The 56,628-nt window shown below is 60.4% G+C and carries 50 protein-coding genes, 3 tRNA genes and 4 pseudogenes (2 of these 57 running past the window's edge); 18 read left to right on the top strand and 39 right to left on the bottom strand.

Annotated features, from left to right (window positions below; translation table 11 throughout):
* Positions 1–484: the 5' portion of an Asp-tRNA(Asn)/Glu-tRNA(Gln) amidotransferase subunit GatB gene (gene gatB / locus LXM96_RS14400; RefSeq protein ID WP_239999252.1), read on the bottom strand. The gene continues 1,019 nt to the left of window position 1, outside the view; only the first 484 of its 1,503 coding nucleotides appear in the window; its start codon is at positions 482–484; the stop codon falls past the left edge of the window.
* A gap of 141 nt (positions 485–625) precedes the next feature.
* Between gatB and LXM96_RS14395 the strand changes: the two genes are divergently transcribed.
* Positions 626–946 (top strand): DUF1294 domain-containing protein, encoded by a 321-nt coding sequence (locus LXM96_RS14395; RefSeq protein ID WP_239999251.1) that lies wholly within the window; start codon positions 626–628, stop codon positions 944–946.
* Positions 947–950: 4 nt separating this feature from the next.
* Here LXM96_RS14395 and LXM96_RS14390 read toward each other — a convergent pair whose 3' ends face one another.
* The gene (locus LXM96_RS14390) at positions 951–1,460 is read right to left on the bottom strand and encodes a GNAT family N-acetyltransferase (protein WP_239999250.1); all 510 of its coding nucleotides are present in this window, start codon (positions 1,458–1,460) and stop codon (positions 951–953) included.
* Between the two features lie 133 nt (positions 1,461–1,593).
* Between LXM96_RS14390 and LXM96_RS14385 the strand changes: the two genes are divergently transcribed.
* Positions 1,594–2,907 (top strand): mechanosensitive ion channel family protein, encoded by a 1,314-nt coding sequence (locus LXM96_RS14385; protein WP_394801964.1) that lies wholly within the window; start codon positions 1,594–1,596, stop codon positions 2,905–2,907.
* A 16-nt stretch (positions 2,908–2,923) separates the two neighbouring features.
* Here the strand turns inward: LXM96_RS14385 and LXM96_RS14380 are convergent, their stop codons facing one another.
* From LXM96_RS14380 to LXM96_RS14365, 4 genes are all read right to left on the bottom strand, one after another.
* Complete coding sequence (locus tag LXM96_RS14380) at positions 2,924–3,424, bottom strand: GNAT family N-acetyltransferase (RefSeq protein ID WP_317208253.1); 501 nt, start codon at positions 3,422–3,424, stop codon at positions 2,924–2,926.
* A complete protein-coding gene (gatA, locus tag LXM96_RS14375; protein ID WP_239999248.1) occupies positions 3,421–4,902 on the bottom strand; it encodes an Asp-tRNA(Asn)/Glu-tRNA(Gln) amidotransferase subunit GatA in 1,482 nt (493 codons plus the stop codon). Before gatA ends, LXM96_RS14380 begins: the two co-directional genes overlap by 4 nt.
* Before the next feature lie 59 nt (positions 4,903–4,961).
* Positions 4,962–5,249 carry an Asp-tRNA(Asn)/Glu-tRNA(Gln) amidotransferase subunit GatC gene (gene gatC, locus LXM96_RS14370; RefSeq protein WP_239999247.1) on the bottom strand — a complete coding sequence of 96 codons (288 nt, stop codon included), beginning with the start codon at positions 5,247–5,249 and terminating at the stop codon, positions 4,962–4,964.
* Between the two features lie 75 nt (positions 5,250–5,324).
* The gene (locus LXM96_RS14365; protein ID WP_239999246.1) at positions 5,325–6,029 is read right to left on the bottom strand and encodes a metal-dependent hydrolase; all 705 of its coding nucleotides are present in this window, start codon (positions 6,027–6,029) and stop codon (positions 5,325–5,327) included.
* A 115-nt stretch (positions 6,030–6,144) separates the two neighbouring features.
* Between LXM96_RS14365 and ruvX the strand changes: the two genes are divergently transcribed.
* Positions 6,145–6,630: a Holliday junction resolvase RuvX gene (gene ruvX, locus LXM96_RS14360; RefSeq protein ID WP_239999245.1), complete on the top strand. Its 486-nt coding sequence runs from the start codon at positions 6,145–6,147 to the stop codon at positions 6,628–6,630.
* On the opposite strand, the gene LXM96_RS14355 is transcribed toward ruvX, so the two are convergent.
* From LXM96_RS14355 to LXM96_RS14350, 3 genes are all read right to left on the bottom strand, one after another.
* Positions 6,576–6,899, bottom strand: coding sequence for a DUF6105 family protein (locus tag LXM96_RS14355; RefSeq protein WP_239999244.1), 324 nt, complete (start codon positions 6,897–6,899; stop codon positions 6,576–6,578). The two genes, ruvX and LXM96_RS14355, sit on opposite strands and share 55 nt — an antisense overlap.
* Positions 6,896–7,027: a hypothetical protein gene (locus LXM96_RS21625; protein WP_262913667.1), complete on the bottom strand. Its 132-nt coding sequence runs from the start codon at positions 7,025–7,027 to the stop codon at positions 6,896–6,898. The genes LXM96_RS14355 and LXM96_RS21625 overlap by 4 nt, the downstream gene beginning before the upstream one ends.
* Positions 7,028–7,196: 169 nt before the next feature.
* Positions 7,197–7,841, bottom strand: coding sequence for a TetR/AcrR family transcriptional regulator (locus LXM96_RS14350; RefSeq protein ID WP_239999243.1), 645 nt, complete (start codon positions 7,839–7,841; stop codon positions 7,197–7,199).
* 160 nt (positions 7,842–8,001) lie between these two features.
* On the opposite strand from LXM96_RS14350, the gene LXM96_RS14345 reads away from it, so the two are divergent.
* Positions 8,002–8,937: an AEC family transporter gene (locus LXM96_RS14345; protein ID WP_239999242.1), complete on the top strand. Its 936-nt coding sequence runs from the start codon at positions 8,002–8,004 to the stop codon at positions 8,935–8,937.
* Here LXM96_RS14345 and LXM96_RS14340 read toward each other — a convergent pair.
* Positions 8,919–10,571 (bottom strand): acyl-CoA dehydrogenase family protein, encoded by a 1,653-nt coding sequence (locus LXM96_RS14340; RefSeq protein ID WP_239999241.1) that lies wholly within the window; start codon positions 10,569–10,571, stop codon positions 8,919–8,921. The genes LXM96_RS14345 and LXM96_RS14340 overlap by 19 nt on opposite strands.
* A 121-nt stretch (positions 10,572–10,692) precedes the next feature.
* On the opposite strand from LXM96_RS14340, the gene LXM96_RS14335 reads away from it, so the two are divergent.
* The 4 genes from LXM96_RS14335 to dprA are packed head-to-tail and all read left to right on the top strand — an operon-like array spanning position 10,693 to position 14,704.
* Positions 10,693–11,634, top strand: coding sequence for an aspartate carbamoyltransferase catalytic subunit (locus tag LXM96_RS14335; RefSeq protein ID WP_077547196.1), 942 nt, complete (start codon positions 10,693–10,695; stop codon positions 11,632–11,634).
* On the top strand, positions 11,631–12,920 hold the full coding sequence (locus LXM96_RS14330; RefSeq protein WP_239999240.1) for a dihydroorotase: 1,290 nt from the start codon (positions 11,631–11,633) through the stop codon (positions 12,918–12,920). The genes LXM96_RS14335 and LXM96_RS14330 overlap by 4 nt, the downstream gene beginning before the upstream one ends.
* Positions 12,921–12,932: 12 nt before the next feature.
* The gene (plsY, locus tag LXM96_RS14325; protein WP_239999239.1) at positions 12,933–13,550 is read left to right on the top strand and encodes a glycerol-3-phosphate 1-O-acyltransferase PlsY; all 618 of its coding nucleotides are present in this window, start codon (positions 12,933–12,935) and stop codon (positions 13,548–13,550) included.
* A gap of 2 nt (positions 13,551–13,552) precedes the next feature.
* On the top strand, positions 13,553–14,704 hold the full coding sequence (gene dprA / locus LXM96_RS14320; protein ID WP_239999238.1) for a DNA-processing protein DprA: 1,152 nt from the start codon (positions 13,553–13,555) through the stop codon (positions 14,702–14,704).
* Here dprA and LXM96_RS14315 read toward each other — a convergent pair.
* A pseudogene (locus LXM96_RS14315) lies at positions 14,657–14,874 on the bottom strand (hypothetical protein). The gene dprA and the pseudogene LXM96_RS14315 overlap by 48 nt on opposite strands.
* Before the next feature lie 237 nt (positions 14,875–15,111).
* Between LXM96_RS14315 and topA the strand changes: the two are divergent.
* The 6 genes from topA (at position 15,112) to rpmG (ending at position 22,687) form a co-directional block, all read left to right on the top strand.
* Positions 15,112–17,751, top strand: a complete 2,640-nt coding sequence (gene topA / locus LXM96_RS14310; protein ID WP_239999237.1) for a type I DNA topoisomerase — start codon at positions 15,112–15,114, stop codon at positions 17,749–17,751.
* Between the two features lie 23 nt (positions 17,752–17,774).
* On the top strand, positions 17,775–20,087 hold the full coding sequence (rnr, locus tag LXM96_RS14305; RefSeq protein ID WP_394801967.1) for a ribonuclease R: 2,313 nt from the start codon (positions 17,775–17,777) through the stop codon (positions 20,085–20,087).
* A gap of 9 nt (positions 20,088–20,096) precedes the next feature.
* Positions 20,097–20,549: a DUF983 domain-containing protein gene (locus LXM96_RS14300; protein ID WP_239999236.1), complete on the top strand. Its 453-nt coding sequence runs from the start codon at positions 20,097–20,099 to the stop codon at positions 20,547–20,549.
* Positions 20,549–21,232, top strand: a complete 684-nt coding sequence (locus LXM96_RS14295) for an NUDIX hydrolase (RefSeq protein WP_317208252.1) — start codon at positions 20,549–20,551, stop codon at positions 21,230–21,232. The genes LXM96_RS14300 and LXM96_RS14295 overlap by 1 nt, the downstream gene beginning before the upstream one ends.
* 9 nt (positions 21,233–21,241) lie before the next feature.
* Positions 21,242–22,426, top strand: a complete 1,185-nt coding sequence (locus tag LXM96_RS14290) for an MFS transporter (protein WP_239999235.1) — start codon at positions 21,242–21,244, stop codon at positions 22,424–22,426.
* Positions 22,427–22,519: 93 nt separating this feature from the next.
* Positions 22,520–22,687, top strand: coding sequence for a 50S ribosomal protein L33 (rpmG, locus tag LXM96_RS14285; protein WP_239999234.1), 168 nt, complete (start codon positions 22,520–22,522; stop codon positions 22,685–22,687).
* 490 nt (positions 22,688–23,177) lie between these two features.
* Here rpmG and LXM96_RS14280 read toward each other — a convergent pair.
* Both LXM96_RS14280 and LXM96_RS14275 read right to left on the bottom strand, forming a co-directional pair.
* A pseudogene (locus LXM96_RS14280) lies at positions 23,178–24,533 on the bottom strand (PleD family two-component system response regulator); the annotation flags it as partial.
* Between the two features lie 16 nt (positions 24,534–24,549).
* Positions 24,550–24,921 carry a response regulator gene (locus LXM96_RS14275; protein ID WP_239999233.1) on the bottom strand — a complete coding sequence of 124 codons (372 nt, stop codon included), beginning with the start codon at positions 24,919–24,921 and terminating at the stop codon, positions 24,550–24,552.
* Positions 24,922–25,049: 128 nt separating this feature from the next.
* Here LXM96_RS14275 and LXM96_RS14270 point away from each other — a divergent pair, with 128 nt between their 5' ends.
* From LXM96_RS14270 to LXM96_RS14260, 3 genes and pseudogenes are all read left to right on the top strand, one after another.
* On the top strand, positions 25,050–25,358 hold the full coding sequence (locus LXM96_RS14270) for a DUF3572 domain-containing protein (protein ID WP_239999232.1): 309 nt from the start codon (positions 25,050–25,052) through the stop codon (positions 25,356–25,358).
* A gap of 94 nt (positions 25,359–25,452) precedes the next feature.
* Positions 25,453–26,745, top strand: a complete 1,293-nt coding sequence (locus tag LXM96_RS14265) for a DNA polymerase IV (protein WP_239999231.1) — start codon at positions 25,453–25,455, stop codon at positions 26,743–26,745.
* A 106-nt stretch (positions 26,746–26,851) separates the two neighbouring features.
* Positions 26,852–28,076: pseudogene (locus tag LXM96_RS14260) on the top strand (L,D-transpeptidase family protein); the annotation flags it as partial.
* Positions 28,077–28,185: 109 nt separating this feature from the next.
* Here LXM96_RS14260 and dnaE read toward each other — a convergent pair.
* The 25 genes and pseudogenes from dnaE to LXM96_RS14135 form a co-directional block, all read right to left on the bottom strand.
* The gene (gene dnaE, locus LXM96_RS14255; RefSeq protein WP_239999362.1) at positions 28,186–31,677 is read right to left on the bottom strand and encodes a DNA polymerase III subunit alpha; all 3,492 of its coding nucleotides are present in this window, start codon (positions 31,675–31,677) and stop codon (positions 28,186–28,188) included.
* Positions 31,678–31,992: 315 nt separating this feature from the next.
* Positions 31,993–32,676, bottom strand: coding sequence for an ABC transporter ATP-binding protein (locus LXM96_RS14250; RefSeq protein ID WP_239999230.1), 684 nt, complete (start codon positions 32,674–32,676; stop codon positions 31,993–31,995).
* Between the two features lie 14 nt (positions 32,677–32,690).
* Positions 32,691–33,998, bottom strand: coding sequence for a lipoprotein-releasing ABC transporter permease subunit (locus LXM96_RS14245; RefSeq protein WP_239999229.1), 1,308 nt, complete (start codon positions 33,996–33,998; stop codon positions 32,691–32,693).
* A 39-nt stretch (positions 33,999–34,037) separates the two neighbouring features.
* Positions 34,038–35,360 (bottom strand): proline--tRNA ligase, encoded by a 1,323-nt coding sequence (gene proS, locus LXM96_RS14240; RefSeq protein WP_239999228.1) that lies wholly within the window; start codon positions 35,358–35,360, stop codon positions 34,038–34,040.
* Between the two features lie 431 nt (positions 35,361–35,791).
* Positions 35,792–36,070: a DUF1467 family protein gene (locus LXM96_RS14235; protein ID WP_239999227.1), complete on the bottom strand. Its 279-nt coding sequence runs from the start codon at positions 36,068–36,070 to the stop codon at positions 35,792–35,794.
* A 78-nt stretch (positions 36,071–36,148) separates the two neighbouring features.
* The gene (mce, locus tag LXM96_RS14230) at positions 36,149–36,553 is read right to left on the bottom strand and encodes a methylmalonyl-CoA epimerase (RefSeq protein ID WP_239999226.1); all 405 of its coding nucleotides are present in this window, start codon (positions 36,551–36,553) and stop codon (positions 36,149–36,151) included.
* 11 nt (positions 36,554–36,564) lie between these two features.
* The gene (locus tag LXM96_RS14225; RefSeq protein WP_239999361.1) at positions 36,565–38,232 is read right to left on the bottom strand and encodes a ribonuclease J; all 1,668 of its coding nucleotides are present in this window, start codon (positions 38,230–38,232) and stop codon (positions 36,565–36,567) included.
* A gap of 8 nt (positions 38,233–38,240) precedes the next feature.
* Positions 38,241–39,011 carry a biotin--[acetyl-CoA-carboxylase] ligase gene (locus LXM96_RS14220; protein WP_239999225.1) on the bottom strand — a complete coding sequence of 257 codons (771 nt, stop codon included), beginning with the start codon at positions 39,009–39,011 and terminating at the stop codon, positions 38,241–38,243.
* A gap of 2 nt (positions 39,012–39,013) precedes the next feature.
* Positions 39,014–40,456 carry an NADH-quinone oxidoreductase subunit NuoN gene (gene nuoN, locus LXM96_RS14215; protein WP_239999224.1) on the bottom strand — a complete coding sequence of 481 codons (1,443 nt, stop codon included), beginning with the start codon at positions 40,454–40,456 and terminating at the stop codon, positions 39,014–39,016.
* A gap of 18 nt (positions 40,457–40,474) precedes the next feature.
* A complete protein-coding gene (locus LXM96_RS14210; protein WP_239999223.1) occupies positions 40,475–41,986 on the bottom strand; it encodes an NADH-quinone oxidoreductase subunit M in 1,512 nt (503 codons plus the stop codon).
* The gene (nuoL, locus tag LXM96_RS14205; protein ID WP_239999222.1) at positions 41,986–43,986 is read right to left on the bottom strand and encodes an NADH-quinone oxidoreductase subunit L; all 2,001 of its coding nucleotides are present in this window, start codon (positions 43,984–43,986) and stop codon (positions 41,986–41,988) included. The genes LXM96_RS14210 and nuoL overlap by 1 nt, the downstream gene beginning before the upstream one ends.
* A 7-nt stretch (positions 43,987–43,993) precedes the next feature.
* Positions 43,994–44,302 carry an NADH-quinone oxidoreductase subunit NuoK gene (nuoK, locus tag LXM96_RS14200; RefSeq protein WP_029618603.1) on the bottom strand — a complete coding sequence of 103 codons (309 nt, stop codon included), beginning with the start codon at positions 44,300–44,302 and terminating at the stop codon, positions 43,994–43,996.
* A 24-nt stretch (positions 44,303–44,326) separates the two neighbouring features.
* Positions 44,327–44,941: an NADH-quinone oxidoreductase subunit J gene (locus LXM96_RS14195; protein WP_239999221.1), complete on the bottom strand. Its 615-nt coding sequence runs from the start codon at positions 44,939–44,941 to the stop codon at positions 44,327–44,329.
* A gap of 127 nt (positions 44,942–45,068) precedes the next feature.
* Entirely contained in the window at positions 45,069–45,560 is a 492-nt protein-coding gene (gene nuoI, locus LXM96_RS14190) for an NADH-quinone oxidoreductase subunit NuoI (RefSeq protein ID WP_239999220.1), read from the bottom strand.
* A gap of 39 nt (positions 45,561–45,599) precedes the next feature.
* Positions 45,600–46,646, bottom strand: a complete 1,047-nt coding sequence (gene nuoH / locus LXM96_RS14185; RefSeq protein ID WP_239999219.1) for an NADH-quinone oxidoreductase subunit NuoH — start codon at positions 46,644–46,646, stop codon at positions 45,600–45,602.
* 6 nt (positions 46,647–46,652) lie between these two features.
* A complete protein-coding gene (gene nuoG, locus LXM96_RS14180; protein WP_239999218.1) occupies positions 46,653–48,734 on the bottom strand; it encodes an NADH-quinone oxidoreductase subunit NuoG in 2,082 nt (693 codons plus the stop codon).
* Positions 48,735–48,788: 54 nt separating this feature from the next.
* Positions 48,789–49,397, bottom strand: a complete 609-nt coding sequence (locus tag LXM96_RS14175; RefSeq protein WP_239999217.1) for a 5' DNA nuclease — start codon at positions 49,395–49,397, stop codon at positions 48,789–48,791.
* Positions 49,398–49,402: 5 nt separating this feature from the next.
* On the bottom strand, positions 49,403–50,707 hold the full coding sequence (gene nuoF / locus LXM96_RS14170; RefSeq protein ID WP_239999216.1) for an NADH-quinone oxidoreductase subunit NuoF: 1,305 nt from the start codon (positions 50,705–50,707) through the stop codon (positions 49,403–49,405).
* A gap of 129 nt (positions 50,708–50,836) precedes the next feature.
* Positions 50,837–51,742, bottom strand: a pseudogene (gene nuoE / locus LXM96_RS14165) (NADH-quinone oxidoreductase subunit NuoE); the annotation flags it as partial.
* A 74-nt stretch (positions 51,743–51,816) separates the two neighbouring features.
* A complete protein-coding gene (locus LXM96_RS14160; RefSeq protein ID WP_239999214.1) occupies positions 51,817–53,007 on the bottom strand; it encodes an NADH-quinone oxidoreductase subunit D in 1,191 nt (396 codons plus the stop codon).
* A 74-nt stretch (positions 53,008–53,081) separates the two neighbouring features.
* Positions 53,082–53,684 carry an NADH-quinone oxidoreductase subunit C gene (locus tag LXM96_RS14155; RefSeq protein ID WP_239999213.1) on the bottom strand — a complete coding sequence of 201 codons (603 nt, stop codon included), beginning with the start codon at positions 53,682–53,684 and terminating at the stop codon, positions 53,082–53,084.
* 16 nt (positions 53,685–53,700) lie between these two features.
* Positions 53,701–54,282 (bottom strand): NuoB/complex I 20 kDa subunit family protein, encoded by a 582-nt coding sequence (locus tag LXM96_RS14150; protein ID WP_239999212.1) that lies wholly within the window; start codon positions 54,280–54,282, stop codon positions 53,701–53,703.
* A complete protein-coding gene (locus LXM96_RS14145; RefSeq protein WP_239999211.1) occupies positions 54,273–54,638 on the bottom strand; it encodes an NADH-quinone oxidoreductase subunit A in 366 nt (121 codons plus the stop codon). Before LXM96_RS14145 ends, LXM96_RS14150 begins: the two co-directional genes overlap by 10 nt.
* A gap of 439 nt (positions 54,639–55,077) precedes the next feature.
* A tRNA-Asp gene (locus LXM96_RS14140) sits at positions 55,078–55,154 on the bottom strand.
* A gap of 61 nt (positions 55,155–55,215) precedes the next feature.
* Positions 55,216–55,292 (bottom strand) — tRNA-Asp (locus LXM96_RS14135).
* Positions 55,293–55,550: 258 nt separating this feature from the next.
* Between LXM96_RS14135 and LXM96_RS14130 the strand changes: the two genes are divergently transcribed.
* Positions 55,551–55,626 (top strand) — tRNA-Val (locus LXM96_RS14130).
* Between the two features lie 208 nt (positions 55,627–55,834).
* On the opposite strand, the gene LXM96_RS14125 is transcribed toward LXM96_RS14130, so the two are convergent.
* Positions 55,835–56,628 carry the 3' portion of an ATP-binding protein gene (locus LXM96_RS14125; RefSeq protein ID WP_239999210.1) on the bottom strand. Its footprint extends 2,650 nt past the window's final position, so only the last 794 of its 3,444 coding nucleotides appear in the window; its start codon lies beyond the right edge, outside the window; the stop codon is at positions 55,835–55,837.

Genomic DNA, 56,628 nt, shown 5'->3' with positions numbered 1-56,628 from the left:
TGGGGTGCTGATCGTGCATCGACTTGCCCGCATCTTGCTCGAGGTGCAAGCGCTCGATCCCAATCTCTACATCCTCGAACTGCCCTTGCCGATCGGGCCCGAGCGAAATCACGATCTTGCCCTCGCCGACGATCGGATCCTTGAATTGCGAGATCTGGTAGCCCTGCGGCAGGTCGGGATAGAAGTAGTTCTTGCGATCGAAAACCGAGCGCTTGTTGATCTTCGCCTTCAGACCGAGCCCGGTTCGGACGGCCTGCCGAACGCATTCCTCGTTAATGACCGGAAGCATGCCGGGCATGGCGGCGTCGACGAGAGAGACGTTCGCGTTCGGGTCCCTGCCGAACTCGGTCGAGGCGCCGGAAAAAAGCTTCGACCTCGACAGGACCTGGGCATGGACCTCCATGCCCACGATGACTTCCCAGTCACCGGTGGCACCGGGGATGAAACGCTTTGGGTCAGGCGTGCGGACATCGACAATGGTCATGAATGGCTCTTCTGATCGTCTTGTGAGGGTGATCTGTGAGGTAGAACAAATGCCGATGGGGTGCAAGCACACGCCTGCGCAACTCCAGTCATTGCTCGCGGCTGCAGCGAACCCACAATTCAAACATGCCATGCTTGAACAATGCCATCGCCCGATCTTTTCACCATCATTCTGATCTATCTCTTTCTCAACCTCACCGTGTTCTCAATTTACTGGTGGGACAAGCACGCAGCCATCGAGGGTCTGTGGCGGGTACGAGAACGTACGCTACTGACGGCTGCTTTTCTGGGCGGTAGCCTCGGAGCGATCTTTGCACAGCGGTTGCTGCGTCATAAGACGCGCAAGGAACCCTTTCGCACCATCTTGGCACTGATTGCCTCCCTGCATGTCTTCCTGTTCACCTCCCTGGCGGGCCTGTGGCTCTGGCTCCCGAGGACATGGCTGCCTCGCTGCGCTTCCTAGGCGATCATCGAGCCGGACCATAACCTTCCACCGAATCCGCCACCAGGACCTTGGAAAGGCCAACCGACTGAACCTCCTGATCCAGTTTAGGCGAGTATGCCGCTGACAACCAGTTTATGCGATAGCCGTGCTTTGCGAAGAAACCTATTGCCTGCTCGTTGAGGGCATGTGTCTCGACCCGTGCCGACTCGAGCCCCTGGCGCACGATTTCCCTCTCCAGCGCTGCAAGCAGCACGCTGCCAAGCCCCTGATGCTGATAGGATGGATCTATCCAGAAATCGGTGATCAGTTCATCCAGTTTCTCTCGCGCCGCCCAACCGGATAGACTGCCGCCTTGTTCAATGACAGTGACAGTGAGCCAAGACGCGCGTGTAAAATTGAGGAAGGCCGTGCGGGCATTGGGGCGCATGTCTTCCAGTCCGCCGATGGAGGACATGACCTGCTCCCAGGAGCGGAAGCCTACATCCGCCAGAATACCGACCTCATGTTCACGGGCATTGCGGATGGTATACATGGCTACTCCAAGTGGCCCCAGTAAAGCATCAGGCTTAGCCTTTTTCCAGAACTATGGTCTGCGACAGAACCAAAGCTCCCACTATCCGTTCACAACTCACGGGAGCGGCTTCCCGTGAGACTGGAGGATGAGCTTGGATTTTCGCGTTCTTTTCGCGCGGGCCGAGGGTTGGGTGGAGCATTTCCTGTGGCGGGAGTGGGGTATCCAGCAGCTCGGCTTGATTGCGCTCGGTTTTCTTCTGTCGGCGCTCGTCGCCCAACGCCTGGAGCCGGCGATAGAGGGCCGGGCTCGTACCATTCGCGGGAATCCCGATCTTCTGCGTCTGGTCATCGCTCTCATGCGCAGAACGAAGTGGTTGATCTTTATTGTCTGGCTGTGGGTCGCCGTGGCCCTGATGCGGCAGACGGGCGACCCTCTGCACGTGTGGTTGATCTCAAAGACACTCGTGCTGGCAACAGCCTGGCTTGTTGTCTCGGTTCTCACTCGAATCATTCGCAACAGGAGTGTCGCCCGGATCGTTGCAGTTGGGGTGTGGATCTATCTGGCACTGCGTCTCGTAGAACTGGATGAACCGGTCGCACAACAGCTCAACAATGCGGCGATACAACTCGGCGCCGTCAGGCTCTCGCTTCTTGCCGTCATAAAGGGCGTCATCGTATCGGCTGCCGTGATCTGGGCAGCGATTTTCCTTGGCAATATAGCGTCCAACCGCGTCGAACGCGCCAGTTCCATCACCCCCACCTTCCGCGTGCTGATCAGCAAGCTGATCAAGATCGTGCTCATCCTTCTGGCTGGTGCCGTGGTTCTTTCTGCCACCGGCATCGATCTGACTGCCCTGACGGTGTTTTCGGGCGCCATTGGCGTGGGCCTGGGCTTCGGTCTGCAGAAAGTCGTCTCCAACTTCCTTTCCGGAATCATCATCCTACTCGATAAATCGATCAAGCCCGGAGACACGATCTCCCTTGGCGACACCTTCGGCTGGGTTCGGGAACTGCGCGCTCGTTTCGTCTCGGTGATTACGCGTGACGGCAAGGAATATCTGATCCCGAACGAGAATTTCATCACTGAGCAGGTGGTGAACTGGTCCTTCTCCAACGAATATGTGCGCGTCGATCTCGACTTCGGTGTCGCCTATTCGGCAGATCCTCACGAGGTGGCGCGGATCGCTTCCCAAGCGGCCAAAGCCAACGCGCGGGTTACGACCTATCGAGACCCCGTCTGCTGGCTCACCGCTTTTGGAGCCTCCTCTTTGGATTTCAAGCTGCGCTTCTGGATCGCCGATCCTTCCAACGGCATCTCCAACGTCAAGGGAGAGATCCTGATGTTGCTGTGGGACGAATTCAAAAAGGCGGACATCAACATCCCATTCCCGCACAGGGAGATCATCATGAAGACACCGGTAGAGGTCGCTGTACGCCGCGAAGCGCAGACGGAGGATGGCGGTTGACGCCTAGGTCCGGCAACTAGACCCAAGCGGCAGGCAGCTCTCTTTGCAGGTGCACTTTTTCCACATCGATGCCCATGCTTCTGGAGTGCTCCATTCCTCGCCAAACGATTGCGAAGCCGCAACGCTGGTAAAGACGGATAGCACCAGAATTGCCGGCCTGTGTGTGAATGCGGACGAAGGAATGGCCTTCTTCTGTCATGAGTCTGAGGAGGTGGAGGACAAGCTGGCGCCCGATGCCCCGGCCCTGATATTCAGGATGCACCCAAAGATCTGAGATGTAATCGCGTTCCCCTTCCCGCGCCGCCCAGCCGACAACCAGGCTCTCGATTTCGGCCACATGGACGTCGCGGGTCGCTATGGATGGGAAGACAGAGAATTCCTGCCGCACGCGAGCAATCAGCTCCGGAGCCGGAGAGAGGGCACCAGACGCGTCGCTGGAACTCCATGCCGCGAAACCGATGTCGCCGACCACTCTGTGATCGGCGACCGTCATATTCCGGATGTTAAGACCGGTCACCACCACTTTTTCGGGGTGAAGCGTCCTGCAGCCTGCTCGATGACGTGCGCCGTCTTGAACAGCGTTTCCTCCTCGAACGGCTTGCCGATCAACTGCAGGCCGAGCGGAAGGCCTCTGTGGTCAAGACCAGCAGGAACGGCGATGCCGGGCAGACCCGCCATGTTCACCGTCACCGTGAAGATGTCGTTGAGGTACATCTTGACCGGATCGGCCGCAAAGGCCTCATCAGCGACACCGAAGGCAGAGGATGGGGTGGCGGGAGTCAGGATCGCATCGACCCCGGCATCAAAGACCTGCTCGAAGTCGCGCTTGATCAGCGTGCGGACCTTCTGCGCCTGCAGATAATAGGCATCGTAGTAGCCGGCCGAGAGAACGTAGGTGCCGATCATGATGCGGCGCTTGACCTCCTGGCCAAAGCCGGCGGCGCGGGTCTTCTCGTACATGTCGACAATGTCGCTACCGTCCACGCGCAGGCCGTAGCGGACGCCGTCGTAGCGCGCGAGGTTGGACGAGGCTTCTGCCGGCGCGACAATGTAGTAGGCAGGCAAAGCGTATTTCGTATGCGGCAGGCTGATGTCGACAATCTCGGCACCCGCGTCCTTCAGCCAGGTCACACCCTGCTGCCAAAGAGCTTCGATTTCTTCGGGCATGCCATCGATACGATACTCTTTGGGAATGCCGATCCTCATGCCCTTCACTGACTGTCCAAGCGAGTTCTCGTAATCCGGAACCGGCAGATCGACCGAGGTGGTATCCTTAGCGTCGACGCTTGCCATCGACTTCAACAGGATTGCAGCATCACGGACGTCACGGGCGATCGGGCCGGCCTGGTCCAGCGACGATGCGAAGGCGACGACACCCCAGCGCGAGCAGCGGCCATAGGTGGGCTTGATACCGACGGTACCGGTGAAGGCTGCAGGCTGGCGAATGGAACCACCTGTGTCGGTCGCGGTGGCCCCGGCGCAAAGCTGCGCAGCAACGGCTGCGGCCGAGCCGCCGGAGGACCCGCCCGGCACAAGCTGCTGGTTGGAATCTTCGGCCCGCCAGGGGTTGATCACCGGCCCGTAATAGGAGGTTTCATTGGATGAGCCCATGGCGAACTCGTCCATGTTGAGCTTGCCCAACATGACGGCGCCATCGTTCCAGAGGTTTTGGGTGACTGTGGACTCATACTTCGGCTGGAATCGATCCAGGATGTGCGAGCAGGCCTGAGTATGGACGTCGCGGGTGCCGAAGAGATCCTTGATGCCGAGCGGAATACCCTCAAGCGCTCCGGCTTTGCCGGTCGCAATCCGTTCATCGGACGCCCGTGCCATCCCCAGCGCCTTTTCCGGCGTGACGGCGACATACGCGTTCAGCGCTCCGTTGGCTGCCTGGATGGCGTCGACATAGGCCTGTGTCAGCTCGACGGCCGTGATGTCCTTAGCCTTCAGTTTCTCGCGTGCTTCGGCAATGGTGAGGCTGGTGAGTTCGGTCATATTATCAATCGCTCAGCGGGTGTGTCTTGAATGGTCGGATGGCAGCAGCAAATCTGCTGCTATTCGACGACCTTCGGCACGAGGAAGAAATTGCGGTCCGTGGACGGCGCGTTGGCAACAATATCATCGGCCTTGCTGCCGTCCGTCACCTCGTCGGCACGCTTGCGCATGACCATCGGCATCACCGAGGTCATCGGCTCGACGCCCGTCACATCGACCTCGCCGAGTTGCTCGACGAAGCCGAGGATGCCGTTCAGTTCACCCACCATCCGTTCGGCCTCGTCTTCGCTGACAGCAATGCGGGCAAGGCGCGCGACGCGCTTGACGGTGGCGAGATCGACGGACATGGCAATAACTCCGGGCAAGAATTTCCTACCGCTATAATGGCCACGTCCGCCGTTCGCAACGGGGGGAGCAGCTAATCAGAAGCTGAGGGTCGTGCCAGGCGTCGGAGCCTCGACACGCGTCCGCGTACCCTCCATCCCCTTCACGAACTTCTCCGCCGTCTGGTCGACAATCGGGAAGGAACCGTAGTGGCAGGGAATGGCGTGCTTGAAATCGAAGAAGCGCTGGCAGGCCAGTGCTGCAACGGCGCCGCCCATGGTGAACCGATCGCCGATCGGCACGAGCCCAATGTCCGGCTGGTGCAGTTCGTTGATTAGGCCCATGTCGGTGAAGATGTCGGTGTCGCCCATGTGCAGGACAGATGGCTCGTCATCAAAATGCAGCATGAGGCCGTTGGCGTTGCCGAGGGCATGGGAGATGCCGTCCTCGGTGATCTGAGCAGAAGAATGCTGCGCCTGCGTAAAGGTGACGGTGAAGCCTTCGAAGGAAACGGTGCCGCCGGTGTTGCCCATATCCGTCTTCGCCACGCCCTTCTTGCCGAGCCATCCAGCGAGGTCCGCATTGGCCAGCACCACGGCGCCGGTTTCGTTGGCAAGGGATATCGTGTCGCCGACGTGGTCGCCATGGCCATGGGTGAGGAGGATGTGGGTGATTCCCTCGGCGGCCTCGCGCGCGTCCAGACCGGAGAATCCGGGATTGCCGGTGAAGAACGGATCGAGCAGGATCTTCGCTTTGGCGGTTTCGATGCGGAAGGCGGAATGGCCGAGCCAGGTGATCTTCATGAAGGTCTCCATCGATGGGTGATGCGGAAATCGTTGAGAGTGCTAAACACATATTCCGGCTGCCACTGAATGGAAGCGGCGGCGCGACAATTTCTACGCAGGAGATGCCAAGCGGATGACAGTGCTGACAATCGAGGAACTGGCCGGAGCACTGGAAAGAGGCCAGGCGATTGCCGGCCTCGACCTCGGCACCAAGACGATCGGCATCGCCATGTCGGATCTGGGGCGTCGCTTCGCCTCCCCTCGCCCGGTGCTCAAGCGCACGAAATTCACCAAGGACGCCGAGGTTCTGATGGCTTTCGCCGAGAAGGAGAAAGTCGCCGCCTTCATCATCGGCCTGCCGATGAACATGGACGGCTCCGCGGGCCCGCGCGTTCAGGCCACCCGTGCCTTCGTCCGCTCGATGAGCGACAAGACCGACCTGCCCTTCGTCTTCTGGGACGAGCGCCTGTCCACGGTCGCGGCAGAGCGTGCGCTGCTGGAGATGGACGTATCACGCGCCAAGCGCGCCGAGCGAATCGACTCGGCGGCAGCGAGCTTCATTCTTCAGGGCGCCCTCGACAGGCTCTCCTCCTTGACGAGAGCCTCCGACGAGGCCTGACGGGCGCGCCACCATGCTGCAATCTTCTTGCGGCGGCGAAAAGCGATGATCGCGAAGACGACAAGGCTGTCGACTGCGATCGCCCGCGCGACCAGTGGCGGGATATCGTCTGCCGGGATGCCGAGCACCTGGCTATAGACCTGGAACACAAGGTCGTGGGCCTGCCGGGTCAGCATGAAAATGCCGAAGCTCACATCGTTGTAAGACAGTCCGTACCAGCTGCCGAGCAGCAGGATCGGTCCCGCCCAAAGAACCAGGAACCACTTCATGCGGTCCTCCTTCCCGGCTGAACAAGGTGAAACTCCACCGTCGGCAGCCACTTCATGAGAGCCATCAGGCTCAGCATGACCGCGGGATTGGCGATGTCCAGCGCCAGCACCGCAAAAAACATCGTCATGATGCTCAGCAATGCCCGGTCCGTATATGGCGTTCCCTGCGGCAACGGCTCGATCCGTCCATGGTTAACACTCGGTTAACCCCACACTTAGGCGAGCGGCGTCCCGACGCAACGGAAACCGGCGGGTATGGTTAACGGCGAGCTCGGCTCTGTGGACAAGGCTTAAGCCTCAGCCATAGACGCCGCGCACGAGTCGGCGCACCGAAGCTGCCACCTTGCCCCAGTCCTTCTCGTTGCGGAGCGGAAGGCCGGCGAACTCGCCGGTTGTGACGGAGGAGATGACGAGGTGCTGGATTGCGGCAAAGAGGATGCCGTTCAAGGTCGGCGCGTCCACGCCCCTGGGCGCTGACAGGCTGCCGCCCATGCGAGCGAGCCACTTTGCCAGTGCGCGTGACCGTGCTTCGGCCAGTCTTCTCACCTGTGGCGTATCTTTCGAAACTTCCCAGGCGATGATCTTGCAGACGAGTTGATCGCGCCGCAGCGCCTCCATGTAGAGGAGCGCCAGTCGTTCCATGAGATCGCCGTAGGTTAACAGGAACATACCGCCGGTATCTTCCGGGATTCGCTCCTTCACCCAGTCGCCAAGATCGGTCCCGATGGCGTCGAGAAGACCATCCAGGCCACCGTAGTAGCGGTAGATCAGCTGCTTGTCGCAGCCGGCCCGCCGGGCGATCGCGTTGATGCCGAAGCCCTGGAAGCCCTCCTGCGCCAGCAGGTTACGCGCTGCCTGCAGAATCGCGGACTCCGTTTGGGCGCGGTTCTTGACGCGCTTTTCCGGCACGGATGGGGCGAAAGCTTCCTCGGCTGCAAGCATAGACGGTACTCCAACTGCTAAGTGCCGGATAAGCTGCCGGACGGTGCCACACAATGCACAGCATCTGGCCATTCACAGAATCTGGAAACATTGCATCCAGGGAGGCTGGGGGATAAGCCTCGTCGACTTCCCATGCCCCCTTCCCCGAACTGGCCGCCGAATGCTGATCATCTTCGAGAGTATCCTGCCGATCTTCCTCCTGGTCCTGCTCGGCGTGACGCTGAAGCGGAGCCCGCTCATCAATGGGACCTTCTGGGAAGGCCTCGAGCAGTGCGGCTATTACGTCCTGTTTCCGGCATTGCTGTTCCACACTCTAGCCACTGCAGACTTTTCCAGCATGGAGATCGGTTCGATCGGCGTTGGGGCAGTCGGCGCCGTGCTCCTGATGTGTGCGCTGGTGCTTGCGCTCTGGCTGCCGCTGAAGCGTTCCGGCGTGCCCGTCTCTTCCTTCAGTTCGGTGTTCCAGACCGCCACCCGGTGGAATGCCTTCATCGCACTGGCCATCGCACAGAAGACCTACGGAGAGTTTGGGCTGACAATCGTTGCCCTCGTGATGGCAGTGGTGATTTTGCCGATCAACGTCATCAATGTCGGCGTTTTGCTCTGGTTCTCTGGTGCGCGGACCAGCTATGGAGCATTCCTGCTGAGGATCGTCACCAATCCGCTGATCATCAGCAGCCTGCTTGGCGTGATCGTCAACCAGATGGGCATCCCGATCTACGCGCCGTTGATGACCACCGTCGATCTCGTGGCGCGCGCGGCACTGAGCCTGGGATTGATCGCCGTCGGTGCAGGATTACGGATTTCAGATGCCCTGAAGCCGCGGCCACTGGTGCTTTTTTCGGTCGCACTAAAGCTTGCCGTGTTCCCTTTGGTGATGGTGGCCACTGCCCTGCTAGCAGGCGTTTCCGGCCCAGCGGTGGCGCTGCTGGCGCTAAGCGCCAGTGTGCCCACGGCGATGAACGGCTATATCCTGGCCAAAAAGATGGGCGGTGACGCCGAGCTCTATGCCGCCACCGCGACCGTTCAGACCGTCTTCTCGTTTCTCACCATTCCTCTGGTGCTGATGGCCGCCGGTCAGGTTGCCGCCGGGTAAAGAAGGTCGACGATGTAGGAGGCGTCGAAGCGGGCGTCGAGCATGCCATAGGTCGAGCGCCAACCGCCGGCGAGACGCGTTTCCAAAAAAGCGTCGGCGATCTTCCCGGCGCCGAGGCGCGCCAGTTCGGCTGCACCGGCGGCAAGCGCCAGTTGCTCGACCAGGAGACGCGCCGCGCCCTCGTCCGATTGGCAGAGCGCCATGGCTGCGCGCAGGACCTCAATGGTCTTCCGACCGGACGCGCCGAGATCGCGCTCGAAGCCGACGAGCACCATGTCGAACAGGTCCTTGCCACGCGACAGGACGCGCAGCACGTCGAGCGCCATGACATTGCCGGAGCCCTCCCAGATCGCGTTGACCGGGGCTTCCCGGTAATGCCGCGCCACCGGACGCTCCTCAACGTATCCATTGCCGCCGAGGCACTCCATCGCCTCGTAGATCAGCGATGGTGCGATCTTGCAGTTCCAATACTTGATGACCGGCGTCATGACGCGGGCGAAGGCTGCGTCAGCGGGGCTGCTGGCCGCGCGGTCAAAGGCGTCGGCGAGCCGGAAGGCAAGTGCCGTGGCCGCCGCGACATCGAGCGCCATGTCGGCCAGAACCCTCGTCATCAGCGGCTGGTCGATAAGGTTCTTGCCGAAGACGGTGCGGCCGCGGCAGTGATGGACCGCTTCGGCCAGCGAAGCGCGCATGATGCCGGCTGAAGCCAGCGCGCAATCGAGCCGCGTCAGGGTGACCATGTCCAGGATGGTGCGTATGCCGGCGCCGGGCTCGCCCAGCAGGTAGCCGAAGGCATCAGTAAACTCGACCTCGGAGGAGGCGTTGGAGCGGTTGCCGAGCTTGTCCTTCAGGCGCTGGAACTGCAGTCCATTGGCCGAGCCGTCTTCCAGCAAGCGCGGAACGAGGAAGCAGCCGATGCCCTCGTTGGTCTTCGCCAGCATCACGAAGGCGTCGCTCATCGGTGCCGACATGAACCACTTGTGCCCGGAAAGTCGATAGATGCCCTCGCCCACCCGCTCGGCGGTTGAGCGGTTGGCCCGCACGTCCGTGCCGCCCTGCTTCTCGGTCATGCCCATGCCGAGGGTAATGGCATTCTTCTGCAGCGCCGGCCGGTTGGACGAATCGTATTTCCTCGACAGGATCTTCGGTGCCCATTCCTTCTGGACACGCGGCGATGCCATCAATGCAGCGACAGAGGCGCTGGTCATCGTCAGCGGGCAGAGGTGGCCGCATTCGAGTTGCGCCGTCAGGTAGAAGCGCGTGGCGCGCGCCTTGTGCTCGCTCCCCTTGGCCTCTGCGATGCTTTCCCAGACCGACGAGTGCAACCCTACGGACATGGAGCGCCGCATCAGCGCGTGCCAGGCCGGGTGGAGCTCCACGACATCCAGGCGCTCGCCGCGGGGTCCGTGGGTGCGCAGCTTTGGCGGACTTTCGTTGGCCATCCGCGCCAGTTCCTGTGCCTCCGGCGAGGTGGCGTAGTGGCCGAGCGAATCGAACTCCTCGCGCAGGCTGCGGTGCAGCCCGGCCGTGAGGTCGACAATCAAGGGGTCTGATCTGTAGGCGTTGATGCCGGACCAGGGTTGGGGCTGGTTCAGCTCTGCAAGCTTTTGTTCGGTCCGGCTATTCTGTGTCATGCTTGGCTTCTAGCCCGTTTCTCTGAAAAATGCATGAGGATGAGCGGACTTTTCCCGCTCCTTCGCTTGCTGGTTTCCCGGCCAGTCATTATAGACGCCCGAACGCAAGCGGAGACGCCTCATGGTCTTCTTCCCTCACCGCCATCTCCTCGGCATCAAGGGTCTCACCGAACAGGACATAACCTATCTTCTGGACAAGGCCGACGAGGCGGTCCAGATCAGCCGGCAGCGGGAAAAGAAGACCTCCACGCTGCGGGGGCTGACCCAGATCAACCTGTTCTTTGAAGCCTCAACGCGCACCCAATCCTCCTTCGAGCTCGCCGGCAAGCGGCTGGGAGCGGACGTGATGAACATGTCCGTCGGCAATTCGTCGGTGAAGAAGGGCGAAACGCTAATCGACACGGCGATGACACTGAACGCCATGCACCCGGACGTGCTGGTGCTGCGCCATTCCTCGGCCGGTGCGGCAGCCCTTCTGGCCCAGAAGGTTGCATGCTCCGTCGTCAATGCGGGCGACGGGCAGCATGAGCATCCGACGCAGGCGCTTCTGGACGCGCTGACGATCCGCCGCGCCAAGGGCAAGCTTTCACGCATCATCGTCGCGATCTGCGGGGATGTGCTGCATTCGCGCGTTGCTCGCTCCAACATCCTGCTCTTGAACGCCATGGGAGCGCGGGTCCGCGTCGTTGCGCCGGCGACGCTGCTTCCCTCCGGGATCGCGCAGATGGGCGCTGAGGTCTTCCACTCGATGGAGGAAGGTCTGAAGGATGCCGACGTGGTGATGATGCTACGCCTCCAGCGCGAGCGCATGTCGGGTTCCTTCGTCCCCTCGGTCCGTGAATACTTCCACTTCTATGGCCTGAACGCCGAGAAGCTGAAGGCTGCCAAGGAGGATGCTCTTGTCATGCATCCCGGCCCGATGAACCGCGGGGTGGAGATCGCTTCGGAGGTCGCGGACGGTCCGCAGAGCGTGATCGAGCAGCAGGTTGAAATGGGGGTCGCGGTGCGTATGGCGGTTATGGAGACGCTGCTTCTCTCGCAGAACCAGGGGCCTCGGACATGACGCGCTCCCTCGTCCTGAACAATGCCCGTATCATCGACCCGTCCCGCAATCTGGACGAGGTGGGATCCATCATCATCGGCGATGATGGCCACATCCTTGCCGCCGGCGCCGAGGCACGCAACCAAGGCGCACCGGATGGTGCCGAAGTTCGCGACTGCAACGGGCTTGTGGCCGTTCCCGGCCTGGTGGATGCGCGCGTCTTCGTCGGAGAGCCCGGGGCAGAGCACCGTGAGACGATCGAATCCGCCAGCCGCGCCGCTGCTGCGGGTGGTGTCACGTCCTTCATCATGATGCCCGACACCGATCCTGTTCTCGACGACATCGCACTCGTCGAATTTGTGAAGAAGACTGCGCGCGACACGGCGATCGTGAACGTGCATCCCGCCGCGGCCCTGACGAAGGGGCTTCACGGCGATGAAATGACCGAGATCGGCCTGCTGCAGCAGGCGGGTGCCGTCACCTTCACCAATGGCCGGCATGCGCTGCCGGACACGCTCGTGCTGCGTCGTGCCATGACCTATGCACGGGAATACGGCGCCGTCGTCGCGCTAGAGCCCCGAGAAACCTATATCGGCAACGGCGTGATGAATGAGGGCTTGTTCGCCAGTTGGCTGGGGCTATCCGGCGTACCCAAGGAAGCCGAAATCATCCCGCTCGAACGTGATCTGCGGATCGCGGGCCTGACCCGGGCGAAGTATCACGCGGCGAAGATCTCCGTGCCGGAATCGGCAGAGGCAATCCGGACTGCCCGCGGCCGCGGCGCCAACGTGACGTGCGGCATCTCGATCAATCACCTCTGCCTCAACGAGAACGACATCGGCGAGTACCGGACCTTCTTCAAGCTTTCGCCGCCGCTGCGCACCGAAGATGATCGCGTCGCCATGGTCGAGGCGCTCGCCGACGGGACGATCGACATCATCGTCTCGTCCCACGATCCGCAGGACGTGGATACGAAACGCCTTCCCTTTGCCGATGCGGCCGACGGAGCCGTGGGCCTCGAGACCATGCTGGCCGCTGCGCTGCGCCTGCATCACTCGGGCCACGTCTCTCTCATGCGCCTGATTGACGCCATGTCGACGCGCCCGGCACAAATGTTCGGGCTCGACGCCGGCACGTTGGAGCCGGGCGCAAAGGCCGACATCACCCTGATCGACCTGGACGAGCCGTGGATCGTTTCGAAGGATGCCCTGCTGTCCCGGTCGAAGAACACGCCCTTCGAAGATGCCCGCTTTTCCGGCCGCGCGATCGCGACCTATGTGGGCGGCAAGTGCGTGCATTCGCTGTGAGGAGGCGAGCCGGTGAATGAACTTCTGAACTGGCAGATCGGCGCAGGCGTGGCGGTCGCTTCGCTTGCCCTCGGCTACCTCCTCGGCTCCATCCCCTTTGGCCTGCTGCTGACACGGATGGCAGGCCTTGGCGATATCCGCTCCATCGGATCGGGCAATATCGGTGCGACCAACGTGCTGCGCACCGGCAACAAGAAGCTCGCGGCCGCGACACTCCTCCTCGACGCGCTCAAGGCGACCGCTGCCGCACTCGCCGGCTATTACATCGCGGGGCCCGAAGCGGGGCTGCTGGCCGGCTTCGGCGCCTTCCTCGGACACCTCTTCCCCGTCTGGCTCGGCTTCAAGGGCGGCAAGGGCGTGGCGACCTATATTGGCATGCTGCTCGGGGTGGCGCCGGTCTGGGTGCTGGTTTTCGCCGTCGTCTGGATCACCGTCGCCTTCATCAGCAAATATTCGTCACTGTCCGCGCTGGTTGCAACTCTTGTGATTCCGGTTGCATTGTGGATAGTAGGCAGCGAAAAGATTGCCCTTGTCATGGCGATCATGACGGCAGTTTCCTGGTGGCGGCACGAGACCAATATCAAGAGGCTTCTGGCGGGCACGGAAGGCAAGATCGGCCAAAAGGGATAGCGATGCCTGACGGCGGCGCAAGACGACAGGGGATTGCGCTTACCGACAGGCAAAGGATCGCCTGGCTCCGCCTCATCCGCAGCGACAATGTCGGGCCGGCCACCTTCCGCGACCTCATCAACCACTTCGGCTCGGCGGAAGCGGCGCTCACCATGCTGCCGGAACTTTCCAGCCGCGGCGGCGCCTCTCGCGCCATCCGCATCGCGTCGGTGGAGGAGGCAGAACGGGAACTGGAGATCGCGTACCGATCGGGCGCGCAGTTCGTGGGGATCGGCGAGCCTGACTATCCTCCTGCGCTGAGGCAGATCGATGGCGCGCCGCCGCTGCTTGCAGTTAAGGGTCATCTTTCTGTAGCCACGCGCCTTTCCGTTGGTATCGTTGGGTCACGCAATGCGTCGATAAGCGGCGCCAAGTTTGCTGCTGGTATCGCCAGAGACTTGGGACGCGCTGGCTATACCGTCACCTCGGGCCTGGCGCGCGGTATCGACACGGCCGCACATCGCGCCAGCGTGGAAACGGGAACCATCGCCGTCCTGGCAGGCGGGCTGGATCAGCCCTATCCACCTGAGAACATCCCCCTCATGGAAGAAATCATGGCGGGCTTTGGCCTCGCGATCAGCGAGATGCCCTTCGGCTGGGAGCCCCGCGCGCGAGACTTCCCGCGCCGGAACAGGCTGATCGCCGGCATCTCGCTCGGGGTCGTTGTGGTTGAGGCGGCGCAGCGTTCTGGTTCGCTCATTACTGCACGCTTGGCTGCCGACTTTGGCCGACTCGTCTTCGCCGTGCCCGGCTCTCCTCTCGATCCACGCTGCCATGGCACCAATAATCTGCTCAAGCAGGGTGCCATCGTCACCACCGGTTCGGATGATGTCCTCGAAGCGCTGGCGCCGCTGTCTGACATGGAATCTCCGGCAGGTTCAGTGATCGAGGAGCCGGAAAAGAGCGGAAGTGGCGACGCCTTTGTACCTCCGAACGAGGGCGAGCGGGCGAGCATCGTTTCCGCACTCGGACCGACGCCGGTCGAGGTCGATGACATCATACGACATACCGGGCTATCTGCCTCCGCAGTCTACCTCGTACTTCTGGAACTGGACCTGGCGGGTCGACTACACCGTCACCCCGGAGGGCTTGTCTCGATCGCGATGGATAACTGATCGGGGACGAAGTCCCGCCTGGACATCGCCAGCCTCGACGTAGGCCATTTCGATCAGATAGCAGAGCTATCCGCCCCTTCCCTAGAGGCGACCTGATGCAATTCACCGAGCATCTGCCGGATGTAAGCAATGGCGTCTCCATTGCCGGAGGTGCGATGTTCCGAACTCATGATACATCCTGTCCAACTGGCGCCTCGCCAAGCAGGGAGAACCCACCCTTGCCTAAAGCATATCGCAGTTATCCAGAATTGCAACTTCAAGGGTAAATCTCGTTATAGTTGTATCGCGTTGTGAGGCTAATTTGGTCGTGGCACTTGACCGCAGCCAAAAGGCCATCCATGTCGGAACCAAATTTGGCCTGGAATCCGGTCGCAATCCACGTGCCGCTACACCTCAGAGAAGCACCCATGAATGTTGTCGTCGTAGAATCTCCGGCCAAAGCCAAGACCATCAACAAGTATCTCGGGCCCGGCTATAAGGTTCTTGCATCGTTTGGTCACGTGAGAGACCTTCCCGCGAAGGATGGGTCCGTCCTGCCTGACCAGGACTTCGAAATGTCGTGGGAAGTCGACACTGCTTCCCAGAAGCGCATCAAAGATATCGCCGATGCGGTGAAGGGTTCCGACGGCCTCTTCCTCGCAACCGACCCGGATCGCGAGGGCGAAGCGATCTCCTGGCATGTGCTGGACCTCCTGAAGAAGAAGCGCGTTCTAGGCGACATGCCTGTGAAGCGCGTGGTCTTCAACGCCATCACCAAGAAGGCCGTGCTCGACGCGATGGCCGTCCCGCGCGACATCGACGTTCCACTTGTAGACGCTTATCTGGCGCGCCGGGCGCTCGACTATCTCTTCGGTTTCAACCTGTCGCCGGTGCTGTGGCGCAAGCTACCGGGCGCGCGTTCGGCCGGGCGCGTGCAATCCGTTGCGCTCCGCCTCGTCTGCGATCGCGAGACGGAAATCGAGCGCTTCATCTCTGAAGAATACTGGAACCTCTCCACTCTGTTGCGGACGCCGCGGGGAGACGAGTTCGAAGCGCGCCTGGTCTCGGCCGACGGCAAGCGGCTACAGAACCGTTCGATCAAGACGGGCGAGGATGCCAGCCGGCTGAAGGCGCTTCTCGAGGGCGCCAGCTATTCCGTCGATACTGTCGAGGCCAAACCGGTCAAACGCAATCCAGGACCGCCGTTCACCACATCGACGCTACAGCAGGCGGCATCGTCCAACCTCGGTTTCAATGCCTCCCGGACAATGCAGGTGGCGCAGAAGCTCTACGAAGGGGTGGACATTGGCGGCGAGACAGTGGGTCTCATCACCTACATGCGAACCGATGGCGTGCAGATGGCGCCGGAAGCGGTGGACGGCGCTCGCAGCGCTATCAAGGACCAGTTCGGAGAACGCTATCTCCCGGAGAAGCCGCGCTTCTACTCCACCAAGGCAAAGAATGCGCAGGAAGCGCACGAGGCAATCCGCCCCACCGATTTCAACCGCAGTCCCGACAAGGTGCGGCGCCACTTGGACGCCGACCAGGCACGGCTCTACGAACTCATCTGGAAGCGGGGCATTGCGAGCCAGATGGCGTCCGCCGAGATCGAACGGACAACAGTCGAAATCCTGGCTGACAATGGGGGCCAGAAGGCAGGCCTGCGCGCCGTCGGCTCCGTCATCCGCTTCGATGGCTTTCTTGGCGCCTACATGGACCGGCGCGAGGAAGGCGAGAAAGGTGAGGACGACGACGAAGACGGCCGCCTGCCCCCGATCGGTGCGAACGAGAGGCTCGACAAGAGCAGGGTAAACGCCAGCCAGCATTTCACCGAGCCGCCGCCGCGTTATTCGGAAGCTTCTCTGATCAAGAAGATGGAAGAGCTCGGCATTGGCCGGCCGTCCACCTATGCCGCGACACTCAAGACCCTGAGCGATCGCGAATATGTCACGATGGAGACGCGCAAGCTCATCCCGCAGGCAAAGGGCCGCTTGGTCACGGCGTTCTTGGAGAACTTCTTCACGAAGTACGTCGAATACGACTTCACAGCCGACCTGGAGGAAAAGCTAGACAGGATCTCTGCGGGGGAACTGGACTGGAAGCACGTGCTTCGAGAGTTCTGGCAGGACTTCTTTTCGCAGATCGAGGACACGAAAGAGTTGCGTGTCACCCACGTACTCGACGCTTTGAACGAAGCGCTCGCCCCCCTCGTCTTCCCCAAGCGCGAAGACGGTAGTGATCCGCGCATCTGTCAGGTGTGCGGGACAGGGCAGCTGTCGCTGAAGCTTGGCAAGTATGGGGCCTTCGTTGGTTGCTCAAACTACCCGGAGTGCAACTTCACCCGGCAACTTTCCTCCGATGGCGCCGAGGCAGATGCAAGCGGCCTCAACGAACCCAAGGCGCTTGGTGCAGATCCGATGACCGGCGAGGAACTGACCCTTCGTTCCGGCCGCTTCGGCCCCTATATACAGCGCGGAGAAGGCAAGGATGCCAAGCGAGCATCACTGCCAAAGGGCTGGAAACCCGAAGACATCGACCATGAAAAGGCGCTGGCGCTGATCAACCTGCCGCGTGACATCGGCAAGCATCCAGAATCGGGCAAGATGATTTCGGCCGGCATCGGTCGATACGGACCTTTCCTGCTGCACGATGGTACCTACGCCAACCTCGAAACGGTTGAAGACGTCTTTAGCGTAGGACTGAACCGTGCGGTAACCGTACTTGCCGAGAAGCAGAGCAAGGGACCCGGCGGGCGCGGGCGAGGAACTCCCGCTGCGTTGAAGACGTTGGGTGATCATCCCGATGGCGGCGCCATCACGGTGCGCGACGGGCGCTATGGGCCTTACGTCAACTGGGGCAAGGTGAACGCCACTCTTCCGAAAGGCAAAGACCCTCAGGCCGTGACACTCGAGGAAGCCATGGCGCTGATCGTCGAGAAGGGTGGTAAGGCAGCGTCGGGCAAGAAGAAGCCGGCTGCCAAGGCCACACCGAAGACCAAGACCGCCGCGAAGCCGAAAGCGAAATCAACGGCCAAAGCGGCACCTAAAGCAAAGAAGACCGGTACGTGACGAGACAACCGCGCCGAAGCGACGTGACAAAGGACAAGAGCGACAAGGCCTCTTTGGGCGACGGGACGTCGATTATCCATGGCGTCGTCCCACCGCGCGAGATCCTCCTGCAGTTCATCACAGACAACCCGGATCAGGCGTCCAAGCGAGAGATCGCCAAGGCCTTTGGTTTGAAGGGAGAGGCACGCGTCGAGCTAAAGGATCTCCTGCGGGAACTCGAAGACGAAGGGCTGTTGAAGAAGAGCCGCAAGTCACTTGCTCGGCCGGGCGCACTTCCACCGGTCACCGTGCTGGACATCACCACCCGCGACAAGGATGGGGAACTCATCGCCCGCCCGGCGGAGTGGCCGGAAGATCAGGGCACCGCGCCCGCGGTTCTTATCCGGCAGCCGTCCCAGGCGCGCGGCAAGGGCAAGACGCCGGCTGCTGGTTTGAACGACCGCATTTTGGCAAAGATCTTCCCCAACAAGGATCGAAGCGGCCCCGCTTACACCGCACGCGTCATCAAGATCATCGATCGCCGGAAGGGCGCCTCCCTTGGTGTTATCCGCGCGAGCGAACACGAAGTACGCCTGATGCCGATCGAACGACGCGGCGAAGAAATGGTGATCGAAGCCGATGGCCTGGGAGAAGCCAGGGATGGCGACCTTGTGGAAGTGGAAGTTGTTCGTTCCAGCCGCCTAGGTCTGCCGCGTGCCCGCGTCCTTTCGGTTGTCGGCTCGGTCGGTTCGGAAAAGGCGATCTCGATGATCGCCATCTACGCGCACGGCATTCCGCACATCTTCCCGCAAGAGGTAATCAACGCTGCGGATTCCGCCCGCCCTGCCACGATGTCGAAGCGGGAAGACTGGCGCGACGTGCCGCTCATCACCATCGACCCGGCTGATGCCAAGGACCACGACGACGCCGTCTTTGCCGAGGCAGATACCTCGCCAGACAATCCAGGCGGCGTCATCGTCACGGTCGCCATCGCCGACGTCTCCTGGTACGTACGCACCGGCTCTCCACTTGACCGCGAGGCGCAGAAGCGCGGCAATTCCGTTTACTTCCCGGACCGGGTGGTTCCGATGCTGCCAGAGCGCATCTCCAACGATCTCTGCTCCCTCCGCGAAGGCGAAGACCGACCGGCACTCGCCGTACGAATGGTCTTTTCCAAGGAAGGTCGCAAGGCGGGCCACACCTTTCACCGCGTGATGATGAAGAGCGCCGCGAAGCTCTCCTACCAACAGGCGCAGGCAGCGATCGACGGCAAGCCGGATGACAAGGCCGGGCCGCTGCTGGAACCTATCTTGAAGCCGCTCTGGCACGCGTACGACATCTTGAAGCGTGGCCGCGACCGACGCCAGCCGCTCGAACTCGACATGCCGGAGCGCAAGATCATCCTGAAGGCGGACGGAACCGTGGACCGGGTGCACATCCCGGAACGGCTCGACGCCCACAAGCTCATCGAAGAAATGATGATCCAGGCGAACGTTGCAGCTGCCGAGACATTGGAAAAGAAGCGCCAGCCGCTGGTCTACCGGGTCCATGACGCACCGGCTCTCTCCAAGCAGGAGACGTTGAGGGAATTCCTGGCGACGATCGGCTTCTCGATGGCGCAAGGCGGCCAGCTCCGCGCAAATTCCTTCAACGGCATTCTCGCGCGCGCCCTCGACACGCCGCACCAAACGATGGTCAACGAGATGGTCCTGCGCTCACAAAGCCAGGCCATCTATAGTCCGGAGAACATTGGTCACTTCGGCCTCAATCTGATGAAATACGCCCATTTCACCTCCCCTATCCGCCGCTATGCGGATTTGATCGTGCATCGGGCGCTTGTCGGCTCCCTGGGGCTTGGCGAAGGTGGCATCACCCCAGAGGAAGAGGCCGCGCTGGATGACATCGCCGCGGAAATCTCCACCTTCGAACGACGGGCGATGGCAGCAGAGCGTGATACGATCAATCGCTTGATCGCGCACCATCTGAGCGAGCGGGTGGGCAGCGAGTTCCAAGCACGGGTATCGGGCGTAACCAAGGCCGGCCTTTTTGTCACATTGCCCACCTATGGCGCCGATGGCTTTGTGCCCATATCGACGCTGGGGACGGACTACTTCATCTATGACGAGGCCCATCAGGCCCTGATCGGCGAAAAGAGTGGTTTGGGTTACCAGCTTGGCGACGCAGTGGACGTGAAGCTTGTGGAGGCGATCCCTCTGGCTGGAGCGCTTCGCTTCGACATGCTGAGCGAAGGCCGCAAGATGCCGACGGCAACCCGCTCGTTTCACAAGTCCGGCCGAAGAGATCGGTCCCAGCGCCGCTCAAAGCCCGGAACGCGGCCGCCGCGGGGCCGCAGATAGGAGTTTCCGATGCTGCAACAAAGCGAGGCGCCCATCCGCTACGGCGGAGAGCCCGAAGCAGAGCGGCCGTTACTGCGCTCGATCGGCAGAGGCATGAGAAGCAAGTGTCCGTCTTGCGGCGAAGGCAAGCTGTTCCGCGCCTTCCTGAAACCGGTCGATACCTGCGCCGTTTGCAGCCAGGAAATTCACCACCATCGCGCTGACGATCTTCCAGCCTATCTCGTTATCTTCATCGTCGGTCATGTGCTCATGACGGGCTACATGCTCGCGGACAATTTCTATCCAATATCTCCTTGGGCTCACCTCGCGATCTGGGTTCCGCTGGCCGTCCTGGCCGCGCTGCTGACAATCCAGCCCATCAAGGGTGCGGTCATCAGCATACAATGGGCCTACCGCATGCATGGTTTTGGTGGTGACGAGGACGAGACAGGCAGCGACGGACCCGGCGGTCCCAAGCATTGATGTCTGGAGCTATTGAGGCCGTACCTTCCGCCATGGACAAGGCGCCCGATGCGGTCACGAGGCGACTTCGGCCAAAGGACGCCGCCACGATCATACTCCTCGACTGCACTTATGGGGAACCTCGTTTCCTGATGGGCAGACGCGGCCACGGCCACGCCTTTATGCCCGGGCTCTATGTCTTTCCCGGCGGACGACGGGACCGGCGGGATCATGCCCTTCCCTTCAGCCGCGATCTTCATCCGCTGGTGGCCCGCCGCCTGCTCTGCGAAACCATGGCAAAAGCGAAACCGAGTTCCGCGCGCGCCCTCGCCTTGGCAGCGCTCCGCGAACTAAAGGAGGAAACGGGTCTCGTGGTTGGCGATCCACCTGACCTGTCTCATCTTCGCTATGTGGCTCGGGCGGTAACGCCTCCAGGTAATGTTCGACGTTTCGACACTCGCTTTTTCCTGCTCCCGACCGACGAAGCTGACATCTCGCCGTCATCGCTGGTGGATACGGACGAACTGCAGGATCTTCGCTGGTTAAGCTTCTCTGAGCTGTCTTCCATCGAGGTGCCGCGGATCACAGCGGCTGTAATGCATGACGTGAAATCAATGTTCGTGCCCGGCAGCCCGATTCCATATGGACTACCTGTGCCCTACTACTTTATGCGCCATGGCCGGTTCTTGAGAACCCAAATCTAGAGGCACAGGATGTCCCGCCCCCAGACCAACATCAGTGGCCACGTTGAGGTCATCCACTGGCCCTCACTTTTCGCTGCTATATCCGCCATCAGCGCGGTTGGTATAGCCATTGGGCTGGGCCTTCCGCTGCTGAGTATCATACTTGAGAAACGCGGCATTTCGTCGACGCTGATCGGTCTCAACAGCGCCATGGCGGGTGTAGCGGCCATGATCGCGGCACCGATCACCACCCGCCTCGCCCATCATCTTGGCGTCGCGAGAACCATGCTGTGGGCGGTGCTGATATCTGCCGTCAGTGCGCTTGGGTTCTATTATGCCGAAGCATTCTGGATGTGGTTTCCGTTGCGGTTTGCCTTTCATGGCGCGACCACGACGCTCTTCATTTTGTCCGAATTCTGGATCAATGCCGCAGCGCCGCCTCGCCGGCGAGGCCTGGTACTTGGGATCTATGCAACCGTGTTGGCCGTCGGCTTTGCAATGGGGCCGCTTCTCTTTTCCGCGCTGGGGAGCGAAGGAATCAGACCCTTTCTCTTCGGAGCCGTGGCGATCTTGCTTGCTGCGATCCCGATTTACCTTGCGCGCAAGGAGAGCCCGATCCTCGACGAGAAGCCGGAGCGACATTTTCTGCGCTACATCTTGCTCGTGCCAACTGCGACGGCCGCCGTTTTTGTTTTCGGCGCGGTGGAAGCAGGTGGCTTATCCCTTTTTCCCATCTACGCATTGCGATCGGGGTTCACCGAGGCCCAAGGCGCATTGTTGCTCACGGTCATGGGCATAGGCAACATGGTGTTTCAGATCCCGCTCGGGATGTACTCGGACCGTCTTCACGACAGGAGGCCCCTTCTTGCACTCATGGCCGTCATCGGCCTCGCCGGATCGCTGCTCCTCCCCCTGCTGATCGAGAATTGGCTGCTGACGGCCGTCGTGCTGTTGTTTTGGGGCGGCTGCGTCTCCGGTCTCTACACCGTGGGACTTGCCCATCTCGGCTCACGACTCACTGGTGCGGATCTTGCAGCCGCCAATGCCGCGTTCGTGTTCTGTTATGCCGTCGGCACCGTCGCAGGGCCTCAGGCAATCGGAGCCGCCATTGATGTCAGCGGAAACGATGGCTTCGCATGGGCGCTCGCCGCCTTCTTCGGCCTCTATGTCATCCTTTCCGTCGGCCGGTTTCTTTTTAAGCCGAAACAGACTTGACTTTCTGGGCGCGATTTGTAGTTTCGCGCCAGATTTCGCCGTGGGCACCGTCCGGTCATCCGCGGCTTTCACTTTTCCTAAAGGCAGAACACCATGGCGAAAGCTACGACCATCAAGATCAAGCTGCTGTCGACGGCGGACACCGGTTTCTTCTACGTAACCAAGAAGAACAGCCGTACCTTTACGGACAAGATGTCCAAGACGAAGTACGATCCCATTGCTAAGAAGCACGTCGAGTTCAAGGAAGCCAAAATCAAGTAAGCTGATTTTCAGTGAGGGCGTGAACCTGTAGGTGATGCCTTATTGCTTGTTCCCCTGGCAAAGAAAAAGCGCCGCTCCGATAGGAGGCGGCGCTTTTCTTTTGGGGGTCGACCGGCTGCAAAGCGGCACGAGGAACCGCCTTTGACTGCAACCCGGTCGACCGACCCCACGACCCAGGAGATGCGGCGGACCTGAGCATCATGGGGTATCGGAACCGACGAAGATAAGTATATGTCCAATCCAAAATCGCGCAAAACGGGAGGAAGATCAACATATTCTTAAATTCGGCACCAAGAAGGTCCACTCTTGGTTAAAATCTGCACACGACCGTGGAGCGGACACCCCGCCCGCACTGCAGAAGAAAGTCGTCAAACGAAAGCGATCAGCGACGTCGCCACGATAATGGTCACACCACCTTTTGAAGTTTTGTGGGGAAAGCGATGCTTTCAATGCTGCGCAAGTCCGTCGCTTCGCGCGGCGGGCCTGACAGAACGACGCGATCGCGCCCGCCACTCTTCGCCTCGTAAAGTGCCCTGTCGGCCTGTTTGAGAAGCTGCTCACGGGTCTCCGCTCCGCCGTCGTTGGACGCAACGCCCAGCGAAGCCGTTATAGTCAATGTCAAACCCGCCTTCTTGAGAACAAAAGGCTCGCTGGCAATCAGGTTACGGAGCCGTTCTGCAATCGCACTCGCGACGTCGGCGTCCGTATCGGGCATCACCAAGACGAATTCTTCGCCCCCATAACGGCACGCAAGATCCGCACCCCGGACAGTTGATCGGATGCGGTTCGCAAATTCCTTCAGCACCTCGTCGCCGACGTCGTGCCCGTGGGTATCGTTCACCTCCTTGAAATGATCGATATCGGCAATGCAGATCGAGAGCGAACGTCCCCGCGCAGCCGCGCGATCGAACAGCGTTCTAAGGTGGTTGTCGAGGTAGCGACGATTATGGAGGCCGGTCAAGCCGTCGGTAACCGCGAGTTCGATCGTCTGGCGCAGGCTGGTGCGAAGCCGGTCGTTGAACCGTTTCCGCTTGATCTGGGTAAGGCTTCGCGCAAGCAGTTCGTTGGGGTCTATGGGACGTACAATGTAGTCATTGACGCCGATATCCAAAGCGCGGGCGATGACGTCCTCGGCCCCCGGCTCAGTGACAAGGAGCAGCGGCAGAAAGCGGGTGCGTTCAAGCGAGCGCAGATGAGAGCACAGACGAAGGGGGTCGTACTCCTCCAGATTGGCATTTACGATAACGAGGTCGAAAGGGTTTTCGGCCGCTTCGAAAAGTGCCGCCTGCGGATCAGAGATGGCAACAACATGCGCAATCGGCTTGAGCGCCTTGATGATGCGCTCATGCGAGCTTGCACGGCCGTCAACCAGGAGCACCTGCCCCGGCTCGTCACGGCCGTCCGGGCCCTTCAGCATGTCCTCGATACCGATGTTCTGCGCGGTTTCTGCGCGGATACGCAGCTCGTCGCTCAGTGTTTTCAGGCGAACGAGGCTTTTCACGCGGGAGATGAGTTGCAGATCATTGACCGGCTTCGTGAGAAAATCATCCGCACCGGCCTTCAGCCCACGAACCCGGTCCGCCGGCTGATCGAGAGCCGTCACCATCACCACGGGAATGTGAGCCGTTCGCTGATCCGCCTTCAGTCGCTCGCAGACGTCGAAGCCGCTGATGCCCGGCATCATGATATCCAGCAGGACGAGATCGACATGCGTGCCCCTGCAAATGTCGAGTGCCTTGAATCCGTCGTCCGCGGTCAGCACGTCGAAATATTCCGCAAGCAGCCGTGCCTCCAGCAGCTTTACGTTCGCAGGGATATCGTCCACCACCAGAATGCGCGCCGTCATGACAAGTACTCCCGCCTCATGCGTCGCCTAGGTAGGTCTTGATGGTCTCTATGAAGTTGGGCACCGAGATGGGTTTTGATACATAGGCCTCGCACCCGCCCTGACGGATCCTCTCTTCATCGCCCTTCATGGCGAAGGCGGTAACGGCGATCACGGGGATGATGTGAAGCTCGTCGTCCTCCTTCAGCCACTTGGTGACCTCCAGACCGGAGACCTCCGGGAGTTGGATGTCCATGAGGATGAGGTCCGGGCGGTGCTTGCGAGCAAGGTCCATTGCCTCCATGCCGTTGCGGGTCTGGATGGTTTCGTAGCCGCAAGCTTCGATGAGGTCGCGGAAGAGCTTCATGTTCAGCTCGTTGTCTTCGACAATCATGACCCGCTTGGGCATGCACCTGTCCCCAATCCTGCTTCTTACCTGATACCCAACTATATCTGGTTGCGTCGTTCCGAATTCCCTGAGTATGTGAAACCACGCTAGAAGCATTTGGTTGAAAAAGAGGTAATCCTTTGGGTGCAATGCCACGCAATCCCAAAAGCACGACAGTCGGGCCCGAACAGGCGGAGCGGACGGCCGTCTCCATCCTTGGCTGGCTTGCAACTGAACCGGAAATGCTGGGTCGGTTCCTTGCGCTTTCGGGACTTGAGGCAAACCAGCTTCGTGACGCCGTCAACGACCCGGCCTTCCTTGCCGGAATGATCGATTTTCTCGTCAGCCACGAGCCGACGCTGCTGGCCTTCTGCGAAGCCTCGAACACGTCGCCTGAAACGGTGGAGGCGGCATGGCGGCATTACTCAAAGCCAGGCCTCGATTCCGGCGAGTATTGAGGAAGTTGTGCGGCAAGGAAACAGCGATCCGCCGCGCTATTGAGCCTCCGGGCCAGTGCGCGTAAGGTGCGGTTGTTCAACTTATGTTCCGCCCATGAAATCCGCGCCCGACCTTCGACTTGGCTTCTGTCGCGACTGCCTTGCCGAGCAGAAGGCCGAAGTGCGCCGCTGCCACAGGTGTGGCAGCCCAAGGCTCGTTTATCACGCAGAGCTTTACCAATTGTCCCTTGCCCACGTTGACTGCGACGCCTTCTATGCCGCTGTCGAGAAGCGTGACAACCCGGAACTCCTGGACAAGCCGGTGATCATCGGTGGCGGCAAACGCGGCGTGGTTTCGACTGCCTGCTATATCGCTCGGATCAATGGCGTGCGCTCGGCGATGCCGATGTTCAAGGCCTTGGAGGCCTGTCCCGAGGCAATTGTGATCCCACCGAACATGGAGAAATATGCGAAAGTCGGTCGCGAGGTTCGGCAGATGATGCAAGATCTCACGCCACTCGTTCAGCCCCTCTCCATCGATGAAGCTTTCCTCGACCTGGCCGGGACGGAACGCCTTCACCACGATCCACCAGCCCGGATCCTGGCGAGGTTTGCCAAGCGTGTGGAGGCAGAGATCGCCATCACCGTCTCGATTGGCCTCTCCTACTGCAAGTTTCTGGCCAAGGTCGGCTCTGACCTGCAGAAGCCGCGGGGGTTCTCGGTGGTCGGACGGCAGGAGGCAATCGAATTTCTCGCATCCCGTCCGGTGACGACGATCTGGGGTGTTGGCAAGGCTTTCGCAACAAAGCTGGAGACGGATGGAATTCGCAAGATCGGTCAACTACAGACGATGGAAGAGAGCGATCTCATGCGTCGCTACGGCTCAATGGGCCAGCGGCTCTACCGCCTGTCGCGCGGCATCGACGACAGGGACGTCCATGCGAACGACCCGGCCAAGAGCGTATCAGCGGAGACGACATTCTTCGAGGACATATCGCGACATGAAGAGCTGGTCCCTATCCTACGGCGCCTCTCGGAAAAGGTCTCTGCCCGGCTGAAGAAGCAGTCTGTGGCCGGGTATACAGTCGTGCTGAAGCTCAAGACGGCCGACTTCAAGAGCAGGACCCGCAACCGCCGCCTGGAAGACCCGACTCAACTCGCGGACAGGATTTTTCGCACTGGGCTATCCATGCTTGAGCGGGAAACGGACGGAAGCCGCTTCCGGTTGATCGGCGTCGGCGTCACGGAACTCTGCGATCCCGCAAGAGCCGACCCGCGCGATCTGGTCGACCAGGGCGCCGCGCGGCGGGCGGCGGCGGAAGCTGCCATGGATCGTCTTCGTGACAGGTTCGGCAAAGGAGCCGTGGAGACCGGCTATACCTTCGGGGGCAGGCGCCGCGATCAATGATATGTGATGCGAAATTGTCGGGTTAGCACCTCCTCAACGGGCACCCTAAAATCTTCATTAAGTCCTCGGCGATACCCTCGAGCCTCGTATTGCGTAAGAGGTCATCATGCTGCGTCGTCTCGTGTTCAGTCTCGGGCTCTTGTCCGCGACCGTACTTCCCCCTTCCGCCTCCGCCGAGATCCAGAGCACACTGCAGATCATTGTGTCCAAGGACAGCCAGTCGATGACTGTCTACGATGGAGACAAGGTGATCGCCACCTCGCGGGTCTCAACAGGCAAGGCCGGCCACACCACGCCAAGCGGCATTTTCTCCATCCTGGAGAAGCGGAAGTACCACGAGTCCAACATCTACTCGAATGCGCCCATGCCCTTCATGCAGAGGCTCACCTGGTCTGGCATCGCCCTGCATGAAGGCCATGTGCCCAGCTACCCCGCGTCGCACGGCTGCATTCGGCTCCCGCGTGAATTCGCAAAGAAACTGTTCGGCATGACGGATCGCGGCGTTCATGTCCTTATCTCGGATGCGCCGGTTGAGCCGGCCTCCATTCAACACGTCAATCTGTTCGCACCGCTCAAGCCACTCGCATCCGAACCGCTGATGTCAGACATCGACCTGAGGCCAACGGTGAAGCGCAAGACGTCATCTCCCTACCAGGTGGCGATGAATTCGGCAGAGCCGCAACCTTGATATGATGGTGACGGCATCCGTTTCGGCTGACGACCAGCCTCCGCTGCGCATGCTGATAAAGCGCAGGGACAGGCGCGACACCATCCGCGACGTCCAGCAGATGCTCAATGGACTTGGCTTCCATGCGGGTACGCCTGACGGGCTGACCGGTACATTGACTCGGTCCGCCATTGCAGGCTTCAAGCGCTGGAAGGACCTGCCAGCAAATGGAGAGCTGATTTCGGACGACGTCCTTCAGGCTCTTTATCGGTCGTCGGGGCGGACGGAGCCGCCGGCGGCGATGTTGCTTGTCCGGCAACAGTTCAAGCCGACCTTCGAAGCCCCTGTCGGGCTGAAGAACCCGGAGATCCCGCTCGGCACGCATTTCTTCACCGCGAACGGTATCGACCGTGAGCGCGAGACGGCGGAATGGCAGGCCGTGACCTTGGCCAACATCCTGACATCGTCGGAGAAGCAGCGGATGGGAATCGCGCCGCAAGCCCTGCCCTCAACCGCTGCCGAGGCTCTCGATCGGCTGGAAATTCCTGCTGACCTACGGGAGCGCATCGGCACCATGATGACCAACGGGACATCGCTTACCATCACGGACGAGGGACTGGGGCCGGAAACCGGCAAGGGAACCGACTTCATCACCCTCACCCGCGCAGAAGCGAAAGCAGCGGCTCCCAAGCAGGTGTCTGCTCCGAAGAAGAAGCGCAACGAACCCCGCCGGGCCTACCGAAACAGTATTGGCCTCTACTGAAGATACCGGCTCACACGAGTTCGACGTCGAGCACACCTGGCGCCGCCCTAAGGGCGGCGGCGATCTCGGGAGAGATCCGGAACTTCTCCGTCAGTTCCACTTCGATCTCGCGACGGCCATCTTCCTTGATGACGATAAAGGAGACGAGTCCATCGCCCTTGGCGTTCAGGTGACGGGCAACGGTCTTCAGCGGCCCGGAATCGCGGACATAGACCCGGAGTGCTTTCTGCATCCGCACCGATTGCTCTTCCAGAGACACCGCAGTCTGGATCCGCAGACCGATCCCTTCCGGACGCTCGTCCGCCTGAACCGTTATCACCAGAGACTTTCCTGGCTCCAGGAGGTCGCGATACTGAGCCAGCGCCTCGGAGAAAAGAACTGCCTCGAACTGACCCGAGGCGTCCGAGAAGGTAACTATGCCCATCTTGTTGCCCGTACGGGTCTTGCGTTCCTGACGCCCGGTCACCGTACCTGCCAAGCGCCCCGCTGTGGCACCCTGCTTAACCGCAGCCGAGAATTCCGCGAAGCTCTGCACGCGCATCTTGTCCAGCACGTCCTTGTAGGAATCCAGCGGATGTGCCGACAGGTAGAACCCCAGCACCTGATACTCCCGCATCAACTTTTCCGACGGCATCCACGGCGTGAAGGACGGGAAAACCAGTACCTCCGGCCCGGTAGCAGATGATGACCCAAACATGTCAGACTGGCCACTCGTCTTGTTTTCCTGCACCCGCTGCGCGTAGCCGATGATGCGATCGAGACCTGTCGAGACCTCGGCGCGATCGCGTCCGAAGCAGTCGAAGGCGCCTGCGGAGATCAGGCTTTCGAAGACCCGACGGTTGATCTGCTTCGGATCTATCCGCAGACAAAAATCCTCAATGGAGGCGAATGGCTTGTCGCCGCGAACCTCGACGATGTGGTCAACCGCCGATTCGCCCACGCCTTTGATGGCAGCAAGCGCATAGTAGATCTTGTTATCGTCCGTTTCGAAGCGGCGGAATGAGGTTTGCACGGAGGGCGGAACGACGGCGATACCCAGACGCGCGGCATCCTGACGAAAATCGTTCAGCTTGTCCGTATTGGCCATGTCGAAGGTCATCGACGCGGCCAGGAATTCTGCCGGGTAGTGCGCCTTCATATAGGCGGTCTGGTAGGAGACGATCGCGTAGGCGGCCGCATGCGACTTGTTGAAGCCGTAGTTGGCGAACTTCGCAAGCAGGTCGAAGATGAGGTCCGCCTGGGGCTTCGAGACACCGTTCTTGACAGCTCCATCGACAAAACGAGCCCTTTGCTTGTCCATCTCCTCCTTGATCTTCTTGCCCATGGCGCGACGCAGAAGATCGGCCTCGCCAAGCGAATAGCCGGACAGGACCTGGGCGATCTGCATCACCTGTTCCTGATAGACGATGACCCCTTGGGTCTCCTTCAGGAGATAGTCGATCTTGGGATGAATCGACTCGATCTCTTCCTCGCCGTGCTTGCGGGCGTTGTAGACCGGAATGTTCTCCATTGGGCCGGGTCGATAGAGCGCCACGAGCGCGATAATGTCTTCGATGCAGTCCGGGCGCATGCCGATCAGCGCCTTACGCATGCCGGCACTTTCCACCTGGAAGACACCAACCGTCTCGCCGCGTGAGAGCATCTCGTATGTCTTCGGATCGTCGAGCGGGATCTTAGCAAGATCCACGTGGATGCCGCGCTTGGCGACATAGTCGACCGCCGTCTTCAAGACAGTGAGCGTCTTCAGGCCGAGGAAGTCGAACTTGACCAGGCCCGCCTGCTCCACCCATTTCATGTTGAACTGGGTGACCGGCATGTCGGAGCGCGGATCTCGGTACATCGGCACCAGCTTCGACAGCGGCCGGTCTCCGATGACGATACCTGCGGCGTGGGTCGAGGCATGGCGATAGAGCCCCTCGATCTTCTGGGCGATGTCGAGAAGGCGCGCGACGACCGGCTCCTTCTCCGCCTCCTCCTGCAGCTTTGGCTCCTCCTCGATGGCCTTTGACAGCGGCGTCGGGTTTGCCGGGTTGTTCGGCACGAGCTTGCAAATCTTGTCCACCTGCCCATAGGGCATTTCCAGAACACGGCCGACGTCCCGAAGAGCCGCGCGCGCCTGCAGCGATCCAAACGTGATGATCTGGGCCACCTGCTCGCGACCGTACTTCTGCTGGACGTAGCGGATCACCTCTTCGCGGCGATCCTGGCAGAAGTCGATATCGAAGTCCGGCATCGAGACGCGCTCAGGATTGAGGAAACGTTCGAAAAGGAGTGAGAACCGCAGTGGATCAACGTCGGTGATGGTAAGCGCATAAGCGACCAGGGAACCTGCACCCGATCCGCGGCCCGGGCCCACGGGAATGTCGTGCTGCTTCGCCCACTTGATGAAGTCTGACACGATCAGGAAGTAGCCCGGGAACTTCATCCGCTCGATGACCCCGAGTTCGAAATCCAGACGGTCCCTGTAGTCCTGCTCGCTGTAGCCGGGGCTCATGCCAAGTTCCGCAAGCCTTTGCTCGAGGCCCTCGATTGACTGGCGTCGCAGTTCATCTGCTTCGGCGCGCTCGGCTTCCTCCGCATCGGCAGTCGCGCCGGCGAAACGCGGCAGGATCGGCTTGCGGGTATCAAGAACGAAAGAGCAGCGCCGCGCGATCTCCACGGTGTTTTCCAATGCCTCCGGAAGATCCGCAAACAGCGTCGCCATCTCAGCGCGGCTCTTCAGGTAGTGGTCGGGCGTCAGTCGGAAGCGGCTGTCGTCCGAAACGATTGCCCCATGGGCAACCGCCATCAACGCGTCGTGCGCATCGTAGTCGTCGCGTGAGGGAAAGAATGCCTCATTGGTGGCAACCAGGGGTAGATCGTGCTCATACGCGAAGGTGACGATCTTTTGCTCGTGGCGTCTGTCATAGTCGCCGTGGCGCTGCAATTCGACGTAAAGCCGGTCGTCGAAGAGCTGTTTCAGGCGCAGGAGCCGGCTCTCGGCCTGAGCTGCGTTTCCCTCCCTGAGACAGGCATCAACGGGACCGCCTCTGGCTCCGGTTAATGCAATCAGCCCCTCCGTTCCCGCCTCCTCAAACCATGATGCGCGAACGTGGACACCCTGGCTGCCGTCCGCGCCCCCGAGGTAAGCGCGGCTGACAAGATCGACGAGGCGCTCATAACCTTCTGCCGTTGAGGCAAGGATCACGATCGCCGGCAGCTTTACAAGCTGGCTTCCCCGCCGCTCCTCTGCCTGATCCTCCATGTCTATGGACATCTGGCAACCGATGATCGGCTGTAGCCCCTCACCCAGCGCCTTCTGAGCAAACTCCAGCGCCACGAAGAGGTTGTTGGTATCGGTGATCGCAATCGCCGGCTGGGCGTCGGCCACTGCCCTGGAAAGAACCTTCTTGAGGGGAAGCGCGCCCTCCAGCAGGGAATAAGCCGAATGGACCCGCAGATGAACGAACTCCGGTGCCTCATCTGCGCCAGTCGTCGCCACCTTTGCCATCTGCTCTGCCATCTTCGTCACTCACCTCATGAATCGGGTGATTTTCCAGTGGAGGAGGCTATGTGTCCAGTTCAGATTGAAACCATCAACGCCTTTCGGAAAGAGGACGTTCAGAAAGCCATCATCAACATTGCAAGGCTGGTGACGAAGGTTGCAATGGAAGCAAACGCGGCAATGTCACGAATGAGGTCAGTCATGGCGATCTCCCTTGTTCCTGTATATTCTCTTTCTGTTCTCTTTTTATTCCCGCGTCAAGCAGGTGAACAAAACAAAAACGCCGTTGCCGGCGTTCTAGTAAACAGAAGGTTAAGGGAAAGAGATCAGCCTTCAGAAGTCCACGATCTTACCGCCATCAATGGTCACGCGCCGGTCCATACGCGCCGCAAGCTCGTGATTGTGCGTAGCAATCATGGCCGCAAGTCCCGACTGCCGCACAAGCGCTTCCAGCGCATCGAAGACATAGGAGGCGGTTTTCGGGTCGAGATTGCCCGTCGGCTCGTCAGCAAGAAGAACGCGCGGCGCGTTCGCGACCGCACGGGCAATGGCAACGCGCTGTTGCTCTCCTCCGGACAACTCCGCAGGGCGATGATCTGCACGATGTCCGATTCGCATATAGTCCAGCAGTTGCGCCGCCCGCTCCTTCGCTTCGGACGCGTGCAGTCCCGCAATCAGCTGCGGCATCATGATGTTTTCCAGCGCCGTGAACTCCGGCAGAAGATGGTGGAACTGGTAGACAAACCCGATCTCGTTGCGGCGGATAGCGGTGCGTTCCTCATCGGACAGTCCGTTGCAAGCGCGACCGCCAATGACCACCTCGCCTCCATCGGGATGCTCAAGAAGGCCCGCGAGATGCAGCAGCGTCGACTTGCCGGTGCCCGATGGTGCAACCAGCGCAACGGTCTCGCCGCTCCGCAGTTCGAAGTCCACGTTATGGAGGATCGACAACATCATCTCGCCCTCGCCATAATGGCGGTCGACGGCCTTGAGCTGGAGCACGGTTTTCGATGCCATGGAGATGGAGGGTCCTATTCGTACCGGAGGGCCTGGACGGGGTCGAGCTTGGAGGCGCGCCACGCGGGAAAGATCGTTGCAAGGAACGACAACGCCAGCGCCATCAGCACGACGGTAAGGGTCTCGCTCAAGCTCATCTCCGCAGGCAACTGACTGAGGAAATAGAGCTCCGGATCAAACAACACCGTTCCTGACAGCCAGCTGAAGAACTGACGTATGGATTCGATGTTGAGACACACGATCACCCCCAGCACCACCCCAGCGATGGTGCCCACTGTTCCGATCGCCGCTCCAGTCATGAAGAAGATCCGCATGACTGCACCGGAGCTCGCACCCATGGTGCGCAGGATCGCGATGTCGCTTCCCTTGTCCTTCACCAGCATGATGAGGCCCGAGATGATGTTCAGCGCAGCCACCAGAACGATCAGCGTCAGAATCATGAACATGACATTCCGTTCCACCTGCAGGGCAGAGAAGAACGTCTGGTTGCGCTGGCGCCAATCGGTGATGTGGATCTGCCGACCCGCTGCGGCTTCCACAAGCGGGCGAAGCCCGTCGACGCCCTCGGGGTTGTCGACGAAGAGCTCGATCGATTGGACCAGCCCATCCGCGTTGAAATAGAGCTGTGCCTCCTCCAGCGGCATGAAGATCATCGTCGCGTCGTATTCCGACATGCCGATCTCAAAGACCCCGGAAACGGGATAGGACTTTACCCGCGGGTTCACACCCATCGGGGTTACGTCGCCCTCGGGAGAGATCAGGGTTATGTCATCACCGGCGGCGATCCCCAGCGACGCCGCCAGCCGCGAACCGACCAGAACCCCCTGCCCCGATGCAAAGCCGATAATGTCGCCCTGACGGATGTTCCCAGCCACCTCTTGCAGCTTTTCGAGATCTTCGGGCCTGACACCGCGAACTAGGGCTCCAGATCCGGCCCCGCCACGCCCCGAGGCCAATGTCTGCCCCTCGACGAGCGGAAGAGCCATGCGGACACCGGGTACTGCTGCAAATTTCGTGGTTAGGTCTGCATAGTCGGTAAGTGGTCCGTCGATGGGCTGAACGATCATATGACCGTTGATGCCCAAGATGCGGGAGATAAGCTCGGTCCGAAAGCCGTTCATCACCGCCATAACGATGATCAGGGTTGCAACGCCCAGCATGATGCCGATGAAGGAGAAACCGGCGATGACGGAAATGAAGGCTTCCTTGCGCCGCGACCGAAGATAGCGCCACGCCACCATTCGTTCGAAAGCAGAGAACGGCTTAGCCGAGGCGCCGCGGCTTCCTGCTTCCGTTCCACCATCCGCCGCCACGCTCGCCATCCTGTTCCACCTTCCGTTTCAACTGCTGTATCGGCCGGATCAGCCGGCGAGCTTGTTCATCGCAGCTTCGATCGTCATGACCTCACGATCGCCGGTCTTGCGGTTCTTGATCTCGACTTCACCGTTAGCCGCCGAACGTGGGCCAACGATAACCTGCAACGGAACCCCGATGAGATCGGCAGTGGCGAACTTCGTACCGGCACGGTCGTCGGTGTCATCGTAGAGAACATCCTTGCCGGCATTCCCCAGGCTCTCATACAGACGACCACAGACGTCATCGCATGCCGCATCACCCGGCTTCATGTTGATCAGCACGACATCGAAAGGCGTAACCGATTCGGGCCAGATGATCCCGTTCTCGTCATGCGAGGCTTCGATGATGGCGGGAACAAGGCGTGTTGGACCGATCCCATAGGACCCCATGTGAACGAGGTGCTCCTTGCCGTCCGGCCCCTGCACCTTTGCCCCCATAGGCTCTGAGTACTTGGTGCCGAAATAGAAGATATGACCAACCTCGATGCCGCGCGCGGAAAGGCGTTCACCCTCGGCGATCGCGTTGAACGCAGCCTCGTCATGCATCTCAGACGTGGCGGCGTAGAGCGAGGTCCATTTTTCGAAGATCGCCTGCAGGCCCGCCACATCATCGAAGTCCGTATCCGCGGAGGGAATGTCGAACTCGATGAAGCTTCGGTGCGAGAAGACTTCGGATTCCCCTGTATCCGCCAGGATGATGAACTCGTGACTGTGATTACCGCCGATCGGACCCGTATCGGCGCGCATGGGGATCGCCCGTACACCCAACCGCGCGAACGTGCGCAGGTATGCGACAAACATCTTGTTGTAGGAATGAATGGCCGCTTCTTTGGTCAGGTCGAAGGAATAGGCATCCTTCATCAGGAATTCGCGCGACCGCATCGTGCCGAAACGGGGACGGATCTCGTCACGGAATTTCAGCTGGATGTGGTAGAGATTGAGGGGCAGGTTCTTGTAGGACTTCACATAGGAGCGGAAGATGTCGGTGATCATCTCCTCGTTCGTGGGCCCATAAAGCATCGGCCGATCCTGGCGATCCTGGATGCGCAGCATCTCCTTGCCATAGGCTTCGTAGCGTCCGCTCTCCTGCCAAAGCTCAGCGGACTGCAGCGTCGGCATCAGGAGCTCTATTGCGCCTGAGCGGTTCTGCTCCTCCCGCACGATCGCGTTGACCTTGTCGAGAACGCGCTTGCCAAGTGGCAGCCAGGAATAGATCCCTTGGCTCTGCTGTCGGATCATGCCGGCTCGCAGCATCAGTCGGTGAGAGACAATCTCGGCCTCCTTCGGGTTCTCCTTCAGGATCGGCAGAAAATAACGGGACAGACGCATGGAATTTTCCGAGTGTAAGAGGCTTACCAGAAGGGAATCGACCTTCCATTCCTTCCGGCTTGGGCAGCGTCATAGCCGGTTCGGGAAGGGATTGGAACCCGCATCAGGGCGACCTTGAAGTCGCGGCTCAGGCAACCGACGCGGCTTCACATCAGGAGAAGATGGCAATTTTCGTGACGGTGCTGCGACATATTCGTCACCTGGATCAATTTTCCGGATGTGTAGCAAAAATGCAAAATTTGGGGTGACAAGGCTCAAATCTTAGGCTAGGTTCAGCTCATAAAAGAGGCAAGGAGATCAGATCCTTGCTTGTTCGCGGTCAAGTCTTGGGAGGATCAGATCTTAGGCGCGCTCGTCGCTGCCCCGGCAACGGTTAAGGATCACGCGAAACTTAAGACAAGGCCAACAGGCCTTGTTTTTTTTTGGCAGGATCATCTGCCTTGGACAAAATCCGGCACGATCCGTGGAAGGTTGGCCACGCTGAATCCCAGATAAGTTGAGGCGGCATGCCAGCCTCCATAGACCACCGCCGAGATCAGCGTTGTCAACAGCAGAACACGTCCAATCCGGAAGCGCGCCGGCGCGCTTTCCACGGTCCCCAGAGTCACGTCTCCTTCGTCGTGCTGCGAGCGCATCCCCACCGGCAGGACCGCGAACAACGTAATCCACCAGATGATGAAGTAGACGGCAAAGAACGAGAGAAACGACATCGGGTGCTTCCTGCGGGAGGTGGCTCGCTTATAACCAGAACCGGCGCTGCGCTCAAACGGCCTCTCCGGGGCGGAATGTCACACCTGTTCCAACTCGACGAGAGTGCCGTTCATGTCTTTCGGGTGAAGAAACAGAACCGGCTTGTTGTGTGCGCCCGTCTTCGGGCTGCCATCGCCGAGTATCCTGAGCCCTGCCTGTTTTAGTTGGTCACGTGCGGCCAGAATGTCCGTCACCTCGTAACAGATGTGGTGCATCCCGCCGGACGGATTCTTTTCCAGAAAAGCCTTGATCGGCGACTCTGCTCCCAGCGGCTCCAGAAGTTCCACTTTACTGTTGTCGAGCTCGACAAAGACCACCGTCACGCCGTGCTCCGGCAGCGCCTGCGGCTGCGAGACTCGAGCGCCAAGCACGTCACGATACGTCGCCGTAGCCTGCGAAAGATCGGGCACGGCGATTGCAACATGATTGATACGACCCAGCAAAGATCCCTCCCCTAGACCTTATTGACGAATACCGTAACGACCGGCTTCTTTCCCCAGGCCTCGTTTGCCGCCGAACGGACCGCCCGTCGAACCGCTTCCCGCAGCATCCCGAGATCCTTGCGCCGACCCCGTGGAATGCTCTCCACTGCATTCAAGACGGCGTCATAAAGCGTGTCCTCCATCTCCTCGCCCTCGTAGTCAAGCTCCGGAAGGCCGACGGCCGCGACGTCGGGATCGCCGAGGAAGTCGTAGCGACTGTCGAGGAGCACGTTTACAGAGACATGACCGACATAGGAAAGCTTACGGCGGTCGCCGATCCCCATCTCGTCCAGGTCGCCGATTAGCTTACCGTCCTTGAAGACGCGGCCGTGCGGCGCTTGGCCAACGACTTCGGCGGGACCTGGCGCGATCCGCAGGATGTCGCCATTGCGGACCTTGGGAATGGAGGGGATACCTGCCTGTGCGCCGAGTTCCGCCTGCGCAGTCAAATGGGCGGCCTCCCCGTGAACCGGCACGAGGATCTGCGGACGCGTCCACTCGTACATCCGCAGAAGTTCGTTGCGACGTGGGTGACCAGACACATGAACGAGCGCTTCGCGGTCAGTGACGATGTGGATGCCCTGCTCGATCAACGCATTCTTGATCTCGATGATCGGCTTTTCGTTCCCAGGGATGGTGCGGGAGGAAAAGACAACAGTGTCGCCCGATGCAAACGCGACATTGCGCATCTCGTCGCGGGAGATTTTCGCCAGAGCTGCCCGCGGCTCGCCTTGGCTGCCCGTGAGAATGACAACGACCTTGTCACGCGGAACGTATCCGAACTCATCCTCACCGATGAACGGGTTGATGCCCTCCATCAGACCGAGGTCGCGGGCGACATTGACGACGCGTTTCATCGAGCTTCCCAGCAGCAGGGTTTCGCGGCCGGCGGCCTGCGCAGCCTGTGCGATTGAACGGATACGCCCGACGTTCGAGGAGAAGGTGGTGATGGCTACTCGGCCCTCGGCGCTCTCGATGATCTTCCGCAGACCTTCAGACACTTCTTCTTCCGAAGGGGAGACGCCTTCCCGCTCGGCGTTGGTGGAATCACACATCAGCGCCAGCACGCCTTCATCACCGACGGCGCGGAAGCGTGCCTCGTCGGTGAACGGCCCCAGTGACGGGGCGTCATCGATCTTCCAATCGCCGGTATGGACGAGGTTGCCTAGCGGCGTGCGGATCACAAGAGACATGGGCTCAGGGATCGAATGGTTGACGCCGATCGCTTCGACCTCAAACGGCCCGACATTGATCCGGTCTCCCGCCTTGAATGGCGTGATCGGGATGTCGGGCCGGTTTCCCTCATAGTTGCGCTTCGCTTCCAGCATCCCTGCTGTGAAGGCAGAGGCGTAGACGGGGACATTCAAACCGGGCCACAGGTCGTTCAGCGCACCGTAATGATCCTCATGGGCATGGGTAATTATGATGCCCTTGAGGTTGCTTCGTTCATTGGCAAGGAACTGGATGTCCGGCAGCACAAGGTCGACGCCTGGAAGGTCCGGACCCGGAAATGTCACGCCGCAATCAACCATGATCCATTGACGCTTGGCCGGCGTACCGTAGCCATAGAGGGCGAGATTCATGCCGATCTCACCCACGCCGCCGAGGGGTACAAAAACAAGTTCTTCTTGCTGGGCCATCATGGTCTTTATTCCGTTCGTCCGAAAAATACATCACCGGCAGCTATGGGCAAAACCTGGCCCTCGCCTCGATCAAGAATGAGAAATCCGTCTGCTCCGATTCCGGCAAATCGTCCCGTCAGCTTACGGTCGGGAAGGTTCACGGTAATCTCCTCCCCCACGCCGCAGGCTACTTGAAGCCACCGATGGCTGATGCTGGATATCCCTCGCCCCTCATCCCAAAGCTCAAGCGCGTCTCCCATCTCTTTGTAAAGATGGGCAAATAGCTCCTCAGGAGAGACAAAACATCCATGATCTTCCAGGCCCGTCACTGCGTAATCTGACACATCCGGCTTGTGGCGAATGTTGATTCCGATGCCGATTACGAGGGCATGGTGACCACCGCGAAGCCCCTCCCCCTCGATCAGTATCCCACAGGACTTCTTGCGCCCGATCAAGATGTCGTTCGGCCATTTGACCCTGACGGGATCTGCATCCCTCGGCATCACAGTCTGAACTGCGGCATGGACAGCAACCGCTACCGCCAACGGTAAGGACGCGATCCGCTCCATCGGAGCAGGGTCGATCAACAACAAGGAGGCGTAGAGATTTCCTGGCTCCGACGTCCAAACACGACCGCGCCTGCCGCGACCGCTCGTTTGTCGGACAGCAGTGACCCAAAGGTTGCCTGGGTCACCGTCCCTTGCTCGTGTCAGACACTCGGTGTTGGTTGAACCAACGTCCCCGAGCGCCTCGTGGCGGAACGCCTCCAGGGAGTAGCGTTCCTTTTTGCCCGCCATCCTCAGAAGAAAGATCTGGCAGCGGCGTTGGCCGCACTGCCGACCGGGCCGCCGAAGATCACATAAGCCGTCACGAAGAGACCGGAAAGACCGAAGACCAGCCGGAGTTCACCGGCGATACGCGCAAACTCGCCGGTCGCTTCGTCGAACCACATCAGCTTGACGATGCGCAAGTAGTAGTAGGCGCCAACAACGGAGCTAAGCACGCCAATGATGGCAAGCGCATAGAGTTTGGCTTCGATGGCCGCGATAAACACAAAATACTTGGCGAAAAACCCTGCCAGCGGCGGAATGCCTGCCATCGAAAACATCAGCGCGGTCAGCACCACCGCCATGAACGGCTTGGTCGACGCAAGACCCGCAAGATCATCAACGTTCTCGACGTTGTCGCCGTCCTTGCGGCGCATCGCCATGATGCAGGCGAAAGTGCCAAGGGTCATGACCATGTAGATCAGCATGTAGAGGATGACGCCGGACACGCCTGTTTCCGTCCCTGCCGCCAGCCCGACGAGTGCAAAACCCATGTGCCCGATGGAGGAGTAGGCCATCAGCCGCTTGATGTTGCGCTGCCCGATTGCGGCGAAGGAACCGAGCAACATGGAGGCAATCGAGACAAAGACCAGGATCTGCTGCCAATCGGCGACAACCGGCAGGAAGGCTTCCGACACGACCCGAACAAGGATCGCCATGGCGGCAACCTTTGGGCCAGCGGCGAAGAATGCCGTAACGGGAGTCGGGGCGCCTTCGTAAACGTCAGGCGTCCACATATGAAAGGGAACGGCCGAGATTTTGAAGCAGACGCCCGCGAGGACGAAGACGAGACCGAAGACCACACCCAGAGATCGTGTCTCTGATGCCAGCACAAACGCGATCTCGTCAAAACCAGTGTTGCCGGTGAAGCCATAGACGAGGGACATACCGTAGAGCAGCATGCCTGATGAGAGCGAACCGAGGACGAAATACTTGAGGCCCGATTCTGTGGAGCGCAGGCTGTCGCGATTGATGGCGGCAACCACATAAAGCGCCAGCGACATCAGCTCGAGGCCGAGATAAAGCGCCAGCAGGTCGTTGGCGGAGATCAGCAGCATCATGCCAAGCGTGGCTAGCACCAGAAGGACCGGGAATTCGAACCGGTCCAGCTGTTCGGAGCGGGCATGCCCAACGGTCATGATCATGGCGGTAACCGAGCCGATCAGGGCGACGACCTTCATGAACCGAGCAAACTGATCGAGCATGAATGCGCCGCCGAAGGCTGCGCCCTCACCCGGGACCAGCACCAGCCACAAGCCGGAGGCGATGATCAGCGCAACCGCCAGGCCGGTCACGGTCGGAGCCGAACGCTCGCCGGAAAAGACCCCGATCATCAGGAGAGCGAGCGCCCCTACGGCCAGGATGATCTCCGGCATGGCGAGCTGCAGGCTTGCGAGGAAGAGTTCTGAGGTCATATCCTGTCGTGTCCTGTCTCAGTGCACCGATTGTGCAAGGTCTTGCGCCGCCTGCAGGGCCGCGGAGTAGTTGTTGACGAGCAGATCCACCGAAGCCGCCGTCACATCGAAGATGGGAGCCGGATAAACACCGTAGAAGATCGTCAGCGCGACCAGCGGATAAAGGATCAGCTTCTCGCGGCCAGATAGGTCGAGCAGCCCCTTGAGGCTTTCCTTCTCGAGCGCCCCCCAGATCACGCGACGATAGAGCCAAAGCGCGTAACATGCTGAAAGAACGACACCGGTCGCGGCGAAGAGGGCAACCCAGGTGTTGACCTGGAACACCCCGATAACCGTGAGGAACTCTCCGACGAAACCGGACGTCCCGGGAAGCCCCACGTTGGCCATGGTGAAGACCATGAAGGCGACGGCATATTTGGGCATGTTGTTGACGAGCCCGCCATAGGCCGCGATCTCGCGGGTATGAAGACGGTCATAGATCACGCCGACGCAAAGGAAGAGTGCTCCCGAAACGATGCCGTGCGACAGCATCTGGAAGATCGCACCCTGCACGCCCTGCATGTTTGCGGCAAAGATGCCCATCGTCACGAAGCCCATGTGAGCGACCGAGGAATAGGCAATCAGCTTCTTGATGTCGTCCTGCATCATGGCCACGAGCGAGGTGTAGATGATGGCCATGACGGACAGCGTGAAGACGAAGGGCGCGAAATAATCCGATGCCAGCGGGAACATCGCAAGCGAAATGCGGATGAAGCCATAGCCGCCGAGCTTCAGCATGACGCCCGCAAGAATGACAGATCCCGCGGTTGGTGCCTGGACGTGCGCGTCCGGGAGCCAGGTATGGACGGGCCACATCGGCATCTTGACTGCGAAGGCGGCGAAGGCAGCCAACCAAAGCCAGGTCTGCATATTGGCCGGGAAGTTGTACCGCAGCAGTTCAGTGATGTCGGTCGTGCCGGCCTGCCAGTACATCGCCATGATCGCGAGCATCATCAGCACCGACCCGGCAAGTGTATAGAGAAAGAACTTGTAGGACGCATACACGCGGTCCTTGCCGCCCCACACGCCGATGATGACGAACATCGGAATCAGCGTCGCTTCAAAGAAGACGTAGAAGAGAACGATATCAAGCGCAACGAAGACGCCGACCATCACCACTTCCAGGAGGAGGAAGGCGATCATGTATTCCTTGACGCGCTTTTCTACGGAGTGCCAGCTGGCCAGCACGCAGAAGGGCATCAGGAAGGTCGTCAGGATAACGAACAGCATCGATATGCCGTCAACGCCAAGGTGATAGGAGATGCCGGTGCCTAACCACGCATGCTTCTCGACCATCTGGAAGCCAGGGTTCGAGTTGTCGAAGCCGATCCAGATGAAGAGCGAGACGACGAATGTGAAGACAGTCGTCAGCAGCGATACATTCAGGATATTGCGCCGGCCGTAAGGGCTGTCTTCGCGTGTCAGCAGAAGAAGCAGCACGCCCACCAGCGGCAGAAAGGTGACCGTCGAGAGAATTGGCCAGTCGGTCATTACATTGAGCTCCCGAGCATCATCCAGGTGACGAGGGCGGCGATGCCGAGCAGCATCGCAAACGCATAGTGATAAAGGTAGCCAGACTGCAGGCGCACGACTCCACGCGTAACATCGACGACGCGAGCGGCAACGCCGTTCGGGCCATAGGCGTCGATGACGCCAACGTCACCCTTCTTCCACAGGAAGCGGCCGAGAGCCTTGGCGGGACGAACGAAGAGAAAGTCGTAGATTTCGTCGAAGTACCACTTGTTGAGCAGGAACTCGTAAAGGACCTTCTGCGACGCCGCCAATCGGCGAGGGGTGTCGGGGGACTTTATGTACATGTACCATGCCGTGATCAGCCCGAGCGCCATAGCAATAAACGGGCTCCACTTCACCAGCAGTGGCACGTGGTGGAACTCCTCGAGGATCTCGTTCTCCGGCAGGGTGAACAGAGCGCCTTTCCAGAACTCGCCGTAGTGGTGGCCGAAGAAGTAGCCCTCGAACAGGAAGCCAGCGGCAACTGCACCGACCGCTAGGATATAGAGCGGCACCAGCATAACCTGCGGTGATTCATGAACGTGATGCATCACGTCCGCAGAAGCGCGCGGCTTGCCGAAGAAGGTCAGAAACGCCAGTCGCCATGAATAGAAGCTGGTGAACAGTGCGGCAATGACGAGAAGGGTGAAGGCAAAGCCGGCTGCCACGGAATGCGATGCATAAGCCGATTCGATGATCACGTCCTTAGAGAAAAAGCCGGCAAATCCGAACATCGTGCCGGGAATGCCAACGCCCGTAAGGGCCAACGTTCCGATGGTCATCATCCAGAAGGTAACCGGAATGTGCTTGCGCAGGCCGCCCATGTAGCGCATGTCCTGCTCGCCATCGACGGCATGGATCACGGAGCCGGCTCCAAGAAACAGGAGCGCCTTGAAGAACGCGTGCGTGAACAGGTGGAAGATGGCGGCGCCGTAGGCCCCTACCCCAAGCGCCACGAACATGTAGCCGAGCTGCGAGCAGGTGGAATAGGCGATGACGCGTTTGATGTCGTTTTGCACCAGGCCGACGGTTGCCGCGAAGAAGGCGGTGATCGCGCCAACGATCGTGACGACCAGAAGAGCATCCGGTGACAGTTCGAAGATCGGCGACATGCGTGCGACAAGGAAAACGCCGGCGGTGACCATGGTCGCTGCGTGGATGAGAGCCGAGACGGGAGTCGGACCTTCCATCGCATCCGGCAGCCAGGTGTGCAGCAGGAATTGCGCGGACTTGCCCATCGCGCCCATGAACAGCAGCAGGCAGACGATGGTGAGCGCGCCGTAGCGGGTCAGTTCCATGCCGAAGATGCTGGCGATGACCTCGCCACCTTCGGCTGCACCTTCTGCGGGCAGATAGCTGCCGGCGGCGGCGAAGATCGTCTCGAAATTGAGCGAGCCGAACAGCATGAAGATGCCGGCGATGCCGAGCAGGAAGCCGAAGTCGCCGACGCGGTTGACGATGAAAGCCTTCATCGCCGCCGCCGAAGCCGAGGGCTTCTTGTACCAGAAGCCGATCAGCAGATACGAGGCAAGACCGACGCCTTCCCAGCCGAAGAACATCTGCACCAGGTTGTCCGACGTCACCAGCATCAGCATGGCGAAAGTGAAGAGCGACAGGTAGGCGAAGAAGCGCGGCCGATGCGGATCGTGATGCATGTAGCCGATGGAGTAGACGTGGACGAGCGTCGAGACCGTGTTGACGACCACGAACATGACCGCCGTCAGGGTGTCGATCCGGAATGCCCATTCGATGTCGATGCCGCCAGACTGGATCCAGCGCAGCACATCAACCTTGATGACCTCTCCCGCTTCGCCGTGACCGAGCGCGACATTGAAGAAGACCACCCACGAGAGAGCCGCGGCGATGATCATTAGGCCGCTGGTGACGTATTCGGAAGCCTTGGCGCCAATCGAGCGTCCAAACAGGCCGGCAATCAGGAAGCCGATCAGGGGAAGAAAGACGATAGCCTTGTAGATCATGACCTGATCAGCCCTTCATCATGTTGACGTCTTCAACCGCGATGGAGCCACGGTTGCGGTAGAAGACGACGAGAATTGCGAGACCGATAGCCGCTTCCGCAGCCGCGACGGTCAGAATGAACAGTGCGAAGACCTGACCGACGATGTCGTTCAGGAAGGACGAGAAGGCCACCATGTTCAGGTTGACCGACAGAAGGATCAATTCGATCGACATCAGAATGATGATGACGTTCTTGCGGTTCAGAAAGATGCCGAACACGCCGAGAATGAAGAGGATGGCGCTGACCGTCAGGTAGTGGGAGAGACCGATTTCCATGTGCTTGTTCCTTCGTCGCCTACCTCAGATGCCCTGCCCCGACTTAACCTTGACCACTTCCACGGCAGTCTCGGGTGAGCGGGCGACCTGGCGCGAAATATCCTGGCGCTTGATGTGCTGGCGGTGGCGCAGTGTCAGCACGATGGCGCCGATCATCGCCACCAGCAGGATGAGACCGGCGATCTGGAAGAAGTAGACGTAGTGCGTGTAAAGGACGTCGCCGAGTACCGCCGTATTTGTCCGCACAGCAGGGTTCGGGATCGGCATAGTGATCGCACTTCCCGCCTGCGGCGTCACCACGCTTCCGCCGATCACAACGATCAGTTCAGCTGCAACGATGAGGCCAATCAGGATGCCGACCGGCGCGTACTGCAGGACGCCGGAGCGGAGCTCGGCGAAGTCGATGTCCAGCATCATCACGACGAAGAGGAAGAGAACCGCGACCGCGCCGATGTAAACGACGAGAAGGATCATTGCGAGGAATTCTGCCCCCGTCAGCAGGAAGAGCCCGGCCGCGTTGAAGAACACCAGGATCAGGAAAAGGACGGAGTGAACCGGATTCTTAGCCGAGATGACCATGAATGCCGACGCCACCGCAACGAAGGCGAAGAGATAAAAGAAGAGTGCCTGCAGACCCATCGTGGTGCCTTTTCGTCCTTCTCGGGAGAGCGCGCGCGTTCTCCAATTTGTCCCGGTGGATGAGCACACCACCGGCAGTTATCCTGTCCAACCGTCAACCCCCTGCTGTGGCAGGGGCTCGTCCGCCTCAGCGGTAAGGCGCGTCCTGCGCCATGTTACGAGCGATTTCACGCTCCCAACGATCACCGTTATCGAGAAGACGTGCCTTATCGTAATAAAGCTCCTCGCGGGTCTCGGTTGAGAACTCAAAGTTGGGGCCTTCGACAATGGCATCGACCGGGCAGGCCTCCTGACAAAAGCCGCAGTAGATGCACTTCACCATGTCGATGTCGTAGCGGACCGTCCGGCGCGTGCCGTCGTTGCGCCGAGGCCCTGCCTCGATGGTGATTGCCTGGGCGGGACAGATCGCTTCGCAAAGCTTGCAGGCGATGCAGCGTTCCTCGCCATTCGGATAACGGCGCAGCGCATGCTCACCACGGAAGCGCGGCGAGACGGGGTTCTTCTCGAAAGGATAGTTGACCGTCGCCTTCGGCTTGAAGAAGTACCGCATCGACAGGAAAAACCCTGAGACGAACTCCTTGAGGAAGAGCGAACTGACGGTCTGTGTCAGACTTGCCATTAGTATTCTCCAGTGCGGATCAGCGTGTGACGGGACATATCAGGCCCATCCCATCAGCTTGAGCACGAATGCAGTGATGATGACCATGGCGAGCGAGATCGGGAGGAAGACTTTCCAGCCCAGCCGCATCAACTGGTCGTAGCGGTAGCGCGGAACGAAGGCCTTCACCATCGAGTAGCCGAAGAAGATCAGCAGAACCTTCAGGATGAACCAGACAATGCCGGGGACCCAGTTGAGGATCCAGATGTCGAACGGTGGCAGCCAGCCCCCTAGGAACAAGATCGTCGTCAGCGAGCAGATCAGCAGGATTGCCGCGTATTCGCCCAGCATCAGCATCATGTAAGGCGCCGACGAATATTCCACCATATAGCCGGCAACCAGCTCCGATTCCGCTTCCGGAAGGTCGAAGGGCGGACGGTTGGTTTCAGCCAGACCCGAAATGAAGAAGATGATGAACATCGGGAAGAGCGGTAGCCAGTGCCAGTCGAGGAAGGAGTTCGGAAGCCCCATCATCGTACCTAGGCCATCCTTCTGGGCGAACACCATGTCGGACAGATTGAGTGAACCGACACAAAGCAGCACAGTGACGATTACGAAGCCGATCGAAACTTCGTAGGAGACCATCTGTGCAGCAGAGCGTAGCGCGCCGAGAAACGGGTATTTCGAGTTCGACGCCCACCCGGCCATGATGATGCCGTAGACCTCGAGCGACGAGATCGCGAACACGTAAAGAATACCGACATTGATGTTGGCGATCACCCAGTTCTCACCGAAGGGGATCACTGCCCATGTCGCGAGAGCCAGCGTCACCGCCACCAGGGGTGCGAGCAGGAAAACGCCCTTGTTCGCGCCGGATGGGATGATGGGCTCCTTGAAGACGAACTTCAGGAGGTCGGCGAAGGACTGGAAGAGACCAAAAGGACCCACCACGTTGGGACCGCGACGCAGCTGTACCGCTGCCCAGACCTTGCGGTCGGCGTAGAGGATGTAAGCGATGAAGACCAGAAGACAGACGAGGACGAGCAGCGACTGGCCAATCATCACCAGCGCCGGCCATGCGTAGGTCGAGAAGAAGGTATCGTCCATATTCCGTTACTCCGCCGCAGCCTGGATATTATTGCGGGCCAATGCTGAGCATTCGGCCATCACGGCCGATGCGCGTGCGATCGGGTTCGTCAAATAGAAGTCTTTGATCGGCGACGCAAATCCAGACGTGCTTAAGTCACCGGCTTTTTGGCTTAGCGCGGTGATCGCATCAATATTGCCGGGCGCGATCTGGTCCAGTTCGGCAAGGTGCGGGTAGGTGCCGTAGAGCTGGGTGCGCAATGCGGACAGCGAATCAAAGGGCAGCTTGTGGCCGAGCACGTCCGACAAGGCGCGGATGATGGCCCAATCTTCTCGCGCCTCGCCCGGTGGGAAGCCAGCACGGTTCCCCATCTGCACGCGGCCTTCAGTATTGACCCAAGTACCCGACTTTTCCGTGTAAGTGGCAGCTGGCAGGATCACATCAGCATGGTGCGCGCCGTTGTCGCCATGGCTTCCGATGTAGACGGTGAACTTTGCTCCCTTGCGCGAGAAGTCCATCTCATCGGCGCCGAGCAAGAAGAGCACATCCATGTCCGCCAACATCTGTGCGGCCGGGGCGCCGTTTGCGCCCGGCACAAAGCCAAGATCGAGGCCACCGACGCGTGACGCGGCCGTATGCAGAACTCCGAAGCCGTTCCACTCGCCCGAGACTGCGCCGACCGAGGCAGCGAGCTTGGCGGCAGCGCCGAAGATGGCGGCACCGTCCGGTCGAGCGAGAGCGCCCGGACCAACGATGATCATCGGATTCTTGACATTGCGAAGCGTGTCGACAAAACCACCGGATCCATTGAGGAGTTCTGTGAGGCTGTCGGGGCCTGCGCCGAGATACTCGTAGCCATAGCGCAGATCACCGCCCTCCCCGATCACGCCGATCGGGAAGTCACCACGCCGCCAGCGCTTGCGGATGCGTGCGTTCAGCACTGCTGCTTCGTAGCGCGGATTTGCGCCGATGAGGAGCAGCGCGCCGGCCTGATCAATTCCCTGAATGGTCGGGTTGAAGAGATAGCTTGAGCGACCGAGCGACGGATCGAGCGCCGCGCCATCTTGACGGCAATCCAGGTTCTCGGAGCCGAGCGAGCGGATGAGCTCCTTCAGCGCATACATTTCTTCCACGGCGGCAAGATCGCCGGCGATTGCTCCTATCCTCTCAGCGGAGGTAGCGGACACCGCAGCTTTGATGGCGGCGAACGCCTCACCCCAGCTGGCGGGCTGCAAACGACCGTTGCGCCGGACGTAAGGCCGGTCGAGGCGCTGGGTCTTCAACCCGTCCCAGATGAAGCGGGTCTTGTCGGAAATCCACTCCTCGTTCACTTCGTCGTTGACGCGCGGCAGGATGCGCATCACTTCGCGACCGCGGGTATCAACGCGTATGGCGGATCCGACCGCATCCATCACATCGATCGACTCGGTCTTCCCAAGCTCCCACGGACGCGCCGTGAAGGCGAACGGGCGGGAAGTCAGCGCACCGACTGGGCAAAGATCGATCACATTGCCTTGCAGTTCCGACGTCATGGCATGTTCGAGATAGGTTGTGATCTCGGCATCCTCGCCGCGACCGATCAGGCCGAGCTCGGAGATACCGCCCACTTCGGTCGTGAAGCGGACGCAGCGCGTGCAGTGGATGCAGCGGTTCATCACAGTCTTGACGAGCGGGCCGATGTACTTGTCCTCAACCGCGCGTTTGTTCTCGGTATAGCGAGATGCGTCCATGCCGAAGGCCATTGCCTGGTCCTGCAGGTCGCATTCGCCACCCTGGTCGCAGATTGGGCAATCCAGCGGGTGGTTGATGAGCAGGAACTCCATCACGCCTTCGCGGGCCTTCTTGACCATCGGGGTGTTGGTGAAGACTTCCGGCAGTTCTCCGTTCGGGCCGGGCCGGACGTCGCGCACACCCATGGCGCAGGAAGCCGCTGGCTTTGGCGGGCCGCCCTTCACCTCGACGAGACACATGCGGCAGTTACCTGCTACCGAAAGGCGCTCGTGGAAACAGAACCGCGGAACCTCGGCTCCGGCTTCCTCGCATGCCTGAAGCAGCGTGAAATGATCCGGAACCTCGATTTCCTTGCCGTCAACCTTCAGCTTTGCCATCGTCTCACTTACGTCCTGTGCTCAATCCCGCGGCCTTGGGCCGGAGATAAATCCTTACTTTGCCAGCTTTCCGGCCTGACCAACCCAATCATCACGACCGATCCGCCCGTCCAGCCCCAGTAGCTTGTCGAGCTTGGCGACTTCCGCCTCATTCCAGGCTGCAATTTGGCTCAGTGCCGTGATGCCATTCTCGTTCAAGACCTTCTCCAACTTCGGTCCCACGCCCGAAATCTGCTTCAGGTTATCCTTGGCAACAGTCTTGGCCGACCGGCGGGTTGTCGGTTTCGTCCCACCCGCTTTGGCGGCTGCCGGCGCCTGCTGTCCAACTGGCTTGCGTCTCGTCCTCGCCTGCGGCTTCGCCGGAGCAGACGGCGCTGCCGCAAGCTCTTCCCTTGGTGCCGGACGAGAGGGCGCAACCTCCGCATCGGCGTCACCGGAAACGCGCCTCTGCGCCTCTAGCGCACCCTGTAGCGCACCGAAGAAGGCCCCTGCGAATTGGCCGGCGATGCTTAAACCGACCGCGGTCGCGGCGGCCATGGCGGCCGTCGACTGCACCAGTAGCGGATTGCTGGTCAGCGTGTCGGCGAAATCAACATGGCCGGGAGCTGTCGCCGGCTTCACCGTCGCTGCTTCGTTCTGCTGTTCTTTCACCGACTTGGGCAATCTTCCTACTCCGCTGCTTCCATCACCGCACCACCCGCCAGCGCGTTGTGCGTGTAGCGATCGATCCGCGCCTCGATCTCGGGACGGAAGTTACGGATCAGCCCCTGGATCGGCCAGGCAGCCGCATCACCCAGGGCGCAGATGGTGTGGCCCTCGATCTGCTTCGACACCTGGAACAGCATGTCGATCTCGCGCTTCTGCGCGTTACCGCGAACCATGCGCTCGAGCACCCGCATCATCCAGCCCGTGCCTTCGCGGCATGGGGTGCACTGCCCGCAGCTCTCATGCTTGAAGAAGGCGGCAATGCGCCAGATCGCCTTGATGATGTCCGTCGACTTGTCCATCACGATCATGCCGCCGGTGCCGAAGGAGGACTTCACCTCCCGCATCCCGTCAAAATCCATGATCGCATCGGCCATATCCTCGCCGCGAACGACCGGACAGGAAGCGCCGCCTGGAATCACGGCAAGAAGGTTATCCCAGCCACCGCGGATACCGCCGCAGTGACGCTCGATGATCTCGCGGAACGATAGGCCCATGGCTTCCTCGAAGGTGCAGGGCTTGTTGACGTGGCCGGACACCATGAACAGCTTGGTGCCGACGTTGTTCGGGCGACCAATGGAAGAAAACCAGCCGGCGCCGCGACGCAGGATGGTCGGAGCCACTGCAATCGATTCGACGTTGTTGACGGTGGTCGGGCAGCCGTAGAGACCCATGTTCGCCGGGAATGGCGGTTTCAGACGCGGCTGGCCTTTCTTGCCCTCGAGGCTTTCGAGCAGTGCCGTTTCCTCGCCGCAGATATAGGCGCCGGCGCCGTGGTGGACATAGATGTCCATGTCCCAGCCGTGCTTGTTGTTTTTGCCGAGAAGGCCGGCATCATAGCATTCGTCGATCGCCGCCTGCAGCGCCTCGCGCTCGCGGATATACTCGCCACGGACATAGATGTAGGCCGTATGCGCACCCATGGCGAAGCTCGCGATCACGCACCCCTCGATCAGCGTATGCGGATCGTGGCGCATGATGTCGCGGTCCTTGCAGGTGCCGGGCTCGGATTCGTCGGCGTTGACCACGAGGTAGTGCGGGCGCCCGTCGGACTCCTTCGGCATGAAGGACCACTTGAGACCGGTCGGGAAGCCGGCGCCACCACGCCCGCGCAGGCCCGAAGCCTTCATCTCGTCGATGATCCAGTCCCTGCCCTTTTCGAGGATCTGCTTGGTGCCGTCCCAATGCCCACGGCTCATCGCGCCCTTCAGGGACTTGTCCTTAAGGCCGTAGATATTGGTAAAGATGCGATCCTGATCTTTTAGCATGATCTATTCCACCGGTCCGCCGACATCTGCCGGCCGTTGCTATGCATCATGCGACCAAAGCGGAGGCCGCACAAAAATTCGCATTCCTTACGACGCGTCGCCTTCCGGCGTCGTCTTCTTCCGTGTCCGCTTCGGCTTGGCATCGCCAGAAACCGCCCCCGGCTCCGGCGGTGCGCCTTCAACGGCAGCGCCGGCGCTTTTCTTGTCCGGCTTTGGTGTCGAAGCCGTCGCCGAAAGGGGCTGCTCCTGCGCCGTCTTCACACGCTTCTTGGCACCAGCCTTGTCCGTCAGCGGCGTCTTGATTGATGGATCAGCCTCTTCCGCCGTGTCCTTGGCACGCCCTGCATCGGTGGGCGCCATGGGACCCGGCGAACCGGCTTCATCGGTGCTCGGCGCCGGCTCTAGATTCGGACGGGCCGGCTTGGTGTCTTCCGTCAGCGTCGTCGGACCGCCAACCGGGGCAGACACAAGGCGATCTATCTGCGGGCCGGGCGTGATCTCATGCCCTCGTCCGGCGTGGAAGCGGTCGATGATATGCTCCAGCTGCGTGGGCGTGAGGTCTTCATAGGCGTCCTTGAAGATCATGATCATCGGCGCGTTGACGCAGGCGCCCTGACACTCGACCTCTTCCCAGCTCAGCGTGCCGTCCTCGTTGAGCTCAAGCGGATTGGGGTTGATCCTGGACTTGCACACCTTGATCAGGTCCTCGGCGCCCCGCAACATGCAGGGGGTTGTACCGCAGACTTGGATATGCGCGCGGGTGCCGATCGGTTTCAGCTGGAACTGGGTGTAGAAGGTCGCCACTTCCAGTACGCGAATGAACGCCATGTCGAGCTTCTGCGCGACGAATTCGATCGCCGCCCGCGTGACCCAGCCGTCCTGCTCCTGTGCCCGCATCAACAGCGGGATCACTGCCGATTGCTGGCGCCCTTGCGGGTACTTGCGGATGGTCGCTTCGGCCCAGGCGGCGTTCTCCTCGGTGAAGGCGAACGATGCCGGTTGCACATTGTCTTCGGCTAGTCGACGAACGGACATTCTTTGTTACGCCTTATCAGTCTTGGATCCACACTGCCCTGCCGCAGCGCCTGTTGAAGCCGGGACGCAAGTCATCAGCGGTCGACCTCGCCGAACACGATATCGAGCGAGCCGAGGATCGCCGACACGTCCGCCAACTGATGCCCGCGGCACATGAAGTCCATCGCCTGCAGATGGGCAAAGCCCGGCGCCCGGATCTTCAGGCGGTAGGGCTTGTTAGTGCCATCGGCCACGAGATAGACACCAAACTCACCCTTCGGTGCCTCGATGGCCGCATACACCTCCCCGGCCGGCACGTGATAACCTTCCGTATAGAGCTTGAAGTGATGAATCAGCGCCTCCATCGAGCGCTTCATCTCCGCACGCTTCGGCGGCACGACCTTGCCGTCCAGCGACGAGACCGCGCCGACCTTGGCGTCGCCTAGCAGGCGGTTGACGCACTGCTTCATGATCTTCACCGACTCGCGCATCTCGATCATGCGGATCAGATAACGGTCGAAACAGTCGCCATTCTTGCCGATCGGGATATCGAAGTCCATGTCCGCGTAGCATTCGTACGGCTGCGACTTGCGCAGGTCCCAGGCCGCACCTGAGCCACGCACCATCACGCCGGAAAAGCCCCACGCCAAGGCGTCTTCCAGCTTGACGACGCCGATATCAACATTGCGCTGCTTGAAGATGCGGTTGCCGGTCAGCAACTCGTCAATGTCGTCCAGCGTCCCCAGGAACGGGTCGCACCACGCGCCGATATCCTCCACCAGCTCCGGCGGCAGGTCTTGGTGGACGCCACCGGGGCGGAAATACGCCGCGTGCATGCGCGAGCCGGAGGCACGCTCGTAGAATACCATCAGCTTCTCGCGCTCTTCGAAGCCCCAGAGCGGAGGCGTCAAGGCACCGACGTCCATCGCCTGCGTGGTCACGTTAAGCAGGTGCGACTTGATGCGGCTGATTTCGGAGTACAGGACGCGGATTAACTGGCCCCGGATCGGGATTTCGATGCCGAGGAGCTTTTCGACAGCCAGGCAGTAGGCATGCTCCTGGCTCATCGGCGCAACATAGTCCAGACGGTCGAAATACGGCAGCGCCTGGAGATAGGTTCTCGTCTCGATCAGCTTTTCGGTGCCTCGGTGCAAAAGACCGATATGGGGATCAACGCGCTCGACAATCTCGCCGTCCAGTTCCAGCACAAGACGCAACACGCCGTGCGCGGCCGGATGCTGCGGACCAAAGTTTATGTTGAAGTTGCGGACGTTGTGTTCGTTCATTCTGTCAGCTCCATGCCGAGCGGCTAAGCCGAACGGCGGAATGAAAAGCAGCGACGGCGCCGAGGCGCCGATTTCTAGACTTTCGCCTTCTCATCTCCCGGGAGCACATAGTCAGTGCCTTCCCAGGGTGAGAGAAAGTCGAAGCTTCGGAATTCCTGGCGAAGCTCCACGGGCTCGTACACAACCCGCTTTGCCGAATCGTCGTATCGGACTTCCACCAGGCCGCTGGTCGGAAAGTCCTTGCGCAGCGGATGCCCCTCGAAGCCATAGTCCGTCAGGATACGGCGCAGGTCCGGGTGACCGGTAAACAGGATGCCGTACATGTCCCAGGCTTCACGCTCAAACCAATCCGCGCCTGGATAGACGCCGCATGCCGATGGCACCGCTTCGTCCTCGCCGATCATCACCTTGATACGGATGCGCGTGTTCTGGCGCAGCGACAGGAGGTGGTAGACGACGTCGAAACGCTTCTCGCGCTGCGGCCAGTCAACGCCACAGATATCGACAAAGTTGACGAAGGCGCACTGCACGTCGTCACGCAGGAAGGTCAGCAACGCGACGATGTTTTCCGGCGCTGCCGTTAGCGTCAGTTCGCCGAAGGCAAAATCCGAGGACTGCACCAGTTCGGGATGCATCTCCGCGATATAGGCCGAGAGGTCTCTCAAGGCTTCGCTCATGATCTGGTCCTCGCCCTTAGCGCTCGATCGTGCCGGTGCGGCGGATCTTCTTCTGCAGAAGAAGCACGCCGTAAAGCAGCGCCTCTGCCGTGGGGGGACAGCCCGGAACATAAATGTCCACAGGCACCACACGGTCGCAGCCTCGCACCACCGAATACGAGTAATGATAATAGCCGCCGCCGTTGGCGCAGGAGCCCATGGAGATGACGTAACGCGGCTCCGGCATCTGGTCGTAGACCTTGCGCAGTGCTGGCGCCATCTTGTTGGTCAGCGTGCCGGCAACGATCATAACGTCGGACTGGCGCGGTGAAGCGCGCGGCGCAAAGCCGAAGCGCTCGGCATCATAGCGCGGCATCGACATGTGCATCATTTCTACGGCGCAGCAGGCGAGACCGAAGGTCATCCACATCAGCGAGCCCGTGCGGGCCCAGGTGATCAGCTCGTCGGTTGAGGTGACGAGAAAGCCCTTGTCGGCGAGCTCGTTGTTGATCTCGCCGAAGAAGCGGTCATCGCTGCCGACCGGCTTGCCGGTCGCGGGATCAATGATGCCCTTAGGTTGTGGCGCAACGAGGGTGTTGCCGCTATCGACTACTCCCATTCCAGCGCTCCTTTCTTCCATTCGTAAATAAAGCCGATCGTGAGCACGGCCAGGAACACCATCATGGACCAGAAGCCGAACCAGCCGATCTCACCGAAGGACAGTGCCCATGGGAAGAGGAAGGCGACCTCCAGATCGAAGATGATGAACAGGATCGACACGAGGTAGAATCGGATGTCGAACTTCATGCGCGCGTCGTCGAACGCATTGAAGCCGCATTCATAAGCTGAAAGCTTCTCCGAATCGGGCGCCTTGTAGGCAACCGCAAAGGGGGCAATCAGCAGAGCCAGCCCGATCACCAGCGAGATTCCGATGAAGATTGCGATCGGAAGGTAGGAACTGAGTAGTTCAGTCATATTGAGCGATCCTGCTTGCCGTAAGCGCCGAGCGGCGCTCAATCAGCAATGCGCGGGCAAAGCGAACGTGCATTGCAATTGGCCCGTGACTACCCCAGCCCACGCTTCGGCGCAAGACATTTAGACTCGCGGTTCCGTGCCGAAATGGCACAGGTGCACATAAGGTCGCAGGACAATCACAAGGCACACGCAAACGCACTACCGGAGCGGCAAAAACCGCACGAAGAAACGAGACCATACCTGCAATAACGTGATTGCGCCGGCGCCCAGACAGGGAACTGCCGGCAAGAGCCAGGGGAAACGGTCGATCCTCAGCCGCAGTGGATCGTAGCCCCCATTTAAGCCACCGGAAATCCACCGCAAGAGCAGGCAACAAATATTTTAGACAACGCTAAAGCGCCGTATCCCTGACAGGAACTGATCGGAAACAATGAAGAAGTGGCGCGAGTGACGGGGCTCGAACCCGCGACCTCCGGCGTGACAGGCCGGCACTCTAACCGACTGAGCTACACCCGCGCATGATGCCTTGCGGCGATCCAACATTCCGGGGAACATCGGAAGAGTTCGAGGATACGAATGGCGCGAGTGACGGGGCTCGAACCCGCGACCTCCGGCGTGACAGGCCGGCACTCTAACCAACTGAGCTACACCCGCGCATTTCGTAAGGGCCAAGACCCTCGCCGGAGCAGCCTCGACCGCCTCGGTTGAGCGGCTAACTAAGAGGTTCGCGAACAGGTGTCAAGCAACATTCAAGACAAAAGGATGAACCCCCTCGCCTTTCCCCGGCGCGCCACGTTTCCCCGCCTTCAACTACCAAATTTTTCGAAATTTCCGCAAAAGCCTCTTGCGGTTTCTCCGCGATCCGCATAGATCACGCCCACCGACGCGGCGGACATGCTCCGCGACGCGAAAGGGCGATTAGCTCAGTTGGTAGAGCGCCTCGTTTACACCGAGGATGTCGGGAGTTCGAGTCTCTCATCGCCCACCATTTTTTCTCAATGAAATCAAACGCTTGCGGCGAGTTAGCAGACGCTGGCGCTTTCCGCCGCCACAAATACCGCCACACTTTCAACCCCTGGACTTTGTTGACGTCACAGCCGTCTTGCAATGCGGCGGGGCAACAAAAGCGACATGCTGTCCACACTCGTGATAAGGCTCGCAACCGGACCGATCTGCGTGTGGGCCTAATAGTCCCCTCACAACCGCACGACATCCACACCATCCCCCAGTTCCCGCTTCGCCGTCTCCACCACGCTCATCTGGTGGGTGAACAGCAGCGTCTGGTGGGTCTCACCGGCAGCGGCCAGTGTGCGCAGGCCGGCGGCAGTGCGTTCGTCGTCGAAGGTTTGAAAAATGTCGTCGAGCACCAGCGGCGCCGGCTCGTTGCGGCGGCAGTAGTCTTCCAGGAAGGCCAGGCGCAGTGCGAGATAGAGCTGGTCGCCGGTGCCTTCGCTGAGCCCTGGCAGCGGCACCTGTTCGCCCGTCTGGCGCTCCACGGCCAGCTGCAACTCGTCGCGCTCGTCATAAACTTGCAGGAGGCGCGTGAAACGGCCGCCGGTCAGGTTGGAAAACAGCTCACCTGCCCGCTTCATCACCGGATCGGCCTGGCGCTCGCGATAGCTCTCCATGGAGGAGGAGAGCAGGCTTGCGGCGAGCTTCAGCACCACCCAGCGGCGGGCCAGGTCTCTCGCCTCGGCTTCGGCCGCCAGCTTCTGGAAGACCGCGCGCTCGGCCCCGATTCCGGTTTCGAGGTCTCGCCGGCGGCGTTCGTTGTCGGCCCGGGCGGCGCGCAGGTCCGAGACGCGGTCCACGAGTTGCGCGTCCTCCTGGTCGAGCCGCTCGACCTCGAGCCCCGCGGCCACCCGGTCGAAGCCTTCGAGTGCTGCCCGGACGTCCTCCTCCGATGTCCCATCCGCGTGTTCGGTGAACCGCTCCCGGCATTGCCTCAGGCCGCCCTCCAGCCGGTGCCGCTCGCGCAGGTCCTCAAGCA

This window comes from Rhizobium halophilum, assembly GCF_021648825.1.
GTDB lineage: Bacteria > Pseudomonadota > Alphaproteobacteria > Rhizobiales > Rhizobiaceae > Neorhizobium > Neorhizobium halophilum.
Note: the sequence above shows the minus strand (reverse complement) of the source record. Positions and strands in the feature narration are given on the sequence as shown.

Excerpts from the sequence above, each read along its gene's own strand:
- nuoH (WP_239999219.1), bottom strand. The coding sequence starts at position 46,646 with ATGGACGATACCTTCTTCTCGACCTACGCATGGCCGGCGCTGGTGATG.
- LXM96_RS14290 (WP_239999235.1), top strand. The coding sequence starts at position 21,242 with ATGTCCCGCCCCCAGACCAACATCAGTGGCCACGTTGAGGTCATCCAC.
- LXM96_RS14245 (WP_239999229.1), bottom strand. The coding sequence starts at position 33,998 with ATGGCGAGCGTGGCGGCGGATGGTGGAACGGAAGCAGGAAGCCGCGGC.
- LXM96_RS14335 (WP_077547196.1), top strand. The coding sequence starts at position 10,693 with ATGGTCTTCTTCCCTCACCGCCATCTCCTCGGCATCAAGGGTCTCACC.
- LXM96_RS14390 (WP_239999250.1), bottom strand. The coding sequence starts at position 1,460 with ATGTATACCATCCGCAATGCCCGTGAACATGAGGTCGGTATTCTGGCG.
- LXM96_RS14145 (WP_239999211.1), bottom strand. The coding sequence starts at position 54,638 with ATGACTGAACTACTCAGTTCCTACCTTCCGATCGCAATCTTCATCGGA.
- LXM96_RS14295 (WP_317208252.1), top strand. The coding sequence starts at position 20,549 with ATGTCTGGAGCTATTGAGGCCGTACCTTCCGCCATGGACAAGGCGCCC.
- nuoN (WP_239999224.1), bottom strand. The coding sequence starts at position 40,456 with ATGACCTCAGAACTCTTCCTCGCAAGCCTGCAGCTCGCCATGCCGGAG.
- topA (WP_239999237.1), top strand. The coding sequence starts at position 15,112 with ATGAATGTTGTCGTCGTAGAATCTCCGGCCAAAGCCAAGACCATCAAC.
- LXM96_RS21625 (WP_262913667.1), bottom strand. The coding sequence starts at position 7,027 with ATGACGATGTTTTTTGCGGTGCTGGCGCTGGACATCGCCAATCCCGCG.
- LXM96_RS14300 (WP_239999236.1), top strand. The coding sequence starts at position 20,097 with ATGCTGCAACAAAGCGAGGCGCCCATCCGCTACGGCGGAGAGCCCGAA.
- nuoL (WP_239999222.1), bottom strand. The coding sequence starts at position 43,986 with ATGATCTACAAGGCTATCGTCTTTCTTCCCCTGATCGGCTTCCTGATT.
- LXM96_RS14210 (WP_239999223.1), bottom strand. The coding sequence starts at position 41,986 with ATGACCGACTGGCCAATTCTCTCGACGGTCACCTTTCTGCCGCTGGTG.
- nuoK (WP_029618603.1), bottom strand. The coding sequence starts at position 44,302 with ATGGAAATCGGTCTCTCCCACTACCTGACGGTCAGCGCCATCCTCTTC.
- ruvX (WP_239999245.1), top strand. The coding sequence starts at position 6,145 with ATGACAGTGCTGACAATCGAGGAACTGGCCGGAGCACTGGAAAGAGGC.
- LXM96_RS14350 (WP_239999243.1), bottom strand. The coding sequence starts at position 7,841 with ATGCTTGCAGCCGAGGAAGCTTTCGCCCCATCCGTGCCGGAAAAGCGC.
- nuoI (WP_239999220.1), bottom strand. The coding sequence starts at position 45,560 with ATGGCAAGTCTGACACAGACCGTCAGTTCGCTCTTCCTCAAGGAGTTC.
- LXM96_RS14355 (WP_239999244.1), bottom strand. The coding sequence starts at position 6,899 with ATGAAGTGGTTCCTGGTTCTTTGGGCGGGACCGATCCTGCTGCTCGGC.
- dprA (WP_239999238.1), top strand. The coding sequence starts at position 13,553 with ATGCCTGACGGCGGCGCAAGACGACAGGGGATTGCGCTTACCGACAGG.
- nuoF (WP_239999216.1), bottom strand. The coding sequence starts at position 50,707 with ATGCTAAAAGATCAGGATCGCATCTTTACCAATATCTACGGCCTTAAG.
- LXM96_RS14330 (WP_239999240.1), top strand. The coding sequence starts at position 11,631 with ATGACGCGCTCCCTCGTCCTGAACAATGCCCGTATCATCGACCCGTCC.
- LXM96_RS14160 (WP_239999214.1), bottom strand. The coding sequence starts at position 53,007 with ATGAACGAACACAACGTCCGCAACTTCAACATAAACTTTGGTCCGCAG.
- proS (WP_239999228.1), bottom strand. The coding sequence starts at position 35,360 with ATGCGTCTGTCCCGTTATTTTCTGCCGATCCTGAAGGAGAACCCGAAG.
- LXM96_RS14225 (WP_239999361.1), bottom strand. The coding sequence starts at position 38,232 with ATGGCCCAGCAAGAAGAACTTGTTTTTGTACCCCTCGGCGGCGTGGGT.
- LXM96_RS14195 (WP_239999221.1), bottom strand. The coding sequence starts at position 44,941 with ATGGGTCTGCAGGCACTCTTCTTTTATCTCTTCGCCTTCGTTGCGGTG.
- LXM96_RS14155 (WP_239999213.1), bottom strand. The coding sequence starts at position 53,684 with ATGAGCGAAGCCTTGAGAGACCTCTCGGCCTATATCGCGGAGATGCAT.
- LXM96_RS14365 (WP_239999246.1), bottom strand. The coding sequence starts at position 6,029 with ATGAAGATCACCTGGCTCGGCCATTCCGCCTTCCGCATCGAAACCGCC.
- dnaE (WP_239999362.1), bottom strand. The coding sequence starts at position 31,677 with ATGGCAGAGCAGATGGCAAAGGTGGCGACGACTGGCGCAGATGAGGCA.
- gatC (WP_239999247.1), bottom strand. The coding sequence starts at position 5,249 with ATGTCCGTCGATCTCGCCACCGTCAAGCGCGTCGCGCGCCTTGCCCGC.
- nuoG (WP_239999218.1), bottom strand. The coding sequence starts at position 48,734 with ATGGCAAAGCTGAAGGTTGACGGCAAGGAAATCGAGGTTCCGGATCAT.
- LXM96_RS14340 (WP_239999241.1), bottom strand. The coding sequence starts at position 10,571 with ATGACACAGAATAGCCGGACCGAACAAAAGCTTGCAGAGCTGAACCAG.
- LXM96_RS14275 (WP_239999233.1), bottom strand. The coding sequence starts at position 24,921 with ATGCCCAAGCGGGTCATGATTGTCGAAGACAACGAGCTGAACATGAAG.
- LXM96_RS14265 (WP_239999231.1), top strand. The coding sequence starts at position 25,453 with ATGAAATCCGCGCCCGACCTTCGACTTGGCTTCTGTCGCGACTGCCTT.
- LXM96_RS14270 (WP_239999232.1), top strand. The coding sequence starts at position 25,050 with ATGCCACGCAATCCCAAAAGCACGACAGTCGGGCCCGAACAGGCGGAG.
- LXM96_RS14250 (WP_239999230.1), bottom strand. The coding sequence starts at position 32,676 with ATGGCATCGAAAACCGTGCTCCAGCTCAAGGCCGTCGACCGCCATTAT.
- LXM96_RS14235 (WP_239999227.1), bottom strand. The coding sequence starts at position 36,070 with ATGTCGTTTCTCTCGTTCTTTGCCGTCTACTTCATCATCTGGTGGATT.
- LXM96_RS14395 (WP_239999251.1), top strand. The coding sequence starts at position 626 with ATGCCATCGCCCGATCTTTTCACCATCATTCTGATCTATCTCTTTCTC.
- LXM96_RS14150 (WP_239999212.1), bottom strand. The coding sequence starts at position 54,282 with ATGGGAGTAGTCGATAGCGGCAACACCCTCGTTGCGCCACAACCTAAG.
- gatA (WP_239999248.1), bottom strand. The coding sequence starts at position 4,902 with ATGACCGAACTCACCAGCCTCACCATTGCCGAAGCACGCGAGAAACTG.
- rpmG (WP_239999234.1), top strand. The coding sequence starts at position 22,520 with ATGGCGAAAGCTACGACCATCAAGATCAAGCTGCTGTCGACGGCGGAC.
- LXM96_RS14345 (WP_239999242.1), top strand. The coding sequence starts at position 8,002 with ATGCTGATCATCTTCGAGAGTATCCTGCCGATCTTCCTCCTGGTCCTG.
- LXM96_RS14220 (WP_239999225.1), bottom strand. The coding sequence starts at position 39,011 with ATGGCGGGCAAAAAGGAACGCTACTCCCTGGAGGCGTTCCGCCACGAG.